General features: G+C 67.7%; 52 protein-coding genes and 1 pseudogene (1 of these 53 only partly in view). 31 read left to right on the top strand and 22 right to left on the bottom strand.

Features of this window, described 5'->3' with window-relative positions:
* Positions 1–2,222: the 3' portion of an excinuclease ABC subunit UvrA gene (uvrA, locus tag VMT65_RS37290; RefSeq protein WP_326313444.1), read on the top strand. The gene continues 781 nt to the left of window position 1, outside the view; the window shows 2,222 of its 3,003 coding nt (coding positions 782–3,003); the start codon falls outside the window, past its left edge; the stop codon is at positions 2,220–2,222.
* A 65-nt stretch (positions 2,223–2,287) separates the two neighbouring features.
* Here uvrA and VMT65_RS37285 read toward each other — a convergent pair whose 3' ends face one another.
* The 5 genes from VMT65_RS37285 to VMT65_RS37265 form a co-directional block, all read right to left on the bottom strand.
* Positions 2,288–4,273 (bottom strand): ATP-binding cassette domain-containing protein, encoded by a 1,986-nt coding sequence (locus tag VMT65_RS37285; protein ID WP_326313442.1) that lies wholly within the window; start codon positions 4,271–4,273, stop codon positions 2,288–2,290.
* A 22-nt stretch (positions 4,274–4,295) separates the two neighbouring features.
* Complete coding sequence (locus VMT65_RS37280; RefSeq protein WP_326313566.1) at positions 4,296–5,471, bottom strand: type III polyketide synthase; 1,176 nt, start codon at positions 5,469–5,471, stop codon at positions 4,296–4,298.
* A gap of 112 nt (positions 5,472–5,583) precedes the next feature.
* Positions 5,584–7,068: a fatty acid desaturase gene (locus tag VMT65_RS37275; RefSeq protein ID WP_326313441.1), complete on the bottom strand. Its 1,485-nt coding sequence runs from the start codon at positions 7,066–7,068 to the stop codon at positions 5,584–5,586.
* A 196-nt stretch (positions 7,069–7,264) separates the two neighbouring features.
* Positions 7,265–8,098 (bottom strand): LppX_LprAFG lipoprotein, encoded by an 834-nt coding sequence (locus tag VMT65_RS37270; RefSeq protein ID WP_442790390.1) that lies wholly within the window; start codon positions 8,096–8,098, stop codon positions 7,265–7,267.
* Positions 8,099–8,402: 304 nt separating this feature from the next.
* Positions 8,403–9,104, bottom strand: coding sequence for an alpha/beta fold hydrolase (locus VMT65_RS37265; protein ID WP_326313437.1), 702 nt, complete (start codon positions 9,102–9,104; stop codon positions 8,403–8,405).
* 127 nt (positions 9,105–9,231) lie between these two features.
* On the opposite strand from VMT65_RS37265, the gene VMT65_RS37260 reads away from it, so the two are divergent.
* On the top strand, positions 9,232–10,068 hold the full coding sequence (locus VMT65_RS37260; RefSeq protein ID WP_326313435.1) for a class I SAM-dependent methyltransferase: 837 nt from the start codon (positions 9,232–9,234) through the stop codon (positions 10,066–10,068).
* 6 nt (positions 10,069–10,074) lie between these two features.
* Positions 10,075–10,683 carry a TetR/AcrR family transcriptional regulator gene (locus VMT65_RS37255; protein ID WP_326313434.1) on the top strand — a complete coding sequence of 203 codons (609 nt, stop codon included), beginning with the start codon at positions 10,075–10,077 and terminating at the stop codon, positions 10,681–10,683.
* 178 nt (positions 10,684–10,861) lie between these two features.
* Here VMT65_RS37255 and VMT65_RS37250 read toward each other — a convergent pair whose 3' ends face one another.
* Entirely contained in the window at positions 10,862–11,248 is a 387-nt protein-coding gene (locus VMT65_RS37250) for a DUF1844 domain-containing protein (protein WP_326313432.1), read from the bottom strand.
* A gap of 332 nt (positions 11,249–11,580) precedes the next feature.
* Between VMT65_RS37250 and infC the strand changes: the two genes are divergently transcribed.
* The 5 genes from infC to VMT65_RS37225 all read left to right on the top strand — a co-directional run bounded on the left by infC (position 11,581) and on the right by VMT65_RS37225 (position 15,707).
* Positions 11,581–12,273, top strand: coding sequence for a translation initiation factor IF-3 (gene infC, locus VMT65_RS37245; protein ID WP_326313565.1), 693 nt, complete (start codon positions 11,581–11,583; stop codon positions 12,271–12,273).
* A gap of 64 nt (positions 12,274–12,337) precedes the next feature.
* Positions 12,338–12,532, top strand: coding sequence for a 50S ribosomal protein L35 (gene rpmI / locus VMT65_RS37240; protein WP_033090982.1), 195 nt, complete (start codon positions 12,338–12,340; stop codon positions 12,530–12,532).
* Between the two features lie 136 nt (positions 12,533–12,668).
* Positions 12,669–13,049, top strand: coding sequence for a 50S ribosomal protein L20 (rplT, locus tag VMT65_RS37235; RefSeq protein ID WP_326313427.1), 381 nt, complete (start codon positions 12,669–12,671; stop codon positions 13,047–13,049).
* Between the two features lie 100 nt (positions 13,050–13,149).
* Entirely contained in the window at positions 13,150–13,884 is a 735-nt protein-coding gene (locus VMT65_RS37230; protein WP_326313564.1) for a TrmH family RNA methyltransferase, read from the top strand.
* A gap of 308 nt (positions 13,885–14,192) precedes the next feature.
* The gene (locus tag VMT65_RS37225; protein WP_326313426.1) at positions 14,193–15,707 is read left to right on the top strand and encodes an APC family permease; all 1,515 of its coding nucleotides are present in this window, start codon (positions 14,193–14,195) and stop codon (positions 15,705–15,707) included.
* A 10-nt stretch (positions 15,708–15,717) separates the two neighbouring features.
* Here VMT65_RS37225 and VMT65_RS37220 read toward each other — a convergent pair whose 3' ends face one another.
* Positions 15,718–16,293, bottom strand: a complete 576-nt coding sequence (locus tag VMT65_RS37220; RefSeq protein WP_326313425.1) for a TetR/AcrR family transcriptional regulator — start codon at positions 16,291–16,293, stop codon at positions 15,718–15,720.
* Between the two features lie 103 nt (positions 16,294–16,396).
* Here VMT65_RS37220 and VMT65_RS37215 point away from each other — a divergent pair, with 103 nt between their 5' ends.
* Positions 16,397–17,845 (top strand): MFS transporter, encoded by a 1,449-nt coding sequence (locus VMT65_RS37215; protein ID WP_326313423.1) that lies wholly within the window; start codon positions 16,397–16,399, stop codon positions 17,843–17,845.
* Between the two features lie 27 nt (positions 17,846–17,872).
* A complete protein-coding gene (locus tag VMT65_RS37210) occupies positions 17,873–18,385 on the top strand; it encodes a DoxX family protein (RefSeq protein ID WP_326313422.1) in 513 nt (170 codons plus the stop codon).
* Here the strand turns inward: VMT65_RS37210 and lipB are convergent.
* The gene (gene lipB / locus VMT65_RS37205) at positions 18,301–18,993 is read right to left on the bottom strand and encodes a lipoyl(octanoyl) transferase LipB (RefSeq protein WP_326313421.1); all 693 of its coding nucleotides are present in this window, start codon (positions 18,991–18,993) and stop codon (positions 18,301–18,303) included. The two genes, VMT65_RS37210 and lipB, sit on opposite strands and share 85 nt — an antisense overlap.
* A gap of 83 nt (positions 18,994–19,076) precedes the next feature.
* Between lipB and VMT65_RS37200 the strand changes: the two genes are divergently transcribed.
* From VMT65_RS37200 to pheT, 3 genes are all read left to right on the top strand, one after another.
* The gene (locus VMT65_RS37200; RefSeq protein WP_326313419.1) at positions 19,077–19,856 is read left to right on the top strand and encodes a potassium channel family protein; all 780 of its coding nucleotides are present in this window, start codon (positions 19,077–19,079) and stop codon (positions 19,854–19,856) included.
* 93 nt (positions 19,857–19,949) lie between these two features.
* Positions 19,950–21,008, top strand: a complete 1,059-nt coding sequence (gene pheS / locus VMT65_RS37195) for a phenylalanine--tRNA ligase subunit alpha (RefSeq protein ID WP_326313418.1) — start codon at positions 19,950–19,952, stop codon at positions 21,006–21,008.
* A gap of 32 nt (positions 21,009–21,040) precedes the next feature.
* A complete protein-coding gene (gene pheT / locus VMT65_RS37190; protein WP_326313416.1) occupies positions 21,041–23,542 on the top strand; it encodes a phenylalanine--tRNA ligase subunit beta in 2,502 nt (833 codons plus the stop codon).
* A gap of 422 nt (positions 23,543–23,964) precedes the next feature.
* Here pheT and VMT65_RS37185 read toward each other — a convergent pair whose 3' ends face one another.
* The gene (locus VMT65_RS37185; RefSeq protein ID WP_326313415.1) at positions 23,965–25,542 is read right to left on the bottom strand and encodes an HNH endonuclease signature motif containing protein; all 1,578 of its coding nucleotides are present in this window, start codon (positions 25,540–25,542) and stop codon (positions 23,965–23,967) included.
* Between the two features lie 120 nt (positions 25,543–25,662).
* Here VMT65_RS37185 and VMT65_RS37180 point away from each other — a divergent pair, with 120 nt between their 5' ends.
* Positions 25,663–26,448 (top strand): alpha/beta hydrolase, encoded by a 786-nt coding sequence (locus VMT65_RS37180; protein WP_326313413.1) that lies wholly within the window; start codon positions 25,663–25,665, stop codon positions 26,446–26,448.
* Here VMT65_RS37180 and rho read toward each other — a convergent pair.
* Positions 26,435–27,589, bottom strand: a pseudogene (rho, locus tag VMT65_RS37175) (transcription termination factor Rho); the annotation flags it as partial. The gene VMT65_RS37180 and the pseudogene rho sit on opposite strands and share 14 nt — an antisense overlap.
* Positions 27,590–27,961: 372 nt before the next feature.
* Between rho and VMT65_RS37170 the strand changes: the two are divergent.
* Together VMT65_RS37170 and VMT65_RS37165 are read left to right on the top strand one after the other, a co-directional pair.
* Complete coding sequence (locus tag VMT65_RS37170) at positions 27,962–28,471, top strand: PspA/IM30 family protein (protein ID WP_326313409.1); 510 nt, start codon at positions 27,962–27,964, stop codon at positions 28,469–28,471.
* Positions 28,472–28,508: 37 nt separating this feature from the next.
* The gene (locus tag VMT65_RS37165; RefSeq protein ID WP_326313407.1) at positions 28,509–29,561 is read left to right on the top strand and encodes a hypothetical protein; all 1,053 of its coding nucleotides are present in this window, start codon (positions 28,509–28,511) and stop codon (positions 29,559–29,561) included.
* A gap of 69 nt (positions 29,562–29,630) precedes the next feature.
* Here the strand turns inward: VMT65_RS37165 and VMT65_RS37160 are convergent, their stop codons facing one another.
* From VMT65_RS37160 to VMT65_RS37150, 3 genes are read right to left on the bottom strand one after another with little or no spacing between them, the layout of a single operon-like run.
* Positions 29,631–30,035, bottom strand: coding sequence for a RidA family protein (locus VMT65_RS37160; protein ID WP_326313405.1), 405 nt, complete (start codon positions 30,033–30,035; stop codon positions 29,631–29,633).
* Between the two features lie 10 nt (positions 30,036–30,045).
* Positions 30,046–30,816, bottom strand: a complete 771-nt coding sequence (locus VMT65_RS37155) for an IclR family transcriptional regulator (protein ID WP_326313404.1) — start codon at positions 30,814–30,816, stop codon at positions 30,046–30,048.
* Positions 30,813–31,847, bottom strand: coding sequence for a sugar kinase (locus VMT65_RS37150; RefSeq protein ID WP_326313403.1), 1,035 nt, complete (start codon positions 31,845–31,847; stop codon positions 30,813–30,815). The genes VMT65_RS37155 and VMT65_RS37150 overlap by 4 nt, the downstream gene beginning before the upstream one ends.
* Positions 31,848–31,970: 123 nt before the next feature.
* Between VMT65_RS37150 and VMT65_RS37145 the strand changes: the two genes are divergently transcribed.
* From VMT65_RS37145 to VMT65_RS37120, 6 genes are all read left to right on the top strand, one after another.
* Positions 31,971–33,653: an amino acid deaminase gene (locus tag VMT65_RS37145; RefSeq protein ID WP_326313402.1), complete on the top strand. Its 1,683-nt coding sequence runs from the start codon at positions 31,971–31,973 to the stop codon at positions 33,651–33,653.
* A 10-nt stretch (positions 33,654–33,663) separates the two neighbouring features.
* The gene (locus tag VMT65_RS37140; protein WP_326313401.1) at positions 33,664–35,358 is read left to right on the top strand and encodes an N-acyl-D-amino-acid deacylase family protein; all 1,695 of its coding nucleotides are present in this window, start codon (positions 33,664–33,666) and stop codon (positions 35,356–35,358) included.
* Positions 35,336–35,977: a bifunctional 4-hydroxy-2-oxoglutarate aldolase/2-dehydro-3-deoxy-phosphogluconate aldolase gene (locus tag VMT65_RS37135; RefSeq protein WP_326313400.1), complete on the top strand. Its 642-nt coding sequence runs from the start codon at positions 35,336–35,338 to the stop codon at positions 35,975–35,977. Before VMT65_RS37140 ends, VMT65_RS37135 begins: the two co-directional genes overlap by 23 nt.
* A gap of 28 nt (positions 35,978–36,005) precedes the next feature.
* Positions 36,006–37,454, top strand: a complete 1,449-nt coding sequence (locus VMT65_RS37130; RefSeq protein ID WP_326313399.1) for a GntP family permease — start codon at positions 36,006–36,008, stop codon at positions 37,452–37,454.
* Between the two features lie 50 nt (positions 37,455–37,504).
* The gene (locus VMT65_RS37125; RefSeq protein WP_326313398.1) at positions 37,505–37,876 is read left to right on the top strand and encodes a DUF6188 family protein; all 372 of its coding nucleotides are present in this window, start codon (positions 37,505–37,507) and stop codon (positions 37,874–37,876) included.
* Positions 37,877–38,191: 315 nt separating this feature from the next.
* Positions 38,192–38,944, top strand: coding sequence for a helix-turn-helix domain-containing protein (locus VMT65_RS37120; RefSeq protein WP_326313397.1), 753 nt, complete (start codon positions 38,192–38,194; stop codon positions 38,942–38,944).
* Here the strand turns inward: VMT65_RS37120 and VMT65_RS37115 are convergent.
* The 5 genes from VMT65_RS37115 to VMT65_RS37095 all read right to left on the bottom strand — a co-directional run bounded on the left by VMT65_RS37115 (position 38,920) and on the right by VMT65_RS37095 (position 45,071).
* Positions 38,920–40,035: a GlxA family transcriptional regulator gene (locus tag VMT65_RS37115; RefSeq protein WP_326313396.1), complete on the bottom strand. Its 1,116-nt coding sequence runs from the start codon at positions 40,033–40,035 to the stop codon at positions 38,920–38,922. The two genes, VMT65_RS37120 and VMT65_RS37115, sit on opposite strands and share 25 nt — an antisense overlap.
* 2 nt (positions 40,036–40,037) lie before the next feature.
* Positions 40,038–40,916 carry an alpha/beta fold hydrolase gene (locus tag VMT65_RS37110; protein ID WP_326313394.1) on the bottom strand — a complete coding sequence of 293 codons (879 nt, stop codon included), beginning with the start codon at positions 40,914–40,916 and terminating at the stop codon, positions 40,038–40,040.
* Positions 40,917–41,039: 123 nt separating this feature from the next.
* On the bottom strand, positions 41,040–42,590 hold the full coding sequence (locus VMT65_RS37105) for an FAD-dependent monooxygenase (RefSeq protein WP_326313393.1): 1,551 nt from the start codon (positions 42,588–42,590) through the stop codon (positions 41,040–41,042).
* 132 nt (positions 42,591–42,722) lie between these two features.
* Positions 42,723–43,478: an alpha/beta hydrolase gene (locus VMT65_RS37100; protein WP_326313392.1), complete on the bottom strand. Its 756-nt coding sequence runs from the start codon at positions 43,476–43,478 to the stop codon at positions 42,723–42,725.
* Positions 43,479–43,598: 120 nt separating this feature from the next.
* Positions 43,599–45,071, bottom strand: coding sequence for a flavin-containing monooxygenase (locus VMT65_RS37095; RefSeq protein ID WP_326313391.1), 1,473 nt, complete (start codon positions 45,069–45,071; stop codon positions 43,599–43,601).
* Positions 45,072–45,233: 162 nt separating this feature from the next.
* On the opposite strand from VMT65_RS37095, the gene VMT65_RS37090 reads away from it, so the two are divergent.
* Complete coding sequence (locus tag VMT65_RS37090) at positions 45,234–45,977, top strand: SDR family oxidoreductase (RefSeq protein WP_326313389.1); 744 nt, start codon at positions 45,234–45,236, stop codon at positions 45,975–45,977.
* 15 nt (positions 45,978–45,992) lie between these two features.
* Here the strand turns inward: VMT65_RS37090 and VMT65_RS37085 are convergent, their stop codons facing one another.
* A complete protein-coding gene (locus VMT65_RS37085; protein ID WP_326313388.1) occupies positions 45,993–46,484 on the bottom strand; it encodes a nitroreductase/quinone reductase family protein in 492 nt (163 codons plus the stop codon).
* Between the two features lie 121 nt (positions 46,485–46,605).
* Between VMT65_RS37085 and VMT65_RS37080 the strand changes: the two genes are divergently transcribed.
* Positions 46,606–47,511 carry an RNA polymerase sigma-70 factor gene (locus VMT65_RS37080; RefSeq protein WP_326313387.1) on the top strand — a complete coding sequence of 302 codons (906 nt, stop codon included), beginning with the start codon at positions 46,606–46,608 and terminating at the stop codon, positions 47,509–47,511.
* Here the strand turns inward: VMT65_RS37080 and VMT65_RS37075 are convergent, their stop codons facing one another.
* Both VMT65_RS37075 and VMT65_RS37070 read right to left on the bottom strand, forming a co-directional pair.
* Complete coding sequence (locus VMT65_RS37075; RefSeq protein ID WP_326313386.1) at positions 47,512–48,288, bottom strand: isocitrate lyase/PEP mutase family protein; 777 nt, start codon at positions 48,286–48,288, stop codon at positions 47,512–47,514.
* An 85-nt stretch (positions 48,289–48,373) separates the two neighbouring features.
* On the bottom strand, positions 48,374–50,074 hold the full coding sequence (locus tag VMT65_RS37070; RefSeq protein ID WP_442790393.1) for an LCP family glycopolymer transferase: 1,701 nt from the start codon (positions 50,072–50,074) through the stop codon (positions 48,374–48,376).
* Between the two features lie 88 nt (positions 50,075–50,162).
* Here VMT65_RS37070 and argC point away from each other — a divergent pair, with 88 nt between their 5' ends.
* From argC to VMT65_RS37035, 7 genes are all read left to right on the top strand, one after another.
* A complete protein-coding gene (argC, locus tag VMT65_RS37065) occupies positions 50,163–51,221 on the top strand; it encodes an N-acetyl-gamma-glutamyl-phosphate reductase (RefSeq protein ID WP_326313384.1) in 1,059 nt (352 codons plus the stop codon).
* The gene (gene argJ, locus VMT65_RS37060; RefSeq protein WP_326313383.1) at positions 51,218–52,426 is read left to right on the top strand and encodes a bifunctional glutamate N-acetyltransferase/amino-acid acetyltransferase ArgJ; all 1,209 of its coding nucleotides are present in this window, start codon (positions 51,218–51,220) and stop codon (positions 52,424–52,426) included. Before argC ends, argJ begins: the two co-directional genes overlap by 4 nt.
* The gene (argB, locus tag VMT65_RS37055; protein ID WP_326313382.1) at positions 52,423–53,322 is read left to right on the top strand and encodes an acetylglutamate kinase; all 900 of its coding nucleotides are present in this window, start codon (positions 52,423–52,425) and stop codon (positions 53,320–53,322) included. Before argJ ends, argB begins: the two co-directional genes overlap by 4 nt.
* On the top strand, positions 53,319–54,512 hold the full coding sequence (locus VMT65_RS37050) for an acetylornithine transaminase (RefSeq protein ID WP_326313381.1): 1,194 nt from the start codon (positions 53,319–53,321) through the stop codon (positions 54,510–54,512). The genes argB and VMT65_RS37050 overlap by 4 nt, the downstream gene beginning before the upstream one ends.
* Positions 54,509–55,453 carry an ornithine carbamoyltransferase gene (gene argF / locus VMT65_RS37045; RefSeq protein ID WP_326313380.1) on the top strand — a complete coding sequence of 315 codons (945 nt, stop codon included), beginning with the start codon at positions 54,509–54,511 and terminating at the stop codon, positions 55,451–55,453. Before VMT65_RS37050 ends, argF begins: the two co-directional genes overlap by 4 nt.
* Positions 55,450–55,977 (top strand): arginine repressor, encoded by a 528-nt coding sequence (locus VMT65_RS37040; RefSeq protein ID WP_326313379.1) that lies wholly within the window; start codon positions 55,450–55,452, stop codon positions 55,975–55,977. Before argF ends, VMT65_RS37040 begins: the two co-directional genes overlap by 4 nt.
* A gap of 91 nt (positions 55,978–56,068) precedes the next feature.
* Positions 56,069–56,812, top strand: coding sequence for a hypothetical protein (locus VMT65_RS37035; protein ID WP_326313378.1), 744 nt, complete (start codon positions 56,069–56,071; stop codon positions 56,810–56,812).
* A gap of 225 nt (positions 56,813–57,037) precedes the next feature.
* Here the strand turns inward: VMT65_RS37035 and VMT65_RS37030 are convergent.
* The coding region (locus VMT65_RS37030) for an HNH endonuclease signature motif containing protein (RefSeq protein ID WP_326313377.1) at positions 57,038–57,540 on the bottom strand (503 nt) is incomplete at its 5' end.

Raw genomic sequence — 57,540 nt, 5'->3', positions numbered from 1 at the left:
ACCCCCTCGACATCGAGGATCTGGAACCGCGGTCGTTCTCCTTCAACTCGCCCTACGGCGCGTGCCCGGATTGCACGGGTCTGGGCATTCGCAAGGAGGTCGATCCCGATCTCGTTGTGCCCGACCCGGATCTGAGCCTGAACGAGGGCGCGATCGCGCCGTGGTCGCGCGGGCAGACCGCCGAATACTTCACCCGGCTGCTGTCGGGTCTGGCCGACGCCATCGGCTTCTCCATGGACACGCCGTGGAACCAGTTGCCGCTCAAGGCCCGCAAGGCGGTCCTGGAGGGCAGCTCCGAGCAGGTGCACGTCTCCTACACCAACCGCTACGGCCGCAAGCGTTCGTACTACGCCGATTTCGAGGGCGTGATGCCGTTCCTGCAGCGGCGCATGGAGGCCACCGAATCGGAGGCGATGAAGGAGCACTACGACGGGTACATGCGGGACATCCCGTGCCCGGTCTGCAATGGCGCGCGACTGCGGCCGGAGATTCTGGCGGTCACGCTGTCGGCGGGCACCGAGCGCATGTCGATCGCGGACCTGTCGGATCTGTCGATCGGGGACGCGGCCAAGTTCCTCAATGCGCTGACCCTCGATGAGCGGCAGGCGGCCATCGCCGCGCAGGTGATCAAGGAGATTCAGGCGCGGCTGGGCTTCCTGCTCGATGTCGGCCTGCAGTATCTGACGCTGTCGCGGGCGGCGGCCACGCTGTCCGGCGGTGAGGCGCAACGCATTCGGTTGGCCACCCAGATCGGTTCCGGACTGGTCGGTGTGCTGTATGTCTTGGACGAACCGTCCATCGGTCTACACCAGCGTGACAACCGCCGGCTCATCGAAACCCTCACGCGCCTCAAGAGTCTCGGCAATACGCTGATCGTGGTCGAGCACGACGAGGACACCATTCACGCCTCGGACTGGGTGGTCGACATCGGCCCGCTGGCCGGTGAGCACGGCGGCCAAGTGGTGTACTCGGGTCCCTACGAGGGGCTGTTGAAGGACAAGGGATCGCTCACCGGCGCTTATCTTTCCGGCCGCGAGCGCATCGAGGTGCCGCTGGTGCGGCGGCCGATCGACAAGAAGAAACAGCTGACGGTGGTCGGCGCGGTCGAGCACAACCTGAAGAACATCGACGTGAGTTTCCCGCTGGGCGTGCTCACCTCGATCACCGGTGTCTCGGGCTCGGGTAAGTCGACGCTGGTCAACGACATTCTGGCGACCGTGCTGCAGAACAAGCTGAACGGCGCGCGGCAGGTGCCGGGCCGCCACACCCGCGTCAACGGTCTCGACCACCTGGACAAGCTGGTGCAGGTCGACCAGTCGCCGATCGGCCGTACCCCGCGCTCGAATCCGGCCACCTACACCGGTGTTTTCGACAAGATCCGCACGCTGTTCGCGGCCACCACCGAGGCCAAGGTGCGCGGCTATCAGCCGGGCCGGTTCTCCTTCAATGTGAAGGGCGGCCGCTGCGAGGCGTGCTCGGGCGACGGCACCCTCAAGATCGAGATGAACTTCCTGCCGGACGTGTACGTCCCGTGCGAGGTCTGCCACGGTGCGCGCTACAACCGCGAGACCCTCGAGGTGCACTACAAGGGCAAGACCATTGCCGAGGTCCTCGATATGCCGATCGAGGAGGCCGCGGAGTTCTTCGAGCCGGTGACCTCGATCCACCGCTACCTCAAGACGCTGGTGGACGTCGGTCTGGGTTATGTGCGCCTGGGACAGTCGGCCCCGACCCTGTCCGGCGGTGAGGCCCAGCGCGTGAAGCTGGCCGCCGAACTGCAGAAGCGCTCCACCGGCCGCACCGTCTATATCCTCGACGAGCCGACCACGGGCCTGCACTTCGAGGACATCCGCAAACTGCTCACGGTGATCAACGGCCTTGTCGACAAGGGCAATTCGGTCATCGTCATCGAGCACAACCTGGATGTCATCAAGACCTCCGACTGGGTCATCGACATGGGTCCGGAGGGCGGTTCGGGCGGTGGCACTGTCATCGCGCAGGGCACGCCGGAAGACGTTGCGGCCGTGCCGGAAAGCTACACCGGCCAGTTCCTGAAGGATGTGCTGGCGAATCAGCCCGCGTCGCTGGCCGAACCGAAGCCGGTGAAGAAGGCGGCGGCCAAGAAGACCGCCGCCAAGAAGGCCGCGCCGAAGACCGACGCTCAGGCCGCCGCCGCGAAGAAGGCCGCCGCGGCCCGTCGCAAGGCCGCCGCGCTGCGCTGAGAAATATCCGTCCAAAGAACCAAGGCCCCGTACCGAAATCGGTACGGGGCCTTGCCTTTCCGCGGCTATTCGGCCGCCGCCACCGGCTGTGCTATTTCGGCCGCGACCGGCTGTGCCATTTCGGCCGCCACCGGCTGGGCGAGCTGCTTGACCTCGGCGATCCGCCCGAAATCGAGCTTCACGATCTGGTCGGCGCAGTCGAAGTACCGGTCGTCGTGGGTGATCACGATGACGGTCTTGCCGCGGTTCTTCAGCTTCACCAGGATCTCCCGGTAGAACACGTCGCGGAACTTGGGCTCCTGATCGGCGGCCCACTCGTCGAACATGTAGATCGGGCGATCCTCGAGCAGTGCGGTCAACAGCGCCAGCCGCTTGCGCTGACCCTGCGACAGCGCGATCGTCGACAGGCGGCCGTTCTCCACGGTGACCTTGTGGTCGATCTGGAGTTCCTTCAAATACTTTCGGACCTCCTCGTCCACCCCCTCGTCGAAGCCCAGGTAGTCCTCGAACAGATGGAAGTCGGTGAAGACCGCCGAGGTGTTCTGCCGGAACCACTCGATGTTCTCGTGGTCGATGGTCTCGCCATTGAGCGACAGGTGGCCGTGCTGCGGGACGTACAGACCCGTGATCAGTTTGGCCAGTGTGGATTTGCCGCTGCCATTGCCGCCGACGATGAACGAGATCTGTCCGGGCTCGAAGCTCAGATCCAGCGGACCGAGATGGAAGCCGGAGCCGTCCGCCTCGGGCGGTGCCATGGGCGCGCCCATCGGAACCGGTCGCCCATCGTGACCGCCGTGGTCGACGAACCGGTGGCCGTTGACATCCGGACGATCGCCGCCGGGCCGCGGGCCGTGTCCGGGCGGCGGACCGCCGGGACGCGCGCCCGCCGGATGCGGTCCGGGACGACCACCCGTCGGCGCGCCGGGCGCACCGGGGCGGCCACCCCGACCCGGGTGGGGCCGCGCTCCGCCACCCGGGTGGGCTCCGGTGCCCGGCGGCGGGCCACCCGGGACGGGCGGGAACGCCGGGGGCGCCTCGGTCAGATAGTTGTAGCTGACGTCATTGAGTTCCAGCCGCGCTGCGGTGGCGGCCGGTCGCTCGGTGTAGGGCAGCGTCGACTCGTCGTGCGCGGTCTGAATGGACAGGTTCAGCGAGCGGATCTTGGCCAGCGCCACATCACCGCGCAGCAGATCCGGAATCCGGTGCATGAAGTTCTGCATGGGCATCGAAAGGAACGTGGTGACAAGGACATAGCCGACCATGACGTTCTGCGGCAGATCCAGCGCCCGGGCCAGGGCGAACAGGATCAGGGCCATGGTGCCCAGCTGCAGCAGCTGGCCGAAGCCCTGCGCGAAGGTGAACTTCGATCCGGCGTCGACATTCTGCACCCGCAGCTTCTCGGCCGAACCGAGCAGATGACGGTCCATGAAATCGCCGCGCCGCCCGCGGTGCAGCTTGAGCTCCTTGATGCCCAGCGACACCTCCTGGAAGGACCGCAGCAGCCCGTCCTCGTTCTCGCGCGCCTCCTTGTAGAGGTGGCGCACCTTCTTGAGAACCGTTTCGACACAGGCGATTCCGAGCAGCGTGCCCGCCACCGTGGTGGCGAAGATGGGGCCGGACACGATCGCGAGGAAGATGAAGCACCCGATGATCGTGGCCAGGTCGATGCAGATGCTCGGAATCGCGGTGACCGCCTGCGACAGTGACCGCACATCCTCGGTCAGCGTCGCGATCAGGCGGTGCTGCCCGAGCCGCTCGAGATGCTCGAGCGGCGCGGACACGATGCGCGCGCTCAGGTCCGCGCGCAACCGGTAGATGGCGTCCTGAGCCAGGCGGATCAGCAGCACCTGCGAGATCACACCGCTGATCAGGATGATCAGGGCGGTCACCACGAACGCCTGCCACGTGACGCCCGGATGCGGTTCCGGTGACACCACTCCCCGAATCAATGTCACCAGATAGGTATTGGCCGCACCGCAGACGAGACCGGAGGCGATGACGCCCGCGATCCGCATCCACGAGATGGAGATGAGGAATCGAATGAGTTGCATGACTGCTGGCTCTCTGGAATTGCTAGGGACGGATGATGTCGAAGATGACGCCCTCGAGGGTGACACCCGGCGCGAACGAGAACGCCACACCCGTCGAGATCGGCCGGTCGGCCGGCTGCGCGATCATCTGCTCGAGCACGAAGATCAGTGAGACGCTGAGCATGTTGCCGTACTCGGCGAGCACGTCCCAGCTGGTCGCCGCCTGCTCCGAGCCCAGGCCGAGCGAGCGCACCGACTCCTCGATGATCTTCGGGCCACCCGGGTGGATCGCCCACAGATCGACCTCGGACTTGGTCAGGCCGTGGCGGGCCAGCACCTGGGTCACCACCGGGTCGACCCCGCGCAGAATGTACTGCGGCAGGTTCTCCGACAGCTCGCAGGTGATGCCATTGTCGTTGACGCCCAGGACGATTCCGTCCTCCGCGTCGTCGAACAGGTAGCTGAAGCTGTCGCGGATCACGATGGACCCGGCGGGTAGTTCCCGCTGCGGGTTGCTCGCGCCGATGACCACCGCGCCGCAGCCGTCACCGAAGAGGCTGTGAATGATGACGTCATTGATGTTGTCGTCGAACACGGCGTTCACCGAGCTCAGCTCCAGGCAGACGACCAGCGCCTTCTTGTCCGGGTGCGCCCGCACGAAATCCACCGCGGCGCGAATGGAGTTCATGGCGGCGGCGCAGCCCATGAAGTTCACGATCACGCGGTTGATCGCGGGCGACAGGCCGAGCTGCTTGACCACGGCCACATCCACGCCGGGCGCGATGAAGCCGGTGCTGGTGGCGAAGACCAGCATGCCGATCTCCTCGGCCGGGTTCGCCAGATGCCCGATGGCGCGTCCGGCCACATCCACGGCCAGCGGCACCGCGTGGTCGTAGAAGGTGTTCATGCGGTCCCGAATGGTGCCGACTTCCTTGCTGTAGGCCAGGAATTCGGGGTCGATCGGGTTGACCGCCAGGTGCCGGGTGGTGATCCGGGTCTTCTGGTAGATCCGCGGAATCCGCTGCTGCTGCACCGGATCGCTGAACAGTCCGGCCACCTGGGCGGCGGCGTCGGCCTGCGAGAAGATCTGGGCCGGCGAACCGGTGGCGATGGACTCGATCACGCCGACGGTGGTCGGCGGGGTGGGCGGCAGTGGCGCGGGCGCGAAGTCGTAACCGGGTTCGCCTCCCACGAACCGGGTCGACGACGCGGGCACCATGCCCCCTTCATCAATGGTGATAGACACGAAATACTCCCCTCGTTTTCGATATGACGACCCCGCGGTGCGGTCGACGCATGTTCTTGATCGCACCGCGGTTGTTGGAATCGGTTCAGACGGTTCCGATTCCGGTGAAGCCCTGAACCGTGTAGACGGCGCAGGTCTTCAGGGCAAGTGGTGAGAAGTGCTCCTTGACGAACCCCCACTTGCGCTCCACCGCGTCGTCGGACGGCGCGAGAATGTAGGTGCGGATCTGCTTCGGGAAGCGGTCGGTGAAGAAGCTCTTGGCGGGCAGCCATTCGACACCGAACTTCGCGGACTCCTCGCGCAGCACGTCCTCGGTCGCGATGTTCGCGAAACCGCTGCGCTGGTAGGGCAGGACGTGATGCACCCGGTGCGAGCTCAGGCCCGCGGACAGGAAGCAGTCGATGTAGCGGTTGCCGACCACCTTGAGGTCGTAGGCCTGCTGGATCTGATCGACGCCCCAGTCCTCGGAATTGTGCTCGAGCTCCTCGGATTCGACCTCGAAGTCGTGGCTGGCCACCACCAGGAAGGTCGAGACCCACAGCGTGAGCACGAATTGCAGGGCCCAGGCCCAGAAATCGCCCATCACGGTGAACACGATCAGCTCGCCCAACAGCAGGAACCGCACGCCGAACGAACCGATGAAGTGCGGCAGCGCCCCACTCCAGGTGCCGTACATGTCCTTGATGCCCACCTTGCGGGTGAGGCGGCAGACATCGAGCAGGCGCATGATCATGCCGGTCACGGTGTGGCCGAACTTGTGCAGGGTGTGGACCGGCACCCGGTACAGCCGCGGGATCCGCATCATCATGGTGAAGACGTTCTTCTTGATGTCGACTTCACTCTGGGTGTGCGGGTGGTGCAGCAGCGCGTGGCCGTCCGCGGTCACGAAAGCCAGTGCGACGTAATTGAAGTCGAAGGCATTCGTGTAGATCTTGTTCATGCCCTTCTGGGCTCGGTGGATGGCGTAGTGCCCGAAACCGGCCAGGCCGCTGCGCAGCAGCACCATGGCGATCACGAACACCGGCAACGGCATCCAGCTGCGCTCGAACAGCCGCAGCCCCTGCACCGCGAAATACGCCACCGCGAGAACGGCTACCACGATATTGAAGTAGGTGTCCATGCGGCGGATCCGCGCGGCCAGCTCGGGTTCCTTCAGACGCGCCTTCACCTTGTGGAGCAGGTCGTCCTTGTTGTCGAAGTTGAACTTCGGAGTGTCGCGCCAGCTGTCGAAGCCCTCGTTGAAGAGGAAGGCGGGCGCATTGGCCTTGGGGTGGATGTCCTCGGGCAGGGCATCACGGTCCAGCGAGTACTTCTTCAGGATCTTGCCGATGGCTTCCGGATTCTTGTGGTACGAACCGACAATCGAGGTGATGTCGCGGTTCTTGGTCCGGCCGATGAAGAACTCGCCGCCCGGATGCTTGGAAATCCAGTCGCTGAGGTCGTAGGCTTTGCCGTTGTAGACCCAGACATTCGAGATCGGCGGTGGGCCGTCGAGCGGGGGCCGACGGAACTCGCCCTCGGGCTCTTGGCGTTCGATCGTCGCGTCGGCTTCCGGGCGTTCGATCGTCATTTCTTCCCTCCACACGCAGGCGACGACGTTCAACTTTCAGACGAAATCGTCGATCCCGCGCCTTGCATTTCACTGAACAGACTCTTAAACGGTTGAACAAACGCGAAAGCCGGTCCGGGGCGCGACGACAACCGTTGCCGCCGTTGCGTTTTCCCCGAACCGGCTCCGAACTCACATGACAGGGTGTAGCGGGTGTCTAGCCACCGGGCTTGGTGACGTGGACTTCCTTACCCCAGTTGGACAGGGTCACCGAAACATTGCCCGAGTCCTTGGTCACGATGGCGCGCACCAGGTTCGGGCCGGTGCCCGGCGAGGCGGCCGTGGACGGCAGCGTGGTGCCCGCGCCGCTCGGGGGAGCGACATCCTGGATGTAGAGGGTGATCGGGAAGGTGCCGCCGTCCTTACCGATCTGCGGAACGATCGGATCGATGACGGAGGCGTCGATGGTGCCGCTGATCTTCACCACGTCCAGGCCGTTGAGCTTCTCGCGACCCTCGGCCTTGGCGTTCTTGACCTGCGCGATGGCGTTGGCCAGACCCTTGTCCTTGTCCAGGATGATGCCCGGATCGTAGATCTTCTCGGCCGGACCGACCTTGGCGTACTTGCTGCCGTCGCCGGTGTAGAGGGTCTTGTCGACGACCAGGAACTTGGTGTCGGTGTAGTTGGCGTCGTCCTGCTTGACCTTCACCTTGGCCTCGCCGATGGCCTGACCCGCGCCCTGCGGCTGGTTGGTGATGTCGGCCTTGATGCTCTCGAACGGCAGGTTCGGGATATTGGTGACCGCCAGATCCGCGTGCACGGCCTGCAGGGTCTGGGTGGTCTTGGCCGACTCGGCGACGATCTGCGCGCCGTCCGGCAGCTGCGACGGCGGCGCGGCCTGCGAGGTGGTGGCCTTGCTGTCCGAGCTGGACGACGAGGAGCAGCCCGCGACCAGTGCGGCCACGGCCGCGGCGGCGATCACGATGGGCAGGGCGCCGCGCCGAATCCGGCTGCCGGACGCGCGTTTTCCTTGGGACATCGGTTCATTCATGTACAACCCCCGAAGCTTCCATTCGATCTCGTAGTGAGGGCAGCCTTGCCGCTGCCCGTCGTAGTATGCAGGACATCGCCCGCGTCCGCGTCGGACAAGGCGATACTCCGGCATCCAACCAGCACCATGTTCGTGTCGCCAAGATTTTTGATCATCGAGTGGCGCAAGCGATTACCCTGCAACCCGAAAATGTCCCATGTGGGACCGAGTGTTAACAGGTTCATCGTGGTGGTGGCAAGCTGAGTGCCCGCTCAGGCGGATGCTGTTCCGTCGCTGAGTGTTTGCCAATTTGTCGCTGAAAATTTCAGCGGGTGGCGGCTTCGTGAATCATTTCCGCCAACTCCACCGGCTTGGACCACATCGGCCAATGGCCTGTCGGCAGATCCAGATAGTCGGCGTCGAGGTTGCGTAGTTCGTGGAACATCGGCTCCTCCCCGCTATCGCGCAGCCGCAGCACCAGCTCCGACGGGAAGCTGCAGCAGATCACCGTGGTCGGAACCTTCAGGCGCGCAGCGGAATCGCCGAGCGTGACGGGGCGGCCCGCCACCCCGGCCGGGACCGACACCGCGCGCTCGCGGAAGCGCGCCAGGGTCGCCTCGTCCAGTCCGGCCAGGCTGTTGCCCATGGCCTCGACCTCGGCCCAGGTCGCCGGAAGTGGGAAGTCCGGCGCGTCCCCGAGTGCGGGGTGCAGGACGAACCCTGGCGGGAAGGGGACGGTGTCGGCGTAGATCACCCGGGAAAAGCGTTCCGGTGCCAGGTCGGTTGCCATGTAGCCGGACGCCCCCGCGCCGGAATGCACCACCAGTGCCACCGAATCCCCGGCGGCGTCCACGATCGCGCACGCCTGGCTCTCCAGCGTCGCCGAGAGCCGCTCCGGGTCCTGTGGATCCAGACCTGGCAACGTCAAAGCCGTCACGTCATCCCCGAGTGCCCGAAGCTGTTCGGCCACTTCCTCCCATGCCCACGCCCCGAGCCAAAAACCCGGGACCAGCAATATCCGTGCCATGTCCGGAAGCATGGCACACCCCACCGACAGCCAAAACCCGTGTGTCTTAGGGGCTCTTGACGGCATCGGTCGGTCGGGCGCATTATGAACATACGTTCATGAACCGTTGTTCATATAGGAGTCGATCATGACCGAAATCGTGAATACCGCCCAGTCCGAAGCGTGGAACGGCTACGAGGGCGAACACTGGTCCGCCAATTACGACCGCTACGACGCCCTGAACCACGGCTTCAACGAGCCCCTGCTGGCCGCCGTCCACATCGGCCCCGGCGACCGAGTTCTCGACATCGGTTGTGGCAACGGCCAACTGACCCGGGCGGCCGCGCGCCGGGTGGGTGCGGGAACCGTGACGGGAGTCGACCTGTCCGGCCCGATGCTCGGCCGGGCCCGCGAACTCGCCGCCACCGAGGACGTTTCCAACGTCACCTTCGTCCAGGGTGACGCCCAGGTATATCCCTTCCCCGACAACGCCTTCGATGCCGCGCTGAGCCGCTTCGGCATCATGTTCTTCGCCGATCCCATCGCCGCGTTCGCGAATATCGCCCGCGCCCTGCGTCCGGGCGGTCGCCTCGCCTTTGTGGCCATGTCGCCCATGCCCGGCACCGACCTCGGCGCGGTATTCGGCGCTGCCGCGGCCCATCTCGACAATTTCGTCGTCGGCCCGTCGGAGGGCCCGTTCGCCGACCCCGACCGCATGCGAATCCTGCTGTCCGAGGCCGGGTTCCGCGACATCGCCATCGAATACCGTGAGGCCGCGGGCATTTGGGGCCGCGATATCCCCGACGCCACCGAGTTCATCATGGGCTGGGGCCCGGTCCGCTACCACCGCGCCCTCGCGGATTTCGCCACCGACGATCAGGTCCGTGCGGCCGTCTCGGCCGCCGTGACACCCTTCGCAACACCCGACGGCATTCGACTGCGCGTCCCGGCCTGGCTCGTCACCGCCGCCACCCCGCTACCGTAACCACCCATGTCCCCGAGAAAGGCAGCGGCGCTCCGCGGTTCCGACGAGGCCCTGCGCGACCACCTCGTCACCACCGCCCAACGCCTCCTCGCCGAGCAGGGCGCGGCCGGTCTGACCGTCCGCGCCATCGCCCGCGCCGCCGGAGTCGCCGACGGCGTCCTCTACAACCACTTCTCGGACAAGGACGAACTCCTCGCCGCGGCGCTCGGCGCCCACGTCGCCGCCGCGCACGCCGAACTCGGTCCCCTCCCCGCACCCGGCACCGCGACCGTCCGCGACAACCTGACCGCCTATCTGCGCGCCGGTCTGGCCCTGCACCGAACGGTCCTCCCGGTCTTCGCCGGTCTGCTGACCGCCCCTGCCGTCCTGGACCGCTTCGCCGAATCCGAAGCCCGAGAAGCGGATTGGCGCGAGCTCCTGGCCACCTACCTCCGCGCCGAACGCGACCTCACCCGCCTAGCCCCCGACACCGACATCGAGGCCACCACCGCCCTCCTCGTCGGCATCTGCCACGACGCCGTCCTCACCGCGCTCCTGCCCGGCGCACCGCACACCCCCGTCGACCCCGACGCCGTGATCACCACCTTGTGGGCCGGAATCGCGCCCCGCGCCTGAACCCCTCGTCATCTCGGTCCTACACCCCGTCATCCCGGCATGCTTTTGGCCGGGATCCACACCAGTCGGTTGGATTCCGGCCAAAAGCGCGCCGGAATGACGGGGGGAAGGTCTTCGAAAACGGCCCGGCGCGACCGAGTTCGGTCGCGCCGGGCCGGAAGCCAGGGGAGCGGGTGGGTCAGTAGACCGGGCCGGTGTACTTCTCGCCCGGGCCCGCGCCGGGGGCGTCGGGGTATGCGGAGGATTCGCGGAAGGCTCGCTGCAGGGACTGGAGGCCCTCGCGGATCGGACCGGCGTGGGGGCCGAGGTACTCGACCGAGGCGGTGACCAGACCGGCGAGCGCGGTGATGACGCGGCGGGCCTCGTCGAGATCGAGGTGCGGGCTGCTGGCCGGATCCTCGTCGCCGAGGCCGAGCTTCTCGGCGGCGGAGCTCATCAGCATGACGGCGGCGCGGCTGATGACCTCGACCGCGGGGATGTCGGCCAATTCGCGGACGACCTCACCATCGAGGAGGGCGGCGTCCTCTACTAGGGTCGAATCGTCGTTCACGGTTGCCTCGCTCATGGGGTAGAGCATGGCATCGCGCCGGTCCGCGCTGGTCGCGGGGGCCGCCGATTCGGAGCTGGCGGCTATGAGTGTTAGACTCTTCCGCGACGACCGTCCCGGACTGGTTACTGCAACCGACACGGGGCATCAAGTGGAGCCCGACTCCCACCGTCTACCGGCAAGTCACTTGCCAGGTTCGACGGTCCGGTCGCCCATCATTTACCTGATGGGTTCCGCATGCGGGTTTGTCCTGCATGTGGTGCGATGCAGCTTGTTTGCGTCGAAGATCGGTCGACTCGGGCCCCGTGGCGGTGAAATACCAACACGGGGCTTTCGTGTTGAAATTGGGGTTGCAGTTATTGCTTGCGGTCGTTGACGAACCGCTTGACCTAGGAGGCCCCATCAGCACTGAGACCCGCATCAACGATCGCATCCGCGTTCCCGAGGTCCGACTCATCGGACCGGGTGGCGAGCAGGTTGGGATCGTGCGTGTTGAAGATGCACTACGCGTCGCTCAGGAAGCTGACCTCGACCTGGTCGAGGTCGCGCCGGACGCACGCCCGCCGGTGTGCAAGATCATGGACTACGGCAAGTTCAAGTACGAGACCGCGCAGAAGGCACGTGAGTCCCGGAAGAACCAGGTCCAGACCGTGATCAAGGAGCAGAAGCTCCGCCCGAAGATCGATGACCACGACTACGAGACCAAGAAGGGCCACGTGCTGCGCTTCCTGCAGGCGGGCTCGAAGGTCAAGGTGACGATCATGTTCCGCGGTCGCGAGCAGTCGCGCCCCGAGCTCGGGTTCCGGTTGCTGCAGCGACTGGCTTCCGACGTCGCCGAATTCGGTTTCGTCGAAACGTCGGCCAAGCAGGACGGCCGAAACATGACCATGGTCCTCGCGCCGCACAAGGGCGCGAAGACGCGGGCGAAGGCTCAGAACGACGCGAGCTCGTCGCAGCAGCGCAGCACTGCGCCGGCGGCTCCGGCCGAAGCGCCCGCCGAGACGGCAGCCCCGGCTGCCGAACCGGCTGCCCCGCAGCAGTAATAACGAGAAGCTCCGAAGGCGTGTGGAACTCGCGCGCCTTCGGCACGACAGATATGAGGAATCCATGCCGAAGATGAAGAGCCACAGCGGCGCCTCGAAGCGATTCAAGGTGTCGGGCAGCGGCAAGCTGCTGCGTCAGCAGGCGAACCGTCGCCACCTGCTCGAGCACAAGCCGACCACCCGGACTCGTCGTCTGGACGGCGTGGAGGTCGTCGCGAAGGCGGACGTCGCTCGCGTCAAGAAGCTGCTCGCCAAGTAATTCGGGCCCAGCCAGGATTTACGGCAGAGCCAGCCGCTAGCGATCCGTTCGCGGAACGCATAAACCGACTACCTCGGGCGCATCACCTCGGGTCTCCGCGAGAAACCCAGCGCCCCCAACGAACAAGGACTGACAAGTGGCACGCGTCAAAAGGGCTGTCAACGCTCAGAAGAAGCGCCGTTCCGTTCTCGAGGCCTCCAAGGGCTACCGCGGTCAGCGGTCGCGCCTGTACCGCAAGGCCAAGGAACAGCAGCTGCACTCGCTCACCTACGCCTACCGGGACCGCCGGGCGCGCAAGGGTGACTTCCGCCAGCTGTGGATCACTCGTATCAACGCCGCCGCGCGTCTGAACGACATGACCTACAACCGCTTCATGCAGGGCCTCAAGGCCGCCGGCATCGAGGTGGACCGCAAGATCCTGGCCGAGCTCGCCGTCTCCGACGCCGAGGCCTTCGCCAAGCTGGTCGAGGCCGCCAAGGCCGCGCTCCCGGCCGACGTCAACGCCCCGGCCGCCTGATTCGGCCTGCGTGACAACACAAGATTCGAAACGACCCGCGGACGCGCTCTCCGAGCGCAATTCGCGGGTCGTTTCGGCTGTCAAGCTGCATCGCGCCCCGATGCGCCGCAAGACCGGGCTGTTCCTGGCCGAGGGCGCGAATTCGGTTGCGGCCGCACTGGATACGGGACGGATCGAGGAGCTGTTCTTCTCCTCCCGGGCTGCCGAGCGCGAGCACGAACTGGTGGCGAGTGCCGCCGCGCAGCGGGTGCGCACCACGCTGGTGAGCGACCGGGCCGCGGAGATGCTGGGGGAGACCGTGACTCCGCCCGGGCTGGTCGCGGTATGCCGCCAGGTGGATGTGCCGCTGCGCGAGGTCTTGGACGCCACGCCGCGCATGCTCGCGGTCCCCGTCGAGATCGCCGATCCCGGCAACGCGGGCACCCTCATTCGGGTCGCCGACGCCGTGGGCGCGGATGGCGTTGTGTTGGCGGGCGATTCGGTCGATCCACACAATGGCAAATGCGTCCGCGCCTGCGCCGGGAGCCTCTTCCACGTCCCCGTGGCTCGCTCCCGCGACATCGACGCCACTCTGGACGCGCTGGACGAGGCGGGCATCGCGATTCTGGCGACCACCGCCCGCGGCGAGGTCGACCTCGACGACGCCGACGACATCCTTCGCGGCCCTGTCGCCTGGCTCTTCGGCAACGAGGCCCACGGTCTCGACAAGGCCATCACCGCCCGTGCCACCCACCGCGTCCGCATCCCCATCCACGGCCGCGCCGAAAGCCTGAATCTCGCTGCCGCCGCCGCGATCTGCCTCTACGCCAGCGCTCGCGTCCAGCACGCGCGGTAGCCGGTCGGGGCGCGCCGGATTCGCCGGGGCGCGGTCGGATGCCCCCTCTACGGGCCGCGCGGAAAGCTTGAATCTGGCTGGCGTCGCTGCGCTCTGCCTCTATGCGAGCTGACGCGTCCAGCACGGGAAATAGTCACGGCGCTGCCGCCGATCGGCGTGTGGCGCAGGGGAATCCCCGGTGGCGGCGCGGATCTGGACGTGAGGTCGGTCGGGTCGGGGGCCGGGCCGCGGCGTCGTGACGCTGGTGCCTTTCGAGCTTGCCGCGGTCGATTCGGTGTGCTGGGGATTTGCCCGTATTCTTACGAGCCGTGACATCCCCCAGCACCCTGCGGTCCGGTGCGCTGTCCCTGGTCTCCAGTGTGGTGATCGGGGTGGCGTCGGCGGGGCCGGCGTACAGCATTACCGCGACCCTCGGACTGGTCGTGGTGGCCGTCGGGGCGCAGTCGCCGATCATCGTGTTGTTGGCGTTCGTGCCGATGCTGCTGGTGGCCATCGGGTATCGGGATCTCAATGCGGTGGAACCGGATCCGGGGACCACCTTCGTGTGGGCGACGCGGGCGTTCGGGCCGTTCACCGGGTGGATGGCCGGGTGGGCCATCGTGGTGTCGGATCTGCTGGTGATGGCGAGCCTGGCGCAGATCAGCGCGCAGTACACCTTCCATCTGTTCGGCGCGCACGGGATCGGGTCGGACGGGACCAGCATCTGGGTGCTGCTGCTGGGCATCGCCTATCTGATCGTCATGACCATTGTCGCGGTGCGCGGCATCGACGTGTCGGCGCGACTGCAGTCGGTGCTGCTGAGCGTGGAATTCGGCATGCTCGTGGTGTTCTCGGCGGTGGCGCTCGGGCGGGTGCTGCTCGGGCACGGGCCCGACGGGTCGAGCCTGCCGCACTGGGACTGGTTCAATCCCTTCGCCATCGGGTCGTTCTCGGACTTCGTGACCGCGCTGCTGCTCATGGTGTTCATCTACTGGGGCTGGGACTCGGCGGTCTCGGTCAACCAGGAGACCGTGGACCCGCGCCACACCCCGGGCCGGTCCGCGGTGCTGTCCACCATCACGCTGGTGGCGCTGTACCTGCTGGTGACCGTGGCCGCGCAGGCGTTCGCGGGCGTCGGGAAAGACGGTCTGGGACTGTCCAATCCGGATCACGTCGACGACGTGCTGGGCGCGCTGGGCCGGGCCGTGTTCGGCGACAGCTGGATCGGGACCGCGGCGGTGTACCTGCTGTTCGGCATGGTGCTCACCTCGGCGGCCGCCTCCACTCAGACCACCATCCTGCCCACCGCGCGCACCACCTACTCGATGGCGCTGCACCACGCCCTGCCCGCCGCGTTCGGTCGCATCGACCCGCGCTTCCGGACCCCGGTGTTCTCTACCTGGGTGTTCGGCGGGGTGTCGGTGCTGCTGTACGTGGGGCTGAACTTCGCCTCGGGCGGGCGGCTGATCGCCGAGGCGGTGACGGCCATCGGCATCTCCATCGGCCTGTACTACGGGCTCACCGGGCTCAGCTGCGCCTGGCTGTACCGGCACGAATTCGCCGGGAACCCAAGGACACTCGTGATCAAGGGCATCCTGCCGACGGTGGGCGGGCTGGCGCTGCTGTTCGCGGCGGGTTGGACGGCGGTGACCTCGTGGTTCAGCGCGGTGTTCGTGCTGGGCGTGGGCACGCTGCTGATCGGCATTCCGATCTATCTGACCCTGGCGCGCACCATGCCCGCGTTCTTCCGCGGCGAGGTGCTGGCGCGGCGGCTGCCCGCGCCGACCGAGGAGATCATCGAGGCCGACGCCGAGCCGGAGTCCGGCGAACCGGTGCGGGCCTGAACCGGCCTGACTAGATTCCTTCCTCGCTGAGATTGGTGAGGATCTCGGTGGCCCAGGACGGATTGCCCTCGCACTCGACGTCGGTGACCCCCAGTGCGGTCAGGTCGATGAGCAGCATGCCGGTGCCGAAGAAGCGCCGGACCTCGGCGGTGGTCGCGCCGGTCAGTTCCTTGGCGAGGTTGAACAGCCGCCCGAAGTGCGCGCGGATGTTCGTGCCGATGGCCGGATCGCTGGCCGCCGCGATGCCCTGCAGGAAGACCCGGGGCAGGTCGAGGTCGCTGAGGAAGTGGTCGCCGAAGTAGCTGCCCAGGGTGTCGAGCCGATCCTTGGGGGAGGCGTCCGGTGCGGCAGCGGCGGCCCCGGCGCGGAACAGCCCGTCGATGCGCCCGCACACCTGGTCCAGCACGGCCAGGAACAGCTGCTGCTTGGTGCCGAACAGGCGGATCACATAGGGCTGGGAGACCCCGGCACGGCGCGCGATGTCATCGGTTTTGGTTGCGGCGTAACCGAATTCGGCGAAGGCGCTGGTCGCCGCGGCGAGGACTTCCGCGCTTCGTTCGGTCGCTGACATCCGGGTGCGGGTCATCGCTGTCGAGCCTCCTCAGCATTGGGTAGATCGGTCTGCCATTGACATGTTATCAGTCGATGCATACTCTCTAGTTATCAGTCGATTACAACAAGGATTGGTCATGACTGAAACACTCGGAACCTCAACTCTCGCAAGCAAAGTCGTCGACAAGCAGCGCCCGCTGGCCGCGATCTTGGCCGCCGTCGGCATCCCCATGTTCATGGCCACCCTCGACAATCTGGTGGTCACCTTCGCCCTGCCGGTCATCCGCACCGAAATGCACGCCACCCTCACCGACCTGCAGTGGTTCGTGAACGCTTACACCCTGTCGTTCGCGTCGATGCTGCTCACCGCGTCCGCGCTCGGCGACCGGCTCGGTCGTCGCCGGGTCTTCGTCGCCGGAATCGCGCTGTTCACGGCCGCCTCGGCGGCGTGCGCGCTGGCCACCGAACCGTGGATGCTGATCGCCGCGCGGGCCGTGCAGGGCTTCGGCGGCGCGGCGGTGATGCCGCTGTCGCTGACACTGCTGTCGGCGGCGGTGCCGGAGAAGATGCGCAGCGCGGCCATCGGCATTTGGGGCGGCATCACCGGGCTAGGCGTTGCGCTCGGACCCGTGATCGGCGGCGCGGTCGTGTCCGGGCTGAGCTGGCAGTGGATCTTCTGGATCAATGTGCCGATCGGCATCGCGGCCGTCCCGTTCGTCGCCCGGACCCTGAACGAATCCTTCGGCGGCACAAAGAAGCTGGATCCGGTGGGCCTGGTGCTCTCGGCCGGTGGCGTGCTCGCGGTGGTGTGGGGCGTGATCCACGGCTCGGGCGACGGCTGGACCTCGACCAAGGTGCTGGCCGGGCTGATCGGCGGCGCGGTGCTGCTGGCAGGATTCGTGGTGTGGGAGAACCGATCCGCCGATCCCATGCTGCCGCTGCGACTGTTCCGGTCGCGCAGCTTCGCCGCGGTGAATGTCGTGCTGTTCACCTTCTCGGTCGGCGCGTTCGGCTCGATCTTCCTGCTGGCCCAGTACTTCCAGGTGGTGCAGGGGTATTCGCCGCTGCAGTCCGGGATTCGGACGCTGCCGTGGACCATGGCCCCGATGGTGGTGGCCCCGCTGGCCGGTCTGATCGTGGACCGCGTCGGTGTGCGGCCGCTCATCGCCCTCGGACAGGTGTTCCTGTCCGGTGCGCTGCTGTGGATGGCGCTGATCACCAGCGTCGACGCCTCCTATGGCACCTTCGTCCTGCCGTTCGTGCTCGGCGGCGTCGGCATGGGTCTGACCTTCGCCCCCACCGCCACCGCCGTCATGGCCAGCGCCGCCCCGGCCGACCAGGGCATGGCCTCGGGCACCAACAACACCATTCGTGAGGTCGGTGTCGCCATGGGCGTCGCGATCCTGGCTTCGGTGTTCGCTTCCTACGGTTCGTATCTGAGCCCCGAAACCTACGTCGACGGCCTCATCCCCGCGGTCAAGGTCGGCGCGGGCATCGTCGCGATCGGCGCTCTCGTCGCCCTGCTGCTGCCCAGCCGTCGGCAGGTGGCCGAATCATCCACCGGCGCACCGGCTCTCGCGCACTGACCGGATTCGATCCGACGGAGACACCTCATGTTCCAGACCCTGCTCCTGCTGGCAGTCCCCACGCTGGTCCTTCGCCTCCTCGGCGCCCTGGGCGTCGCCCGCTTCGCCACTTGGCGGGTGTGCGCCGCCCACGGCCTGGCCTTCATGCTCCTCATGACCGGCGCGGCCCACTTCGCGCCCGCCCCGGTCACCGCCATCCCCAATCACGACGACCTGACCGCCATGGTCCCGTCGTTCGTGCCGTTCCCGAGTTTCACCGTCTACGCCACCGGGGTCCTGGAGTACCTGGGCGCTCTCGGCCTGGTCCTCACCCGGTTCCGCCGCCCGGCCGGGTTTGCCCTGGCGCTGATGTTCGTCCTACTGCTCCCCGCGAATATCCATGCGGCGGTGGACAATATCCCCTTCCACGGCGAACCGGCGACACCGCTGTGGTTCCGCCTGCCCGAGCAGCTCGTCTACATCGCGGTGGCGTTGTTCGCCGCATCGGGAGCCACTGCGGGCGTTGCCTCGAAGACGCGGGCGACGGTGTCCACCACCTGAGCCATGGTCGGCGCGGGCCGACCGGACAGCTCGCGTTCGATCGAGGTCATATCCACATCCGGCATGCCGCAGGCGACCGCCAGCTTCCAGGGGCTGAGGTCGCCTGTGACATTGAGGGCGAAGCCGTGGGTGGAGACATTGCGGCCGACGCGCATGCCGATCGAGGTGATCTTGCGGCCGGTGTCTCGGGTCCAGACGCCGGTCAGCAGCTCCGAACCCGGTGGGGTGTCGCGGCGTTCGGCGGGGATGCCCAGTTCGGCAAGGACCGCGACGATTCGGTGTTCGACATCGCGGATGAGGTCGACGACGCCCTCGCCGGGTTGCAGGCGGGCGATGAGATAGCCGACCAACTGGCCGGGGGCGTGGTAGGTGAGTTGGCCGCCGCGGTTGGTGGTGAAGACCGGGATATTGGTGTCGGGGGCGGGCAGATGGGATTCGGGGGTGCGGCGGCCGATGGTGTAGGTCTGCTCGTGGGTGAGCAGCCACAGGGTGTCGGGCCGCTGATCGGCGACGCGCTCCTCCCACATCCGCTGCATGCGGTCCATGGCTGCCCCGTACTCGGTGAGGTGGTCGGTGTCGTCGATGAGGGTCACGGGCCGGGACTTCACGATGTCATTGGTACCACCAGAGATTGCCCGGGCCCGCGACCAAGGTGTGGCGCGCGCCACTCGAGGATGCAAGGCTGCTGGTCATGGCGGATATCGCAACTCGTCGGGTGCATTGGGAACGGGCGACGGCGATGCCGTTCACGGCATTGGCGCTCGCCTTTCTGGTCTCGTATGTCTGGCAGGTGCTCGACCACGGTCGCACACCCGAGCTGGACGGCTGGCTGACCCGGGTCGACATCCTCATCTGGGTGCTGTTCTCCGCGGATTTCCTGCTGCGGCTGCGGATTTCGACCGATCGGCGGCGATTCCTGCGGCACAACTGGCTGGATCTGTCGATCGTGCTGGTGCCGCCCCTGCGGCCGCTGCGACTGCTGCGCGCGGCACTGCTGATCATCGACGCGGTGGATCGGCACACGCGGTTCCAGGCGCGCATGCGGTTGGCGGTGTTCGTGGGCGTCAGCTCGGTGCTGCTGGTGCTGCTGTGCAGCGTGGCCGTTTTCGACGCCGAACGCGATGCGCCGGGAGCCAATATCCACAGTCTCGGTGAGGCGGCGTGGTGGTCGGTGGTGTCGGTGACCACGGTCGGCTACGGGGATTTCCATCCGGTGACGGTGACCGGGCGGCTGGTCGCGGTGGTGCTCATGACCGTCGGAATCGGTTTGATCTCCTTCACCATCGGTGCGGTCACCAGCTGGGTCATCGACAAGCTGCGGATCGTCGACGAATCGGTGGAGCGCGCCGATCGCGATCTCGAGGAACTCGTCGGCGAGGTGCGCTCCCTGCGCGCCGAGCTCGCGCAACTGCGGGCCGAGCTGCGGCACACCACGCCGGAAGGGGTGTGCGAGCTGGGAAAATCCAGGTGAGGTGGGCTGATTACAAGGATTACGATGCGACCAGCAAGAATGGGTGGGTAATTCCGCCCGACCCGTAACCAGCCTGGGGAGTGACGAACCATCGTGGCCGATGACAACAATGCCGAGCAGAACGCTGCCTTGAGCGAGGAATCGCTCGCTGCTGCCGCGGAAGCTGCGGAGAAGGCGTTCGCCGCGGCCGCCACCCTCGACGAACTGGCCACGGCCAAGACCGAGTACATGGGTGGGAAGTCGCCGATCTCGTTGGCGCAGCGGTCGCTGGGCAGCCTGCCCAAGGAGGAGAAGGCCGAGGCCGGCAAGCGCGTGAACGTGGCGCGCGGTCGGGTGTCGAGCGCGTTCGAGGCGCGGCAGGCCGAACTGCTCGCCGAGCGCGACGCGGCCGTCCTGGTGGCGGAGACCATCGACGTGACCCTGCCCGCCCGGCGGCATGCCCAGGGTGCGCGGCATCCGATCGCGGTGCTGTCCGAGCGGGTCGCGGACGTGTTCGTGGCCATGGGCTGGGAGGTCGCCGAGGGGCCCGAGGTCGAGACCGAGCACTTCAATTTCGACGCCCTGAACTTCCTGCCGGACCATCCGGCCCGCACCATGCAGGACACCTTCCACATCGCGCCGGAGGGTTCGCGGCAGGTGCTGCGCACGCACACCTCGCCGGTTCAGGTGCGCACCATGCTGTCTCGCGAACTGCCGATCTATGTGGTGTGCCCGGGGCGGACCTTCCGCACCGACGAGCTGGACGCCACCCACACCCCGGTGTTCTCGCAGGTCGAGGGTCTGGCCATCGACAAGGGCCTGACCATGGCGCACCTGAAGGGCACCCTGGACGCGTTCGCGCGCGCCCTGTTCGGTCCGAACACCACCACGCGCATGCGGCCCAGCTTCTTCCCCTTCACCGAACCGTCCGCCGAGGTGGACGTGTGGTTCGAGGACAAGAAGGGCGGCCCCGGCTGGGTCGAGTGGGGCGGCTGCGGCATGGTCAACCCGAAGGTGTTGATCGCCAGCGGTATCGATCCCGAGGTGTACAGCGGTTTCGCGTTCGGCATGGGTCTGGAGCGGACCCTGCAGTTCCGCAACGGCCTGCCGGACATGCGCGACATCGTCGAGGGCGATGTGCGCTTCACCCTGCCGTTCGGCATCCAGTCCTGACCTGACCCCGATACGAGGAAGCGAAACGTCAAGTGCGAGTAGCGCAGTCCTGGCTGACGGAAATCCTGCAGCGGACCACCCCCGGGTGGTCGGTGACGCCGGAGGAACTCGACGCGGGGTTCGTCCGGGTCGGTCTGGAGGTCGAAGAGGTCGACCGGCTCGAGCCGGTGGGCGGTGACATCGAGCGCCCGCTGGTGGTGGGTCGCGTCGCCGAGATCACCGAGCTGACCGAGTTCAAGAAGCCGATCCGGTTCTGCAAGGTGGACGTCGGCAATCCGGAGCTGCAGGAGATCGTCTGCGGCGCACGGAATTTCGCCGTCGGCGATCTGGTGGTCGTGGTGCTGCCGGGCGGTGTGCTGCCCGGCGGCTTCAAGATCTCGTCGCGGAAGACGTACGGGCACACCAGCAATGGCATGATCTGCTCGGTCGCCGAGCTGGGGATCGGCAAGGATCACAGCGGCATCCTGGTGCTGGAGCCGGGCACGGCCGAGCCGGGCGCGGACGCCAATGAGCTGCTGGGGCTTGGCGATACGGTCATCGAACTGGCCATCACGCCCGATCGCGGGTACGCGTTCTCGGCGCGCGGTCTAGCTCGCGAGCTGGCCTGCGGCTTCGACCTCGAGTACAGCGATCCGGCGGTGCGACTGCTCCCGGAATCGGACGCCGAGGCGTGGTCGATCAAGATCGAGCCGAATTCGCTGTGCACGCGGTTCGCCGCGCGCCGGGTGACCGGGATCGATCCGAAGGCCGTGAGCCCGTGGTGGTTGCAGCGTCGACTGCTGCTGTCGGGTGTGCGTCCCATCTCGCCCGCGGTGGATGTCACCAACTACGTGATGCTCGAGCTCGGGCAGCCGCTGCACGCCTGGGATGCCGCCAAGGTGTCCGGCGGGCTGGTGACCCGACGCGCCAACAAGGGTGAAACCCTGCGCACGCTGGACGAGGTCGAGCGCGTGCTGGACGCCGAGGACGTGGTGATCGCCGACGATTCCGGCGTGGTCTCGCTCGCCGGTGTCATGGGTGGCGCGAGCACCGAGGTCGGTTCGGAGACCACGGACGTGCTGCTGGAGGCGGCGACCTGGAACCCGGTCGCCATCGCCCGCACCGCGCGTCGCCACAAGCTGTCCTCGGAGGCCAGCCGCCGCTACGAGCGCGTCGTCGATCCGGAGATCAATGTGATCGCCCTGGATCGCGCCGCCACGCTGTTGGCCGAGATCGCCGGTGGCACAGTCGAACCCGTGCTGAGCGACGTGCGCGTGTCGACTCCGGCCGTGCAGCCGATCGCCATGGATATCGATCTGGCCGATCGAACCGCGGGCGTGCACTACGCGCCCGGGGCGGCCACTCGTCGTCTGCAGCAGGTGGGTTGCTCCATCGAGGTGGGTGTCAGCGAGGCCGGGCACGGTCAGCTGGTCGTCACCCCGCCGAGCTGGCGACCCGACCTGACCCAGCCCGCCGATCTGGTGGAGGAGGTGCTGCGCCTCGAGGGCTTGGACAAGATCCCCTCGGTGCTGCCGACTGCTCCGGCCGGGCGCGGGCTGACCGCCGCGCAGCGTCGCCGTCGCGCGGTGAGCAAGGCGTTGGCGTTCGAGGGTTGCGTCGAGGTGCCGTCGCCGGTGTTCATGCCCGCCGGGATCTTCGACGTCTGGGGCCTGGACGCGGACGACCCGCGCCGCAAGACCCTGCGCGTGCTGAACCCGCTGGACGTCGAGCGCGCCGAGCTGTCCACCACGCTGCTGCCCGGCCTGCTGGAGATCGCCGCCCGCAATATTTCCCGTGGCGAGCGCGATCTCGCGATCTACGCCATCGGCCAGGTCACCCTGCCGACCGAGGAGACCGTGCCCGTCGGCCCGCTGCCGGTGGATCGCCGCCCCACCGACGACGAGATCGACGTGCTGCTGCGCTCGCTCCCCAAACAGCCGACTCGCGTCGGTGCGGTCCTCACCGGCCGCCGGGAACCCCGCGGACCGTGGGGCCCCGGCCGCCCGGTCGAAGCGGCTGATGCCTTCGCCCTCGTCGAGGCGATCGCCGATGCCTCCGGCGTGACAATTGAACGCCGTGCCACGCAATACCTTCCGTGGCATCCCGGCCGCTGCGCTGAGCTTCTCGTCGACGGTGTCGTGGTCGGCCACGCGGGCGAACTGCACCCGGCGGTCCTGGAGCGCTCGGGCCTGCCCCCGCGGACCTGCGCCGTCCAGATCGACCTCGATGCTCTGCCGCTGCGTGAAATCCGGCCTACCCCTGTGGTTTCCGCCTTCCCGGCGGTGCTGCAGGACGTTTCGGTGAGTGTCGAGAAGACCGTCCCCGCGGCGGCCGTCGAATCCGCTCTTGTCAGTGGTGCGGGCGAGCTCCTCGAAAACATCTCTCTCTTCGATGTTTACGAAGGTGCCCAAGCGGGCGAGGGGCGCAAATCCCTCACCTACGCTCTCCGTTTCCGTGCCACCGACCGGACGTTGACCGAGGACGAGGCGAGCGCTGCGCGTGACGCTGCGGTTGCGAAGGCGGCAGAGTCTGTCGGAGCCGTTCTGCGAGGGTGAAAACCCGAAAGAACAAGAGACAAAAGAAGAAAAGAAAAAGAGAGAAAAGATAAAAGACGCCAGGAGGAGGGAGAGAGGCGGGTCGAGCTTGCGAGGCCCCCTCACCTACCAGCCCACACCGGGAAACACCCGCACCTCCCAGCGCACTCACCTACCGAACCTCACTCACGTTCCAGCCCACTCACCGTGCGGCCGTTCTTCGTCTCTGTGGAATTGTCAAAGAACCTGAAAGCTGTGGAGCTGTCGAACGGTTCGGGTCTGTGTTTCTTGGGTTGTCTCGAGAAGGTGATGCGTGCAGTCCGTGGGCTGGGAGGTGAGGTGGCGGCTCCCAGCTCGGCGTCAGCCCAAGTCCGGTAGGGCAGGCGAGGTGACCGCACTTCCCCGTCCCTGCGCACGCCAGTCGGAGACGAGCAGCTCGGGTGTCACGCTGCCCGTGAACCCCACCTCCGGCAACTGGAATCCACGTGATTGGCGACCCGCTCCCCGAGGTGATGTTTGTCGTTGACGTGTGGGGTGTGGGAGGGGTCCAACGCCGCCGGGGCAATCCAGCCCACCCGGCCTGGGTGCGCCGTGTCCTTGCCCAACATCACCGTCTGCCAACCATTCTCGCTGTCGTTGACCATGGCGTGGTGGTGATCGCAGACCAGGGCGAGGTTGTTCAGGTCGGTGGGTCCGCCCTTGGCCCAATCGATCACATGATGCGCCGCGCACATGCTCGCGGGTACATCGCAGCCGGGGTGGGTGCAGCCGCGATCGCGGGCGATCAACGCCAGCCGCTGACCCGAGGAGGCGAGGCGTTCGCCGTGGGCGAGGTAGAGCGGGATCTCGTCCTTGTCGAGCACCGCCAGCACGGGGCGAGAACCCTTGGCCAGCTTGAGTGCTTCGTTGATCGACAGGTGTCCACCCGAAGCGGTGGTGGCCACGCCCGCACCCTTTTCGAGGTCGGCCAGGCTCATGGTGACCACGACCTCCACCGGCAGGCCACGGTGCATGCCCAGCTTCACCGGCTTACCGGCCTTGGCCGCAGCGGCACCGGCAGCAGCGAAGACACCAACACCAGCGGCGGTGCCCGCAGCAGCACCAGCGCCCGCAGCGTCAGCGGCATCGATACCAGCGGTGGTGTCGGTGACCGGCTGCAACGCGCTCACGAGCGCGAACAACGCGTCGTGGGTGCGCTGGCCAGCATCACGACGATCACGACGCGCGGCCGCCTCCAACACCTTCGAATCGACGTGCGCAGTGGCCGCGAGGATCTCGGCATCCGCATCGTCGAGGTTGCACATGCCCGGGCGGGCGAGCTTGGCGAAGATGGCGTCCAGCAGGGCGCGCAGTTCGGGGGTGAGCCAGCCTTCGATCTTCGACATCCCATCCACACCGGGACGACTGATGGTGATGCCGCGACGGCGACGACGGTCGGCATCGGAGATCACCGTGCCCTCCGGATCCAAACGCGCCAGGATCTCGCGCCCGATCTTCGGCAGGTCATCGGGGTGCCCGGTCACACAGTGCTCCACCAACAACGCCTCGGTCTCGACCCGCGCCGGCGCGGGAACCTCGGCGGGCAGATGCGTCATGATGTCCACGATCCCGCGCACATGATCACGGGAAATCACGCCCGCTTCAAACGCGTTCGCGGTCGCGGCCAGGGTGATCGGGCGCGGCGTGCCGTCGGCTCCGAGGAACTCCCCACACGCTGCGGCGATCTTCACCCGCATCGCCGCGTCATAGCGCGACAAACCGAGGGTTTGACGCAGGAACGGCACCACATCCTTCACCCCCGCCTTGCGCGGCAGGTCCCGCTCCGCGATCTCGATCACCAGAGCCGAATCCACTGCGGCCAGTTGACGCTTGCAGATCTCCAGGCGGCGCATGAATTCCACGGCATCGATGTCGGCGAGCGGCTTGAGTCCGCCGTGCAGAGCATTGTCGGTGACGTTGGTGATCGCGGTCATCAGCGCGCCGATGCCGGTGCTGTCGAGTGTTTCCCCCTTCGAATTCATACCTCAATTCTACCGCCGAATTGATCATAATAGAAGCCGAATTCCGTTGTGATATAACGACTTTCAGACTTTCGAGCGTTTCCGAATTCCTCTTCGAGAGCGGTAGGGTAAGAAGAATGCATGTGGCATCCCGCTAACCCGATTCTCAATGCGTTGACCTATGCCCCGGGCGACCGCCGCATCGTGGCCACTCCCGAGATGTTCGGCGTGCCGTACGAGGCGCTGTCGCTGACCACCTCGGACGGCGAGACGATTGAGGCGTGGTTCGTGCGGGCGGCGAAAGAGCCGTTGGGGCACATTCTGTTCGCGCACGGTAATGGGGGGAACATCGGCGATCGGTCGCCGATGCTGGCCATGTTGTCCGCGGTCGGGTTCGATGTGCTGGTTTTCGATTACCGGGGATATGGGCGGAGTACCGGGCGGACCAGTGAGCTGGGGACATACCGGGATGCTCGTGCGGCACGGGAGGCGTTGCTCGCGCAGCCCGGGGTGGATCCCAGCCGGGTCGTGTATCTGGGCAAATCGTTGGGCGGGGGAGTGATGCTGGAGTTGTCGAATGCCTTCCCACCCGCCGCGCTACTGCTCATGTCCACGTTCACCGGCCTACGCGATGCCGCAGTCGCGGTGTACCCGTTCCTACCGAAGCTGTTCGTACCCAACGCCTATCCGAGCCTGGCGCGCATTCGGAAGCTGCGCTGCCCGGTGCTGATCATGCACGGCGACATGGATGAGCTGTTGCCGGTGCGGATGGGGCGGGAGTTGTTCGCGGCCGCACCGGAACCCAAGGAGCTGGTGGTCTATCCGGGCGGGATGCACAACGATCTCATCGGCTTCCCGGGTTGGGCGGAGACCGTGGCCACCTGGGCGGCCGGGGTACTGCCGCCCAAGCGGCTCACTTCCGGATGATGTTGGCGAGGAACTCCGCGTTGCTGCCGGACTTGCGCAGCCCGTCCAGGAGCAGGTCAAGGGCGCGCTGATCGTCGAGTTCCGCCAGGGTGCGGCGGAGTTTGTCCACCGCCAGACGTTCCGCCGGGGTGAACAGCAGCTCGTCGCGGCGGGTGCTGGATTTGGCGATATCCACGGCCGGGAAGACGTGTCGGCTCGCGATGGTGCGGTCGAGTTTGAGTTCGGCGTTGCCGGTGCCCTTGTACTCCTCGAAGATGACGGTGTCGGCGAGCGAACCGGTTTCGACCAGGGTGGTGGCGATGATCGTCAGTGAGCCGCCGTCCTCGAAATTGCGGGCCGCACCCAGGAACCGCTTCGGCGGCAGGAGTGCCGTGGAATCCACGCCGCCGGAAAGGATTCGGCCGGAGGCGTGGCCGGTCATGTTGTAGGCGCGCGCGAGTCGAGTCAGGGAGTCGAGCAGGACGACGACGTCCCGGCCTTCCTCCACCAGTCGCTGTGCGCGTTCGATGGCCAGTTCGGCGAGGGCGGTCTGTTGGGCCGGGGAGTCGTCGAAGGTGGATGCCGCGACCTCGGCGGGGACACCGCGTGAAAGGTCGGTGACCTCTTCGGGGCGTTCGCCCACCAGCACCAGCATCAGGTGCGCTTCCGGGTGATTGGCGGCGATGCCGTGTGCGATCGCTTGCAGTACAGAGGTTTTGCCCGCTTTCGGCGGTGCCACGATCAACGCGCGCTGGCCCTTGCCGATGGGCATGATCAGGTCGGTGATGCGGGTGGTGAGCTTGGTGGGCTCGGTTTCCAGCCGCAGTCGCTCATTGGGATGGATGGGGGTCAGGTCCGCGAAGTTCGGGCGTTTGGGCAGGTCGGTGACCGGGTGGCCGTTGACCGTGTCGACGCGAACCAGGGGAGCATGCTTGCCGCCCTTGGGATTCGGCTGCGCACCGTTCTTGGGATTCGGCTGCGCCAGGCCGGTGACGAGGTCGCCGCGGCGCAGGCCGTGCCCGCGAATCAGGCGGGCGGGGACGTGGATGTCGTCGGGGCCGGGGAGGTAGCCGCTGGTGCGGAGCACTCCCGTCTGACCGTGGATGTCCAGCAGTCCCGTTGCGGGCGACAGGGTTTCGATGTGTTCGAGTTCTCGGGCCGCGTCGGTCTGGGTGACGCGCGGCGTGGGATCGATGGTGGTCATGATGTGTTCTCCTCTGGAGGATCAGGTGATTTGCGCACCGGGAGTGAGTGATTGGAATGGCCGGAGATGGCCGAAGGCGGCAGGAAACCGCCGGTGAATCCGAGTGATCGCGGAGGCCAGCCGAACTGCCCGCATGCGGGACCTACAGCTGTGCCGCGAATTCGAACTCGGGGGGAGAAGAAATCTCGTGGGAGGGACTCGGTGTCTACCTGCGTCCACGGATTGCGACGTCCCCACCGTACGCCGCCTCCGCCATCGACGCAATGCCGACCCGTCGATCGCCATCCCGACCGGCCGCCCCAACCCCGCGACCTGCGTAGCCTGGAACCCATGAGCGATGCCAAGGAACTCGTGGCCTTGTTGGCGCAGCTGCCCGACGCCGAACTGGCCGCCGTGGTGGCGGCCGCCTCGGACGGCAAGGCGGGACTGGCCGCACTGCACGCGGTGGCCCAGTCACTGGCCGCCACTCTCGGTCATGCCTCGGATGTCATCGATGTGACTCCTGACACCCTGTCGGTGGAAAGCTATTCGCAGTCTGAGACGGCTGGCGCATCGGGGCAGGTGGGAGCGGGTCCGGTGGTGACGGGAATACCGGTACCGCCTGCGGGTATGCCCGATGCGGACCCGATCGGCGGGTATACGAACTCCGGTGTCCCTACTTTCGAGTCAGTTCGCGATAAGGTCGAGCAGCGCTACGGCACATCGCAGGGGATGGGCGAACTCGATCGGCAGACACCGGTGGGTCGCAGCGTAGAGGAACAGTGGGATGCGCGGGCGAAGGCCGCGCGGGAACGCCTGGAACAGATTCGAAAATCGGTGCACGGCAACGATTCCGAGTGATCCGGGCGGTCCGCTTCAGACTTGATTGGGTGGAACCTTGACAGAGTCCAACACGCGGCCGCAGGGCCCACGTGAGATCGCCGAGAAGCTGCTCGACCTCCAGGTCGACTTCATCCTCGCCGAGGTGAGCGGTGACCGCTTCGCCGAAGTGATCGCCCGCGACGTGAAGGACGTGGTCGGTGTCGCAGACACCATCATCTTCCGCGACGTGGTCGAGATCGATCAGGCCAAGCAGACCGTCGCCAATGTCATCGACCTGATCGGCGGCAGCCCGGTGCTGGGCGAGATGGTCGGCACGTTGGCCAACTCGCTCTACGAGAACATCGCGGAGAACACCGACTACACCCTGGGTGACGTCGTGGACCGCGAGCCCGTCGAGCAGCTGCTGGAGAAGATCTTCGGCATGCACCAGGCCCAGGAACGCATCCTGGAACGGCTGACCGAGAGCCCCCTCATTGCGACCGTGGCCGCCAAGTTCGTGGACAAGCTGGTCGACGATTTCATGGAGACCAACAAGCAGATCGCCGGAAAGATTCCCGGCGTCGGCTCGCTCGTCTCCATGGGCACCAATGCCGCCAAGTCCGCGCGCAAGGCCGCGGAGAAGGCGGGCGGCACCTTCATCGGCGAAATGGCCGGTAAGGGCGCGCAATTCGCGCTCAAGCGCACCAACAACGCGATTCGCGAGATGCTGCGGGACGCACCCGTGCACGACGCGGCCATGGAATTCTGGGACCTGCACGCCGGGGAGCCGGTCGCGGGGCTCAAGGAGTACCTGTCCCAGCAGGATCTCTACGACCTGGCGCTGATCATCTACCGGATCGCGCTGACCACCCGCAACAAGGAATACGTGGGCGTGCTGGTGGACCAGGGCGTCGAGGTGTTCTTCGAGAAGTACGGCGACCACACCCTCGCCGCGCTGCTGCCGGAGCTGGGGTTGTCCGAGGCGGTCATCGCCGAGGAGATCCTGCGTTACGGCCCGGCCGTGGTCGAGGCCGCCAAGCGAAACGGCGTGCTGGCCAAGCTGATTCGGGAGCGCCTGGAGCCGTTCTTCCTGTCGGAGCCGGTGCTCGCGGTGCTCGCGGGGAACTGATCCGGGCGTCGCACAAGAGAATTCGGTACCGAGGGCTCTCAGGGTATTCCCCCGAGAGCCCTCGAAGTATCAGTCGACGATGGCGATACCGTCGATCTCCACCAGCATCTCCTCGCGCGGCAGGCCGGTGAAAACGGTTGTGCGGCTGGGCAATACGCCGCTCCTGGTGTGCTCGTTCACGAACTTGCCGTAGGCCTCGTTCATGATGGCGAAGTCCTCGCGCTTGGTCAGGTAGACGCGCAGCATCACCACGTCGTCGAAGCTCGCGCCCCCGGCCTCGACGATCGCCTTCACATTCTCCAGCGTCCGGGTCGTCTGTGCCGCGACATCACCCGGGTACAGGTACTCGTTGGTCGCGGGATCGACCGGGCCCTGGCCCGACACCTGGAGGAACGGGCCCTTGCGGACGCCCTGCGAGAAGACGTGCGCGGGTGCCGGGGCCTTGTCGGTGCGGATTTCGATCTTCTGGCTCATGGTCGGCCTTTCACTGGTCGGAACTTTCGGTGCGATGGCTCGGACTCCAGCCGAGCTCGGTGGAGATGGCCTCGGCCGTTTCGCGCACGCGCGGCAGCAGGCCGAGAACCTGGTCGTGATCGAGCAGCATGTCCGGCACCGACACCGACAGCGCGGCGACGGTCGCGCCGGTGCCGTCGTGGATCGGGACGGCCACGCAGTTGATGAAGCTCTCGTGCTCCTCGTGGTCCTCGGCGAAGCCTTGGGCCGCAACGAGTTCGAGTTCCTCGAGGTATTGCTCCGGTGTGCGGATGGTGCGGTCGGTGAAGGGGCGGTAGTCCAGCCCCGCGGCGATGGTCGGCCATTGGGAGCGCGGCAGCGCCGCCACCAGCACCTTGCCGACCGCCGTGCAGTGCAGGGCCGCCGGGCGGCCGATGCGCGAGTACATGCGCACGCTGTGGGTGGCGTCGAGCTTGTCGATGTAGACGGCCTCGCCGGATTCGTAGGTGGCCAGGTGCACGGTCTGGCCGGTCTCGGCATTCAGCGCCGCCAGATGCGGCCGCGCGACCGTGCGCACGTCCCGGCCCTCCAGCGACCGGTTGGCGAGCTCGAAAAGCCTGGTGCCCAGCCGATACCGGTGCTCGCTGTCATGGGTGACGAAGCGGTCGGCCTCCATGGTCTGCAGCAGGCGCAGCACCGTCGACTTGTGCACGCCGAGCCGAGTCGCCAACTGGTCCAGGGACTTCGGTTCCTCGCCGAGTTCGACCAGGAGGGTGAGGGCGCGCTGGAGACTCTGGCTCATGACGCCACATTCTCGGGTACGAGCAGGCTCGGACGGTAATGCAGGGCGGACCACTCGGACGGGGTTGCGGCGGCCAGGGATTCGAGGGTCGGCAGCGGCGGCAGGTCGGCGATGTCGCCGGTGCCGGTGAGTGCGGCGGCCGCGCACAGGTGGCCGAAGCGCAGCAGCTGCTCGTGCGGGCGGCCCTGGAGCAGGGCGGCGAGGTAGCCGCCCGCGAAAGCGTCTCCGGCACCGATCCTTTCGGTGACCTCGAGGGTCAGCGCCGGGACCTCGAGGCGATCCGCGCCGAGGAAGCCGGTCACCGAGTGCTTGTCGTTCTTCACGATCAGATGCCGGGGCTGCGGGAACGCGGTGCGCAGCCGGTCCGCGTCGCCGATGCCGAAGACCTCCTCGGCCTCGTCCGCGCCGAGGAAGACGACGTCGCTGCCGCCGATGTGGCGGGCCAGGATATCCGCGGCGGATTCGGTGCGGCGGGACCAGAGCGCGGGACGGTAGTTGAGATCGAAGCTGATCAGATGGCCGCGGCGAGGGAGCGCCAGCAGGGCGTCGGTGAGTTCGGTCGCCGAGGGGGACAGTGCTGTGGTGATGCCGCTGAAATGCACGAGTTCGGCCTGCGCGAGCACCGGTGCGGCCGCGGTCAGATCCGCCGGCGAGAGGGCGCTCGCGGCGGATCCGGTGCGGTAGTAGAGCATTCGGCTCGCGCCCGCGGCCAGATCGGCGGGTCGGCCCGAACCGCTGCCGCGCTCCTTGACGTACACCCCGGTGGGCCGGGCCGGATCCACGGTGACGGTCGAGGTGTCCACGCCCCGGTCGGCCAAATGCCGCACCAGGTATCGCCCGAACCCGTCATCCCCGACCCGGGACAGCCATCCGGTCGGCACACCCAGCTGGCTCAGCACGCACGCGACGTTCGCCTCGGCCCCGCCCGCGCCGCGCTCGAACACGGGGGAGTCCTCGAGGGGTCCCGGCGCCGCGATGAGCACCGCGAGCCCCTCACCGACGGTGACCGCCCGCGTGGTCGGCTGGATCACACCAATCTCCTTCGAATGGTTGCGGCATTCGGACATTACGTGCAGACTAACCACCAGAAACACGATGTGCAACAAGCGTTGCAGATTATGCAATGCAAACTTGCTCTGATCGGAAGGAGCGTCGTGGCCGTCGACAAGGGAGTCGCAGCCCGCAACCGGACCGCCGGAGTCGCGGAGGGACCGACCCTCTCGGATTCCGTTGGGCCGGTGCCGGACACGAACCTGGCGAAGTCCGCCGGGGCGGTACTGGAGACGGTCCTGGGCCCGCAGCACAAGTCGCTGCCGCCCGCGGCCTGGGGCCTGACCGTGCGCGACTACCTGGCCACCGCCCCGCACCTGGACGACCTGCAGACCCCGGTCCTCACCATGGACCGCACCGCACTCGACCTGAACCGCGCGACCATGGCCGACTGGGCCCGCGCCGCCGGAGTCCGCCTCGCTCCCCACGGCAAAACCACCATGTCCCCACAGCTCTGGCGGGAACAACTCGAAGCCGGAGCCTGGGCCATCACTCTCGCGACCCCCTGGCAGGCCCAAATCGGCCGCGCCCTCGGCCTGACCCGCATAGTCCTGGCCAATTCCCTGGTCGACCCCACCGGACTGCACTGGGCCGCAACCGAAATCGCCAACGACCCGACCTTCGAGCTCTACAGCTGGGTCGACGGCATCGACACCGTCCACGAAATGGAACGCCACCTGGCCTCCGCGCCCGAGGGTGTCCGCCTGAACGTGATCGTGGAACTCGGTGGCCCCCACGGCCGCACCGGTGCGCGCGGCCTGGCCGCCGCCCACGCCGTCGCCGACGCCGTGCACAAATCCCCGCGCCTTCGCCTGGCGGGCGTGGGTGGCTACGAAGGCGCGCTCGCCCACGACCGCAGCCCGGAAGCCCTTGCCGCGGTGCGCCATTACCTCGACGAGGTCGCGATCCTGCACCAGGAACTCGCCGCCGCCGGACGGTACGACGAATTCCTCGGCCAGCGCACCGGCGGCGAGGACAGTGGCGAGTCATCTTCACGAGATCCCGACCACCGGCGCAGCGGGAGCGCGCGCGGCGGTGCGTCCAGTGGCCTGCGCGAGAGTGCGATCGGCGGGCGTGGCGGAGCGGGTACCGGCGGTTTACGCGAGGCTGTGGTCGGCGCGGCGCACGAGGACGTACCCGGTGGCGCGGTCGCGGCGGAGTCGCGTGCCCGGAGCGAGAGGAAGCGCGGTGCGGGAGACGCGGATTCGCGCAGTACGGGCCCGCACCGCGGGCGGGCCGCGATCGTGACCGCCGGGGGTAGCGCGTATCCGGATCTGGTGGTCGAGCGGCTGGGCGGGCTCGCGGACGAGGACGGGGCGCACGGGGTTCCGACCGCCGTGGTGCTGCGGTCCGGGGCCTATCTGGTGCACGACGACGGCTTCTATTCGGGGATTTCACCGCTGGCCGCGGGGCGCTCGGAGCGTCCGTTGCGGTCGGCCATGCACGGTTGGGCACGGTGTGTGTCCCGTCCGGAGGCGGAGCTCGCATTGCTCGATGCGGGGAAGCGGGATCTGCCGTTCGATGAGGGGTTGCCGGTCCCGCAGGTGCTGGCGGGACCGGCAAGCACCGTCTTGCCCGAAGGGGCGACGGTGTCGGCGTTGAATGATCAGCACACGTTCTTGCGCCTGCCCGGTGGGTCGGAGGCCGATGTGCCGGTGGGAAGTGTGGTGCGGCTGGGGCTTTCGCATCCGTGCACCGCGTTCGACAAGTGGCGGCTGATTCCGGTGATCGACGATGCGGAGGCCGAGCGGCCGCGGATCGTGGATTTTCTGCCCACGTACTTCTGAGTGGATTGCTATGGGCAACTTGCTGATTCGCGATATCGCCGTCATCGACGGCACCGGTGGGGAGCGGTTTCGGGCGGATGTGGTGATCGACGGCGGCCGCATTGCCGAGATCGCTGCGCCGGGGACCGTCGCCGGGGCGGACCGGATCCTCGATGAGGGCGAGAACCTGGTGCTGGCACCGGGATTCATCGATATGCACGCGCATTCGGATCTGCACCTGCTCACCGATCCGGGGCATTTCCCGAAGCTGAGTCAGGGCATCACCACCGAGGTGATCGGGCAGGACGGGTTGTCCTACGCGCCGATCGACGACGCGGCGCTGGCGATCGTGCGCCGCCAGATCGCCGGGTGGAATGGGAATCCCGCCGAATTCGACTTCTCCTGGCGCACGGTGGCCGAGTACCTGGACCGGCTCGATACGGCGGGTATCACGCCGAACGCGGCGTACCTGGTACCGCAGGGCACGCTGCGCTTGATGACGGTCGGCACCGAGCAGCGTCCGGCCACCACGGCGGAGATCCAGCACATGCGGCTGCTCCTGCGCCAGGCCCTGTCCGAGGGCGCGGTGGGCATGTCGAGCGGGCTCACCTACACGCCCGGAATGTACGCCGACACTTCGGAACTCGCGGCCCTGTGCGAGGTGGTCGCCGAGTTCGGCGGCTTCTACGCCCCGCACACCCGCTCCTACGGCGCGGGTGCCCTGGACGCCTACGCGGAGATGATCGATCTCTCGCGCCGGACCGGCTGCGCCCTGCACCTCACGCACGCGACGATGAACTTCGGCGAGAACCGTGGCCGCGCACCGGAATTCCTGGCCATGATCGATGCCGCGCTCGCCGACGGCTGCGATATCAGCCTCGACACCTACCCGTATCTGCCCGGCTCGACCACACTCTCGGCGCTGCTACCCAGCTGGGCCATGTCCGGCGGTCCGGACGCCGCGCTGGCGCGGATCGCCGACCCCGAGGCTCGCGCGCGAATCATCCAGGACGTCAATGTCAATGGCTCCGACGGGTGTCACGGCGTGACCGTCGAGTGGGAGACCATCCAGATCAGCGGCGTCGCGAACCGGGACCTCGGCGCATTCGTCGGCCGCACCGTCGCCGACATCGCCGCCGATCAGGGCCGCCCGCCCGTCGAGGTCTTCTTCGAGCTGCTGACCCGAGATCAGTTGGCCACCACCATCCTTCAACACGTCGGCCACGAGGAGAACGTGCGCGCCATCATGCGCCACCCCCGCCACATGGGCGGCAGCGACGCCCTGCTGGTCGGGGATCGCCCGCATCCCCGCGCGTGGGGCACCTTCCCCCGCTACCTAGGCCACTACACCCGCGAACTCGGCGTCCTCACCCTGGAGGACTGCGTCCACCACCTCACCGGCCGTCCCGCAGCCCGCCTACGCCTGCGCGATCGCGGCCTCATCCGCCCGGGCTACGCCGCCGACCTGGTCCTCTTCGACCCCGCCACGGTCATCGACACCGCCACCTTCGAGCAGCCCAAACAGCAGGCGCGGGGCATCGCGTACGTACTCGTCAATGGCGAATTCGCCCTGGACGCAGGCAAACCCACCGGCATCCGCGCGGGCCGCGCGCTTCGAATGGACGCCGCGCTGGGAGAGACCCGAGCACCCGGGCTCGGGGCAGGCCGCCGGTACTGCCCGTCGCCCCCGGAAAGGAGATTCGATGACCGCCGTCGTCGACACTGATTCACCCGCCTTGCGGGCCATCCTGGCCGACCGAGCGCTGACCGTGGTGCGGGCACCCGAGATCCCGGACCCGGTCGCGCTGGCCGGGGCGCTCGCCGGAGCCGGAATCCGCGCCGTGGAACTGACTTTCACTACGCCGGGCGTGCTGGATTACCTCGGCAAGATCGCCGCGGCCGGGACGGGGGTGATCGGTGCGGGCACCGTCCTGCGACGGGAGCAAGCCGAGGCGGCGATCGACGCGGGCGCGCGATTTCTGGTGACACCGGGAATCAGTGAATCGGTTGCCGAGGTGGCGGGCCGACACGAGATCCCGGTCGTCATGGGCGCTTTCACGCCCTCCGAGGTCATGCGCGCCATGGAGCTCGGCGCGGCCGCCGTGAAGATCTTCCCCGCCCGGGCGCTCGGCCCGGGCTACCTGAAGGACCTGCGAGGCCCCTTCCCCGATGTCCGTCTGATCCCCTCCGGCGGGGTCAATGCGGGCAATGCCGCCGACTTCCTCGCCCACGGGGCGGTCGCGGTCACCGCCGGAACCGATGTCGTACCACCTGCCGCCGTGGCGGCGGGCGAATGGGCCGAAATCGCCTCGCGCGCGGCCGCATTCGTACGAGCCATGCGCTGATCGAAGAAGTGAACTGAGAGGTAACCCCATGGGCACCACCGTGGACTGGCTGCGTACCAGCACGCCGGGACTGCTGCTGCTCTGCGGTGCGGCGATCGCCGTGCTGTTGATCGCGATCATTCGGTTCAAGCTGGAACCGTTCATCGCCCTGCTGCTCACCGGACTCGGACTGGCCCTGGCCGCCGGGCTGCCGGTGTCGCAGATCGTGGGCACCGCGCTGAAATCCGGTGATTCCCTGCTGGAGACCGGATTCGGCTCGATCCTCGGCCATATCGCCGTGATCATCGGTCTGGGCACCGTGCTCGGCGCGATCCTGGAACGCTCCGGCGGCGCGGACGTCCTCACGGCGAAACTGCTGAATGTGTTCGGCGAGAAGGGCGCTCCGGTCGCCATGGGCCTGCTCGGCCTCATCTTCGGCATCCCGGTGTTCTTCGATATCGGCATCTTCGTGCTCGCGCCGCTGGTCTACGTGGCCGCCAAGCGCGGCGGCCGCTCGCTGGTGCTCTACGCGCTGCCCATGCTCGCGGGCCTGTCGATGACGCACGCCTTCCTGCCCCCGCACCCGGGCCCGGTATCGCTGGGCGGTCTGCTCGGCGTGAGCCTGGGCTGGCTCATCGTGATGGGATTCGTCTGCGGTATACCGGGATTCATCGCGGCGGGCATCGTGTGGGGCAGTTGGATCGGCAAGCGGGTCCAGGTCGAGGTGCCCGAGGAATTCCTGGTTCGCAAGCAGGACACCGAATCCGGCGGACCGGGCGCGGCCACCGCACCCACGGACAACACCGTCACCCTGACCGAGCGCCCGCCGGCGGTGGCCCTGATCGGCACGATCATCGCCATCCCGCTGCTCCTCATTCTGGGCGCGACCTTCGGCACGCAACTGCTCGCCAAGGGCTCCAAACCCCTTCAGGTGCTGACCTTCCTGGGCACGCCCGCCGTGGCGCTGCTGCTGACCGTGCTGGTCGCCTTCTACGTCCTGGGCATCCGCCGCGGCTCCTCGGTGCAGGAGCTGAGCGCGGTCACCGCGGAGTCGCTGCGGCCGGTCGGCATGCTGCTGCTGGTGGTCGGCGCGGGCGCGTTCTTCGGAAAGGTGATCTCCGCCACCGGAATCGGCACCGCCCTGGCCCACACCATGGCCGCGGCCGGACTGCCGGTGATCGTGCTCGCCTACGTGATCAGCTGCGGTCTGCGCATCGCGCAGGGCTCGGCCACGGTCGCCATCGTCACCACCGGCGGCATTGTCGCGCCGTTGGTCGCCGAACACGGGTATTCGCAGGTGGGTCTGGCGCTCATCGCCATGGCCATCGCGGCCGGATCCATCATTCTCAGTCACGTGAACGACGGTGGCTTCTGGATCATCGCGAAGTTCTTCAACCTCACCGTGAAACAGACCCTGCAGACCTGGACGGTGCTCGAGACCGTGCTGTCGGTGGTCAGTTTCGCCGTGGCCGCGGTGCTCTTCGCGATCCTCACGTGAGGTGACGTTGGGGCACAGTGGAATCAGACACTTCGGATAGGGAGACCCGCATGGACCTACCGATCGCTGGTTCCACTCTGGCCGTATCGACCGCCGCCACCGTCTATCAGCTCTCGCTCGCGGCGGGCGACTATCTGCTCAATATCGAGGGCGAACTGGCCGTCCACAGCCCCACCGGGGCCAGCCTGCACCGGATTCCGGGCGAGCCCCACACCGACGATCTGGCCGCGGCACTGACCGGGGTGATCGTCTCGGCCGTGGTCGCGGACGGCGGCGAGTTGCGCATCGATCTGGAGTCCGGGCACCGCCTGGTGGTCGAACCCGATCCTTATTTCGAGGCCTGGAATGTGACCGCACCCGGCCGCTACCTGGCGGTGTGCATGCCGGGCGGGGAGCTGGCCGTCTGGTCGGCCGAATCGTGAACGGCGGGAACGCTGTTCGGCACCGTTGACGCCGCGGCCGGTGAGCCCGACGAGTCGGTTCACCGCCGCGACGTCGGATACCTCGCGGCACGCGCCGCGGGGACAGGGGCGACAGCTCTGTGGTCCGCGTTCGTGCCGTCCCCTCGCGGACACCCGGTGTCGCCGCACGACACCCTGACCGATTCAGAAACGGCTCTTCTGACTCAGACGGCATCACGCGACCCCGCAAAGCATGGCGATTCGACCCGCCGCCGGTCAAGGCCGAACCCTGTCCCAATTTGTCCCAGTGTCGTTGCGCTAAGTTAGCCAGCAAACGTGTTTCAAAGAAGTTTCCGGCTGGAGGTATTGGTGACCGCGCTCTCGGAGATTGCGGACTATTTGCGAGTGCGGCGCGAGGCGGCCGGTCTGACCCGGAGCGAACTGTCTCGGCGGGCCGGTGTCTCCGAGGCGTTGATCCAGAAGATCGAGCAGGGTACCCGGCAGCCGACCGCGACCGCGCTCGGCGCGCTGTTCACCGCGCTGGATGTCCCGGTCCAGGTGCGCGAGCACGCCGCCACCCTGCTGCAGCCCGAATTGGCCAGCTTCGGAACCGAAATCACGCCGCCCGAACCCTACGAGCTCGACTTCCTGCGCGGGCTGCCGCACCCGGCCTGCTACCAGACCATGCCCGCCGTCGACCTGGTGGCCGCGAACGACGCTTATCTGCGGGCGTTTCCAGGTCTCGGGCCGGGCGACGTCATTCTCGAATGGATGCTGCTGGATCCGCGGGCCCGCGAGGTCATGGCCGACTGGGAGAGCGACGCGCACCTCATGGTGCAGGGGTTCCGGTACCTGGCACCGGCCATCCACGCGCCCGAGAAGGTGCGCGCCATTATCGAGCGGTGCGGTGCGGCACCGGAGTGGGATCGCTTCTGGAACACCGATTTCCCGTCCGGCGCGATCGATGACCGCCGCACCCGGATCCACTCGTCCGACACCGGCGAACTGGTCACCTATCACATCCAGGTCTTCAAATTCGAAATGCCGCAACGCCCCTGGTGGATCTACTCCCTCGTGCCTGCCACCTGAGCCGCGCCACTGGCGAAATGCTGCCGGTAGCGCTCGGGTGTGGTGGCCATGCGGCGGGTGAACACGCGATGCAGGGTCTCGCCGTGGCGGTAGCCGACCTGGCGGGCGATCGCGCCGATGGTCAGCTCGGTGGACTCCAGCAGGCGGCGCGCGGCCTCGACGCGCAGGTCTTCCAGGAAACCCGCTGGCGTACTGCCGGTTTCGAGGCGGAAGGAGCGGGCGAAGTTCCGTTCGCTCATGCCCGCGCGGTCCGCCAGCGCCGCGACCGTGAGGTCTTCGCCGAGGTGATCGGGTAGCCATTGCTGCACGGCGCGAATGGCGGGCGTGCGGGCGGGCTGGGTGCGCAGCTGGGCGCTGAACTGCGCCTGGCCGCCCGGGCGTCGGGTGAACACGACGAGGATTCGCGCGACGAGGGCGGCGATCTCGCGGCCGTGATCGTCCTCGACCAGTGCCAGGGCCAGATCGACACCGGCCGACATCCCCGCCGAGGTCCAGCGATTGCGGTCCCGGACGTAGATGCGGTCGGGTTCGACCGTGATGCGCGGAAAGCGTTGTGCCATCAGGCCCGTCGAGGCCCAGTGCGTGGTGGCGCGATAGCCGTCGAGCAGTCCCGCGGACGCCAGCAGCAGCGCGCCCGCGCACACCGAGGCCACCCGCCGCGCCTTGCGGGCCAGGGCGGGCAGCTGGGGAACCACCTCGGCGGCCCCGCGGCCGGACACCATGCCGCCCACGACGATCAGCGTGTCGAAGTCCTCGCCCTCGGCGATGTCGGTGAGCGAGTGCTGTACCGAAATGGTCATGCCGCCGTCGACGGTGATCGGGCGACCGCCCGGCGAGGCCGTCAGCAGTCGATAGGGCGGGGTCTCGCAGACCTCGTTCCACAGGGCCAGGCCGTCGCCGCCGGTCGGGCGCTCGCGCGGCGCGACCGGCGGCAGGACGTGCGCCGGTGTCGCGGCGACGCCGTTGAGGACCGAGAACACATCCATCGGCCCGGCCAGCTCGGACATCTGCATGCCCTGGAAGACAACGAAAACAATGGTGCGAGGTGCGGGCACCTCGCCATCATCGCAGTCGAGGAGGGTGTCCGCCACGATCAGCTGCTGACTGAGTCGGCCGCGGGGTGGGCGGTGTGCTGTGCGAGGAACGGAATCATGAGCTCGGCCACCCGGTCCGCGTACTGCGCGTGCGGGTAGTGGCCGCCGCCGTCGATCAGGGCCAGCTCGCCCAGCCCGAGCGGCATGGCGTCGACGACCCGCCGGGCCTCGGCGGCGGGGTCGGCGAAATCCGGATCCTGGGCACCGAACAACACCAGTGCCGGACAACGGATGTCGCCGATCCGCGCGTGGGCGTCGGCCGGGGTGGTCGCGCCGGTCTTCGCGAATTCCGCCCAGCGACCCGGCTCGCGCAGGTGGTCGCGCAGGCCGTTCAGGTAGTCGTCCTGATCGGCGGGCGCGGTCGGATAGGCCACGCCCTCGAGGTACCGGAACCACAGTCGCGGCGACTTCAACAGCTGGGTGCCGATCAGCTCCACCATGGCGCGGCGGTGACGGCGATTCGACAGCAGCGCGCCCAGGTGCAGGCTCTGGGTGAGCGTGAACGGGTCGATCTCGACGATCGCGGACACCAAGTCGGGGGCCTCGGCCGCCGCGATGGTGGCCGAGCCGCCCGAGAGCGAATGCCCGACGATCACCGCCGGACCCCCGAAATGCCGGATGACACCGAGCAAGTCGAGGGCCACGTCGGTGCGGCTGATGGCCGCCTTCCCGGTCACCGACGGCCAGTCCAGGCTGGACTCACCGTGCCCGCGCATATCGGCGTTGACCACCCGGTACCCGGCGGCAACCAGCGGCCCGACCAGATGGCGGAACTCCTGCCGCCGGGTGCCCATCCCGTGCGACAGCACCACCAATGGTCCGTCGCCGACCACGTCACACGCGATCTGTCCGTGCTCGAGGGTTACGTACTCGGTCATTTCCCGGTCCTTCCAAGCGATTTCCTCCGGTTGCCGCGCGAGGCGGCATGTCGGAATTGAACGCCGGAACGGGACGGCGGCCGAGGGCTCGGGCCGGACGGATCAGTGGTATGGCCGATCCGGTCAGTCGCTGACCGCAGTGGCCGAGCGTACGCCGAACCAGGTGGTGAGCGCGTCGCGCAGCGCGGGTGCCGCCGTGTCGAGGGGCTCGTTCACCGTTGCGGCCCAGGCGATGTGGGCGTCCGGGCGGATCAGCAGGGCATCGGATGGGCGATCGTCGGTGGTCGCCACGCGGATATCGACGCGATCGGCCCACGGCTCGGCGATCTCGCGCAGGTCGGTGCGGTCGGCCAGGACCAGCAGGACCGGGCGGGCGGTGTGCAGCAGATCGCCGACGGTCGCGTCGCCGTCCTCGGTCTTCAGCGGCAGCTCGGGCACCACGGTTCCGGTCAGCGGGTGCCGGTTGGGATTGGCCAGCGGGTAGCGCAGGTCGGTGCCCGCGATGAGCGCACCCACCCGGTACAGGGCGGACTCGTCGGTGAGCAGTTCCTGGAAGAACTCGCGCAGCGCCACCGCCGCCGGATCGTCGCCACGACGCAGCGCCACCTGCGCCTGGGTGTGCATCATGGTGCGCCGCCCGGCGAAGTGACGCTCCTCGTGGTAGCTGTCCAACAGCGTGTCGGGAGCCCAACCCTGAAGGGCCGCAGCCAGTTTCCAGCCGAGGTTGATCGCGTCGAGCATGCCCGCGTTGATGCCCACGCCCGTCGCCGGGAACGCGTGCGCGGCATCACCGGCCACCAGAACCCTTCCGGCACGGTAGCGTTCGGCCTGACGGGCCTGGAACTGATACCGGGACAGGCGAATCGGATCACTAAGGGGCAGCTCGACGCCGAGGACGCGATGGATGCTCTCCTGCAGCTCGGTCAGGGCCATCGGCTCGTTGTCGTCGGTTTCGCCGGTCGTGTCCTCGGTGGTCTGGATCATGACCGTGCGGGCGGGGGAGAGGCCACCCATCGCGAAGACGCCGTGGTCGGTTCGGGTGAAACCGGTCGGCACGACATGCCCCGCGACCTCGAGGCCGCCATCCTCGCGCGCGGTCACCGACTCGGGCACGCTGACCTGGCCCAGCCGGTTGACCTCCGGATAGGTGGTGCCGGGGAAATCGATTCCGGCCAGCGCGCGCACGCGGCTGCGCGCGCCGTCGCAGGCCACCAGATAGCGTGCGGTGAGCCGGTATTCGCCGTCGGGGCCGTTGGCCGTCACGGTGACCGCGTCGTCGTCCTGCTCGACGCCGGTCACCTCGTGCCCGCGCCGCACCTCCGCTCCCAGTTCGGTCGCCCAATCATCGAGCAGCCCTTCGAGTTTCGGCTGCGGCAGGTGCATGGCCCGCAGCGGCGGATCCGCGAGTGGGCTGAAGTCCACGTGCATGCCGCCGAACGGAATCGCGGCCGTGGGACCGGCCGGAGAGCTGATCGCCGCGAGCCGGTCCGACAGACCCCGGTAAGCCAGCAGCTGCACGATTTGCCCGCTGAAACCATTCGCCTTGGGCACGGTCCGCAGCTGCGGGTTCCGCTCCAGCACCACCGCCCGCACTCCGGCCAGCCGCAGTTCGGCGGCCAGCATCAGGCCCGTCGGGCCCGCACCCACGATGATCACGTCGGTATCGATTCGCACCCGTACAACTCCGTTTCCGTGGGTTTTCGCTACGGGCAGCGATTCTGCAGCATCGCAGGGGTCTTGCGGCAAGCCCCGGCCTGCGATATACGTTGAAGAGGGAAAGGATTCGAGATCCTTTCCCTTCGTCGTTTACCGGCCCAGATGCTCGCGCAGAAACCAGGCGCTGAATCCGGGCGTGGATCCCGTCATCTGGTTGTGCCGTCCCGGCCGGGCCGTGAGCAGCTTGTCCTGTGACGCGAACGCGTCGAACAGCGCGAAGCTGGGCTGTCGGTCGATTTCCTCGTCGTGCCAGGCGATATCGAGGGTGAGCGGAATGGTGATCCGCTTCGCCACCTCGAACAGCGCGTCGAAGACGAAGACACTGCCGAATGTCGCGGCTTGGATGCGCGGCTCGACCGCGGCCAGGTGCATGCCGATCACGGTGCCCAGGGTGATGCCGCAGAACCCGACCGGTGCGTCCGGCCCGATCTCCGGCAGCGCCTGCAGGGCGTCGAGGGTGGCCTGCCACTCCGGGACCGCGCGGGCCGCGAGGGACAGGTTGAACTCGGCGATGATGGCGTCCATCGGCTCACCGGCGGCCCGGGCCGCGTGCAACTGCTCGGTCCACCTGGTGTCCTCGGCATTGCGCGGACGATCGCCGTGGCCCGGCGCGTCGATGGCGGCAACCGAGTAGCCGCACTCGGTGACGAAATACCGTGCGTTGGTCACCAGATTCGGTGCGCGCTTGTGCACACCGCCGCTGTGCCCCATCAGGATCAAGGGGGCGGGCTCGGAAGTGTCTGCAGGGGAAGGGGATTCGGGTGTCCAGAGCACACCGGTGATCTCACCCAAGGTGAAGTCGCGTTCGAGAACGCCGTGCTCGGATTTTTCGGAAGTGAAGTACATGGCGGTGCCTTTCGAAAAAGGCGCTCCCGGGGCGCTTTCTACCCGCGCCCAACCGCGACCACGATGGGGAGCACCCATACGGATCTGTTGTTCATGGGGCTCACCTCCTCGCGGTGTTCGTCACGGTTCGCCGGGAACTGTAGCACGCAAATGGAAATCGCGGTCGTCGGGTGCGGCGAGCATGGTTTCCATGGTGCGGCGGTCGAAGGGCAGCAGGTCGATGCTGCCGCCCTCGGTGAAGTACCAGGAGTTGCAGCCGGTGTTCCAGACGGTCGGGCCGAGGGCCTCGGTGACCTCCGCCTCGAAACGGTCGGTGGCGGCCTCGGTGACCTCGACGGTATCGAATTCGCCTGCGCTCCACCGTTTTATCCACGCGGTGATGTACTTCGCGGTGACCTCGGCGGCGTGATGCAGCGGGATCGACCCCGTCGGCGAGTTCGGTCCGAGCACGGTGAACAGGTTGGGGAAGCCCGGGATCGCGGTCATGCGATAGGCGCGCGGCCCCTTGGCCCACGCCTCGTCGATCGACATGCCGTCGCGGCCGGTGAGTTTCATGGGGCGCATGTAATCGTGGGCGCGGAAGCCGGTGGCGAGGACGATCAGGTCCACCTCGTGTTCGCGGCCGTCGGCGGTGCGGATGCCGGTCGGGGTGACGGCCTCGATGGCGGTGGTGACCAGCTCGGCATTGCGGGCCTTCAGCGCGCGATAGTAGCTGCCGGACAACACCTGTCGCTTGCACAGCGGCTCGTAGTCGGGGGTCAGCTGCTCGCGCAGTTCTCCGTCGAGGACCTGGGCGCGCAGGCTGAACCGCGCGTACTCCTGGACCGCACGCCGCCGCCAGCTGGGACGGGTGACGACATCGGTGAACAGCTTCGCGCCGGTCATACCCGCCTGGTAGAGCGCCTGATTCAGCTTGGGCAGCCGATTCAGCACCGCGCCCACCACGGCGGGCTGCGGCAGCCACATCGGAGCCCAGATCACCCACTGCGGGCTGCGCACGAAATGCGTGATCCGCTCGGCCACCGGCTGCAGCGCCGAAACCACCTGCACGCCGGTCGATCCCGTGCCCAGCACCGCGATCCGGCGGCCCCGCGTCGCCAGTGCGTCGTCCCAGCGCGCGGTGTGTACGACATCCCCGGTGAACTCGTCGAGCCCCGGAATCTCCGGCCAGGCGGGATGATGCAGCACGCCGGTGGCGGCGATGACGAAATCGGCCTCGTGCACCTGCCCGCCCGCAGTCCGAACCCGCCACCCGGACCCGGTGAACTCGGCCGCGACCACCTCGGAGTTCAACCGCAGATGCGGCCGCAGCCCGAACCGCTCGGCCACCCCCGTGAGATACTCCTGAATCTCCGCCCCCGGCGCGAACACATGCGACCAGTCCGGCTTGGGTGCGAATCCGAACTGATACAGCTGCGACGGCACATCACAGGTGAGCCCCGGATACCGGTTCCAATGCCACACCCCGCCCACGTCGGACCCCTTCTCCAGGATCACGAAGTCATGGAACCCATTGCGCTGCAGCGTGATCGCACTGGCAATCCCGGACACACCGGCCCCAATGATCACGACCCGCGGGGTCCGAGACGCCATCACCAACCTCCTTGTTGGATACCGTCGGTATTTGAAAACTGAAGGTATGTGTAACGCGGAGTGATGTCAACCGGCGGCGATGCCCCCGAGCGGCCGGATTGCCCGAAAAGTGAACCGGCTCACACCGCGTCACGCGATGCGGGGGCGCGGCATCTAGTGGGCATGACGAACACGGAAAAGCAGGCGGCACTGATCACGGGCGCGAACAAGGGCCTGGGCTTCGAGGCGGCCCGCGGCCTCGGGGCGAGGGGATGGACGATCTTCCTCGGCTCGCGCGATGTGGGACGCGGGCAGGTCGCGGTCGAGAAGCTGGCCGCCGAAGGCGTGCGGGCGGTGCTGGTGCCCCTCGACGTCACCTCGGACGCGTCTGTGGCGGAAGCGGTTCGGCTCGTGCGCGCCCACACCGATCGCCTCGACGTCCTGGTGAACAATGCCGGTGCCCCCGGCCACGCCATCAACCCCGCCGACGCCACGGTCGACGAGATCCACGGGGTTTACGACACCAATGTCTACGGCCCGATTCGCGTGACCCACGCCTTCCTCCCGCTGCTGCGGACGGCCGAGAATCCGCGGGTTGTCATGGTTTCCAGTGCGGTCGGCGCGTTCGCCGTCGTCAGCGACCCCGCACAGGCCGCGTCGAAAATGCACGAACTCGCGTACAGCTCGTCGAAGGCCGCGCTCAATATGCTGACTGTCCGCTACGCCCAGGCTCTTCCTGGCATCAAGTTCAACGCCATCACCCCGGGCGAGGTCGCCAATGGGAAGTTCGCGGCCACCGATATGAACGGCCACCGGGGACAGTTGACCGCGGCCGAGGGCGCGGAGGCCATCATCCGCCTCGCCACGATCCCCGCCGACGGGCCCACCGGCACTTTCACCGACCGCCTCGGCCCCGTCTCGTGGTGACCCGCGCGCCGTCTGTCATTCGCCCTTGCGGGTGAGGACGGCGATGGGGAAGTGGCGGGGGCTCAGCGCCCGGTAGGTGTCGAAATGCGCGTAGGCGGCCGAGAGTGTGCGCCAATGGGATTCGTACTCGGTGTCGTCGGTGACGATGCGGACCGAGACCGGGAAGGTGTCGCGGCCCACGCGGACGGTGGCGGTGTCGACGGCGGCGAGGTTCTTCCACCAGTTGGGGGTGCCGGGATTGCCGCCGTTGGAGCCGCAGACCAGCAGGTCGTCGCCGGACCAGACCTGCATGAGCATGACCGGGCGGGGGACGCCGGATTTGCGGCCGGGGACGATGAGTTCGAGAACCGGATCGCCGAAGAGGGTGCCGAAGCGGGTGCCGCCGAAGCGCTCGTAGAGGCGGCGGTGCAGGCGGCCGTAGAAACGGGTGACCGGGCCGAGGTAGGTGCTGTTGAAGTAGTTGAAGCGGCCCTGGAGGGTCAGCTTGCCGGAGGTGGTCTCGGACATGGGATTTCCTCTGGTCTGGCGGACGTCTCGCGGCTCACTGTACATGGTGTCCAGTGAGCGAACCCGGGTGCCGACCGTCGCGTGGTGCCGGGTTGGGGTGATTCGTGGTTAGGCTTCGATCATGACCGTGGGCACCGATTCCGGTCCGAAGGGCGATGTGGACGCGTTCGATCGGCTCCGGCCGCTGCTGTTCACCATCGCCTACGAGATGCTCGGCAGCGCCGCCGATGCCGAGGATGTGTTGCAGGACAGCTACCTCCGCTGGCGCGACACCGATCCGGCGCAGGTGCACAACGTCAAGGCGTACCTGACGCAGATCGTCACCCGGCAGTCGCTCAACCATCTGCGCACGGTGCGACGGCGGCGCGAGGAGTACGTGGGCAGCTGGCTGCCCGAACCGATCCGCACCGAGACCGACGCCAGTCACGATGTGCTGCTGGCGGAATCGGTGTCGATGGCCATGCTGCTGGTGCTCGAGACCCTCGGGCCGACCGAGCGCGCGGTGTTCGTGCTCTCGGAGGTGTTCGGGCACAGCCTGGTCGATATCGCGGCCATGGTCGGCAAATCCGATGCGACCGTGCGGCAGATCGCGCACCGGGCCCGCGCGCACGTCCAGGCGCGCAAGAAGCGCTTCGAACCCGATGCCGAGACCAGCCGGGCGGTCATCGGAAAGTTCCTGCGGGCCGCGCAAACCGGCGATGTCCAGACCCTGATGGACGTGCTCGCACCCGATATCGTGCAGATTTCCGACGGCGGCGGCAAGGTGAGTGCGGCACGTCGTCCGGTCGTCGGCGCGGAGCGGGTCGCCGCCTACCTGATCGGGCTGGTGCGAAAGAGCCTGGGGGATATGACGATCGAATTCGGCACCTACAACGCGTTGCCCGCGCTCCTGCTGCGTGGTGCGGACGGGGAGATCGACACCGTGGAGCTGATCGAGGTGGAAGGCGACCGCGTTACCGGGCTGTACGCGGTCCGCAATCCCGACAAGCTGCGGACGGCCGGGCTGACCCGAACCCTCGATCGGTGACTAGGGTTCCAGCAACCGCTGAATCGTTGCGTAGCTGGGGATTTCGCCGACCGGCCGCTGTCCGTGGGCGACCGATTCCGCGGTGTGCACGGCGGCGGCCAGGGCCGCGCGGTAGAGCAGTGAGCCGGTGCTGACGCGCCGCACACCCAGCTCCGCGAGGTCGGCCACGGTCGGGCCGGTGGGGGAGAACAGCGCGTTCAGCGGTGCGGTCAGGGCGGTGGTGAGTGCGCGAATTCGATCCGGATCGGTGACGCCCGGCACGAAAACGCCGTCCGCACCGCACTTCTCGTAGTGCAGCACCCGATCGAGCGTGGAGTCGGTATCGATACCCAGCCAGTACGTGTCGGTGCGGGCGTTGACGAAAAGCTCCGGCACCCTCGACTTCACGGCCGCGATCAACTCGCCGTGGCGGTCCGGATCGGCCAGCGCCGCATTGGATCGGCTGTCCTCCAGGTTGATTCCCGCGATACCCACCGCGGCGAGCTCGGCGCAGAACTGCGCCACCTCGCCTGGATCGGTGCTGAAGCCGCCCTCGATATCGACCGTCACCGGAATGGGCAACCGGCCCAGTCGCCGTGCCAGCGAAAGGGTTTCGTCCCGGGTGGCCGCCGTCCCGTCGGGCAGTCCGGCCGCCGCGGCCACGCCCAGGCTGGTGGTGCCCACGGCCGGGAATCCGGCCTCGGCGAGCATGGCCGCCGACCCGAAATCCCAGGCGTTCGGCAAGACCAGCGGCTTCTCGCCGTGATGCAGGGCGCGGAGCACCTCGAACTTCGTCATCGCACCACTCCGCTCTCATCGACCGCGCCGCGAGTCGCTCTCATCGACCGCGCCGCGAGTCAATTCTGGTCGACCGCGCCGCGGGTCAGTTCACACAGGGAATCTTCGAACCGATCGTAGTGGTCACGGGTTTGCCCGAATCCGGTGCGTCCGAGCTGGCCGCGTCGGAGGTGGCGGCGCTGGTCGAGGAACCGCCCGCGGTGGTGGTCGGGGTGGTGGTGGCCGCCGTCGGGTCGAGGATGGAAATGTCGAGATCGCTTCCCACGACCAGCTTCACGTGTCCGGACGACAGCTGCGTGGACGGGCTCACCGGGATGCCGCCCAGCATTTCCGAGAGCTGCTTGGCGTCGGTGTCGGCACCGGTGCCGTAGTAGATGGTCGAGGTGGTGCCGTCCGCGTAGGTGGCATTGGCGACATCGCCCTGCGGGAAGCCCTTGGCGGCCAACAGCTTCGACACCTTCGCGGCCTGGCCGGGGGTGCCGGAGGCATTGGCCACGTCCAGGGTCGAGGTGGGCGTGGTCGCCGGGGCGCTGGGCGCGGCCGGAGTGGACACCCCGAACGCCTCGCGCACCGTCTTCTTGATGGCCACCGGATCGATGATGTTCACGTCCTGGCCGTCGATATTGTCGTAGCGCAAGACCGGCAGGGTCCGGAACTCCACGGTCGGGGATTCCGCGCGGCCCAGCGTGGTGGCGAAATCGGTGAGGCTCCAACCGTCGGAGAGCACCACGTCCTTGTGCGCCACATCCATCAGCTGCTTGAGTCGCACCGGATTGCCCAGGGTGCCCGAGCTCTTCATGGAATTGGCGACCGAGGTGAGGAACGCCTGCTGCCGGTGGGTGCGATCCAGGTCGCCGTTCTCGAGGCCGTGGCGCTGCCGCACGAAGGCCAGCGCGTCCGAGCCGTCCAAATGCTGCGGTCCGGCGGGGAACTGTGCGCCGGAGTAGTAGCTGTCGTCCACGGCGTGATTGAGGCACACGTCGACGCCGCCGAGCGCGGTCGCCAGATCGTAGAAGCCCGCCAGGGAGATCTCCGCGAACCGGTTGATGGGGACGCCGGTGAGCGCCTTCACGGTCTGAACGATGCTGGCGCGGCCCGCCTCCCGGCCCTGGCGCTCCAGCTCCGGGCCCTCGGCCATGCCCTTGGCCTTGAGCTTCTGCTCCACGTCGTACTTCTTGAGGCCGTACGACTCCTTGATCTTGGCGTGGTCGTAGCCGGGGATGCCCTGCACGGGCACGTAGTCGTCGCGCGGAATCGAGAACGCGACGATGTGCTTCAGATCCTTCGGAATGTGCACCAGGATGAGCGAATTGGCGTTGTAGCCGCCCTCGGAGCCGTCACCGGCGTGCAGCTGGTCCAGGATCTCCTTGGGGAGATCGTTGCCGTTCAGGTCTTTTCGGGTGTCCAGGCCGATGAGCAGCATATTGATGTCGCCGTCGAGGTTCACGTCCTCCGGCGAGATCGCGCCCGAACGCACGAAGCCCTGGTCGAAATCCATGCGGCCGTACCAGACGACGCCTGTAATACCCATCACGGCGGCGGCCACCAGGGCGGTGATGCCGCGTCCGGCGAGGCGCAGCTTCTTGTCCCGGGCTCGCTGGGCGGGCGTGCGCTCGGCGCTCTCCCGTGTGGTCCCGGCACGCCGTTTGCCCCCGCTCCGACGATTCGAGGTCGGCTCCGCCCGCCTGGAACGGCGGGGAGTCGGATTGGGCGTCTCCGGTGCCCGGCGGGAGCGGCCCGATTCTGGACCGACAACCGGCAGCGGTTGGGTGGCGTCGTCGTACATGGCGCTGTCGAGTGTGCCGTAAGCGGCGCTCGCTGTCAGATTCTCGCCCGGTTGTGAATGAGCTTGCACGCTCGTGCATAATCATCACATGGCGGATGTCTCGAACGGGCCCCTGCGGGTCGCGGTAGCTGGTGCGAGCGGGTATGCGGGCGGTGAAGTGCTGCGTCTGCTGCTCGGGCACCCAGCCTACCGAAGCGGGCGCCTCGAGATCGGGGCGCTGACCGCGGGGTCCAATGCCGGTACCACCCTGGGTGAGCTGCAGCCGCATCTGCTGCCGCTGGCCGACCGGGTGCTCGAGCCCACCACCGTCGAGGTGCTGGCGGGTCACGACGTGGTGTTCCTGGGGCTGCCGCACGGGCAGTCCGCGGCGATCGCCACGGCGTTGCCGGAGTCCACGATCATCATCGACTGCGGGGCCGATTTCCGGCTCACCGACGCCGCGGCGTGGGAGAAGTATTACGGCACCGCGCACGCGGGCAGCTGGCCCTACGGGCTGCCCGAGCTACCCGGCGGGCGCGAGCGGCTGCGCGGTGCGACCCGAATCGCCGTGCCGGGTTGCTACCCGACCGTGTCGAGTCTGGCGCTGGCCCCGGCCGTCGCGGCCGGGATCATCGAGCCGCGGGTGAATGTGGTTGCGGTGAGTGGCACCTCGGGGGCGGGACGCAAGCTGGATGTGGGGCTGCTGGGCTCGGAGGTGATGGGCTCGCTGCGCGCATACGGCATCGCGGGTGCGCATCGGCACACGCCTGAGATTGCCCAGAATCTGAAGGCCGCGGGCTCCGGTGTGGACGTGAGTGTTTCGTTCACCCCGGTGCTGGCTCCGCTGCCGCGCGGCATTCTCGCCACCTGCACCGCCCCGACCACCGTGGACGCCGCGCAGGCCCGCGCCGTCTACGAGAAGGCCTACGCCGATGAGCCTTTCGTGCACCTGCTGCCCGAAGGCGTACTGCCGCAGACCGGTTCGGTGCTCGGCTCCAATGCCGTCACCCTGCAGGTGACCGTGGACACCGACGCCGGGCTGCTGGTGGTCATCGGCGCGATCGACAACTTGACCAAGGGCACCGCGGGCGCCGCGGTGCAATCGATGAATCTGGCTCTCGGAATCGACGAGACCGCAGGACTTTCCACCGTAGGAGTGGCACCGTGACGATCGACAACGGCAAGCTGGTGCGGACCCAGGGCGTCACCGCACCGTTGGGTTTCCGGGCCGCGGGCATCGCGGCGGGCATCAAGAAGACCGGCAAGCCGGATCTGGCGCTGGTGTTCAACGAGGGCCCCGAGTACGCGGCGGCGGGCGTGTTCACCCGCAACAAGGTCAAGGCCGCGCCCGTGCTGTGGTCGCAGCAGGTGCTCACCGGCGGGCATCTGCGCGCGGTCATCCTGAACTCCGGTGGCGCGAACGCGTGTACCGGCCCGGGCGGCTTCCAGGACACCCACGCCACCGCCGAGGAACTGGCGAAGGCGTTGAGCAACTGGGGAACCGAGACCGGCGCGGGCGAGATCGCGGTCTGCTCCACGGGTTTGATCGGTGACCGGCTGCCGATGGACAAGCTGATCCCGGCCGTCACCGAGATCGTGCACGAGATGGGCGGCGGGCTGTCCGGCGGCGCGGAGGCGGCGCGGGCCATCATGACCACCGACACCGTGCCGAAAGAGGCCGCCTTCCACCACAAGGACAAGTGGAATGTGGGCGGTATGGCCAAGGGCGCGGGCATGCTCGCGCCGTCGCTGGCCACCATGCTGGTCGTGCTGACCACCGATGCGGTGGCGACGCCCGCACAGTTGGACGAGGCGCTGCGCAAGGCGACCGGCTACACCTTCGACCGGCTCGACGTGGACGGGTCCTGCTCGACCAACGACACCGTGCTCCTCCTGGCCAACGGCGCGAGCGGGGTCACGCCGTCGCAGGAGGATCTCGACGCCGCGGTGCTCGCGGTCTGCGACGATCTGGCCGAGCAGCTCATGTCCGACGCCGAGGGTGTCACCAAGCGCGTGCACATCACCGTGAAAGGTGCTGTGAGCGAAGAGGAAGCGCTGATCGGTGCGCGGGCCATCGCCCGTGACAGCCTGGTGAAGACGGCGTTCTTCGGGTCGGACCCGAACTGGGGTCGTGTGCTGGCCGCGCTCGGCATCGCGCCGATTTCGTTGGAGCAGGATCTGGTTTCGGTGTCGTTCAACGGTAGTCCGGTGTGCGTCAACGGGTTCGGCGCGCCGGGTGCGCGCGAGGTGGACCTGTCCGGCCCGGACATCCAGGTGGTTGCCGATCTCGGCCTCGGCGACGGCGAGGCCACCGTCCGCACCACCGACCTCTCGCACGGCTACGTCGAAGAGAACTCGGCCTACAGCTCATGAACGATGTGGTGAAACAGCTTTCGGCCCTCGACAAGGCGCACGTCCTCGCCGACGCGCTGCCGTGGCTGCAGAAGTTCCGCGACAAGATCGTGGTCGTCAAGTACGGCGGCAACGCCATGATCGACGACGAACTCAAGCGCGCCTTCGCGGCCGATATGGCGTTCCTGCGCACGGTCGGCGTGCATCCGGTCGTGGTGCACGGCGGTGGGCCGCAGATCAGCGCCATGCTGAAGCGGCTCGGCATGACCGGCGAGTTCCGCGGCGGCTTCCGGGTCACCACGCCCGAGGTCATGGATGTCGTGCGCATGGTGCTGTTCGGGCAGGTGGGCCGAGAACTGGTGGGGCTCATCAACGCTCACGGCCCGTACGCGGTCGGCATCTCCGGTGAGGACGCGCACCTGTTCACCGCCACCCGGCGCACCGTGCAGGTCGACGGCGAGGCCACCGATATCGGCCTGGTCGGCGACGTGACCTCGGTGGAACCGTCGGCTGTGCTGGATCTGATCGCGGCGGGCCGGATTCCGGTGGTGTCCACCATCGCCCCCGACGCGGACGGCGTGGTGCACAACATCAATGCCGACACCGCGGCGGCCGCGCTGGCAGAGGGTATCGGAGCCGAGAAATTGGTCATCCTCACCGATGTGGAGGGCCTGTACACCGACTGGCCCGACCGGTCGTCGCTGACCACCCGCATCGACACCGACGAACTCGCCAAGTTGCTGCCGCGCCTGGACGAGGGCATGGTGCCCAAGATGGAAGCCTGCCTGCGGGCCGTCGAGGGCGGCGTCCCGACCGCGCACGTCATCGACGGGCGTGTGGCGCATTCGGTCCTGCTGGAACTGTTCACCGGGGAGGGCATCGGCACGATGGTCACCCCCGTACAGGAGATCTCATGAGCACAGCCGACATTCAGCAGCGGTGGAGCACCGCCCTGATGAACAACTACGGCACCCCCAAGGTGGCGCTGGTGCGCGGCGCGGGCGCGGTGGTCTACGACGCCGACGGCAAGCGGTACCTGGACTTCCTGGGTGGCATCGCGGTCAACAGCCTGGGGCATGCGCATCCGGCGATTCTCGAAGCGGTGACCCAGCAGCTGGGGACGCTCGGGCATGTGTCGAATCTGTATGCGTCCGAACCGGTTATCGAACTCGCGGAGCGCTTGCTCGCCCACTTCGGTGACGGCCACGGCAAGGCGTTCTTCTGCAATTCCGGCACCGAGGCCAACGAGGCCGCGTTCAAGATGGCGCGGCTGACCGGACGCACCAAGATCGTCGCCTGCGAGGAGGCGTTCCACGGCCGGACCATGGGCGCGTTGGCCCTGACGGGTCAGCCGTCCAAGCGGGCCCCGTTCGAGCCCATGCCGCCGGGCGTCGTGCACGTGCCCTACGGCGACGCCATGGCGCTCGCCGCCTCGGTCGACCAGGACACCGCCGCGGTGTTCCTCGAACCCATCATGGGTGAGAGCGGTGTCGTGGTGCCCCCGGCCGACTACCTGGCCAAGGCCCGCGCCATCACCAAAGACCAAGGCGCACTGCTGATCCTGGACGAGGTGCAGACCGGTATCGGCCGCACCGGCGCGTTCTACGCGCACCAGGTGGCGGGCATCGTGCCCGACGTCATCACCCTGGCCAAAGGCCTCGGCGGTGGCCTACCCATCGGTGCCGTACTGGCCCAGGGTGCGGCGGCGGACCTGCTGCAGCCCGGCATGCACGGCACCACCTTCGGCGGCAATCCCGTCTGCGCCGCCGCGGCATTGGCCGTGCTGCGCACCATCGACGAGGAAGGCCTGCTCTCGCATGTGGAGACGGTCGGCAAGATCCTCATCGACGGCATCGAGTACCTCGATCACCCGCTGATCGACCACGTCCGGGGTGCGGGCCTGCTCATCGGCATCCAGCTCACCGCCGATGTCGCGCCCCAGGTGGACGCGGCCGCCCGGGAGGCCGGCTACCTGCTGAACCCGTGCAAGCCCAATGTGATTCGACTCGCGCCGCCACTGGTTCTCACCGAGACTCAGGCCGAGAACTTCCTGTCCGACCTGCCCGGCATCCTGGATGCCGCCCAGGCCACCGAGGAGACCAAGTGACCATCCGGCATTTCCTGCGTGACGACGACGTCAGCCCCGCCGAACAGGCCGAAATCCTGGCCCTCGCCGCCGAATTGAAGGCCGCCCCGCAGTCCCGGCGGCCGCTCGCGGGTCCGCGCGGTGTCGCGGTCATGTTCGAAAAGAACTCCACCCGTACGCGATTCTCCTTCGAGATGGGCATCGCCCAGCTCGGCGGGCACGCGGTCGTGGTGGACGGTCGCGACACCCAACTCGGGCGCGAGGAGACCCTCGCCGATACCGGCCGGGTGCTGTCCCGGTACGTCGACGCCATCGTGTGGCGCACCTTCGAACAGACCCGCCTCGACGAGATGGCCGGTGCCGCAACGGTTCCCGTGGTGAACGCGCTGTCCAACGAGTTCCACCCGTGCCAGGTGCTGGCGGACCTGCAGACGCTCAAGGAGCGCAAGGGCTCCGACCTGACCGGCCGCAACCTGACCTACCTCGGTGATGGCGCGAACAATATGGCCCACTCTCTCATGCTGGGCGGCGCGACCGCGGGCATGAACGTCACCATCGCCGCACCGGAGGGCTTCGAGCCGTTCGGCTGGATCGTGGACGCCGCGCAGAAGCGGGCCGCCGAAACCGGTGCGCGCATTGCGATCACGAACGACCCGCAGGCCGCCGCCGAGGGTGCGGACGCACTGGTCACCGATGCCTGGACCTCCATGGGCCAGGAGAACGACGGCCGCGACCGCGTGGCCCCCTTCCGCCCGTTCCAGGTGAACGCCGACCTGCTCGCGCGGGCCGCCGCGGATGTAACCGTGCTGCACTGCCTTCCGGCGCATCGTGGTGAGGAGATCACCGACGAGGTGCTCGACGGCCCGCACAGCGCCGTCTGGGACGAGGCCGAGAATCGTCTGCACGCGCAGAAGGCGCTACTGGTGTGGCTGCTCGAGCGTTTCGAGCGAGGTGAGAGGTGAGCAGCGGCGAACGTCGCTCACCCGCCCCCTCCGGCAAGTCGGGTGCCGCCATCGCGCGCACCCGCGCCGGGCGGCAGGCCCGCATTGTCGCGATCCTGTCCCAGCACGAGGTCCGCAGCCAATCCGAACTGGCCGTGCTGCTTTCGGCCGAGGGCATCGAAACCACCCAGGCCACGCTGTCCCGCGACCTCGACGAACTCGGCGCGGTCAAGTTGCGCGCGGCCGACGGCGGCGCGGGCGTCTACGTGGTCCCCGAGGACGGCAGCCCCGTGCGCGGCGTCACCGGCGGCACCGAACGACTCTCGAAGCTGCTCGGCGATCTGCTGGTCTCCACCGACGCCAGCGGCAATATCGCAGTCCTGCGAACACCACCCGGCGCCGCGCACTTCCTGGCCAGCGCCCTCGACCGCGCCGCCCTGCCCGAGATCGTGGGCACCATCGCTGGTGACGACACCATCGCCGTCATCGCCCGCGAGCCCATGACCGGCGCGGAGTTGGCCGCCAAGATCGAACAGCTGGCCTGAATCGGACTGTGCCGCAGGATAATTGCGGCACCGTTCGGCGTACGGGCGCGTACGCTCGGAGAGATACGGCATCCCCGAGCGAGGAACGCACATGTGCGAAGGCTATGGACTGATCGCATCCTTCGAAACCGGGACAGCGCACCGCCCCCAAGTCCCCGAACTCGTCCAGCCCAGCCTCGCCCTGACCGACGACGGGCTGTGGGTGATTCTGGCGCACAAGGTGGCTCATCGCATCGAGGGTGAGCTGTTCGTGCCAGCAACCGGCGGCACGCCCTACCCGGTCGACGCCGTGGCCGAATGTCGGCGGGGGCGCAGCCATGCGGTTCCGGATCCGGACTGCAGCTGCGGTTTTCACGCCGTCTCCGAATCGGCACCTAATCCCTATGGTGGTCGGTTCACTGTTCTCGAGGTGGCGTTGTCCGGGCGGATTCTCGCCTCGTACTGGATGCAGGGTGGTTTGTTGTTCCGGGCGGAACGGCAGACGGTGCTCTCTTGGTCGGATGCCACGGTGCCGCAACCTATTCGGGTTCCGAATTATCCGCCGCACACTCCGCCTACTGAACCCGGTGGGCGGACTGCTCGTCTGCGTCGGCCCTATCCTCGGGACCTCGACAGTGTTGGGCTGCGGCTCCCGGAGAGTCCGCCGCCGTTCGTTCGTATCGCCGACGATCCGGGTTATTGCGTTGGGCTCAAAGACGAAAGAGCAAAAGATCAAAAGATGCCTGGAGGAGGGGGAGGGGCTGGCTGGGTTGGTCGGCTCGGTTGCGGTTCCAGCCACCTCGGGGATGGGGCCGCCACGACATCCCGGCGTGAAGTTGGGTTGGTTGGTCTGTAGAACGTAATACGTGCAGTCCGGGGGCTGGGATCGGCGGGTACGGCACCCGGGTCGCGTCAGCTCAGGTCCGGTAGGGCTGGCGACGCAACCACACTTCCGGTGCATGCCGCCTTGGGGGCAATCCCGTTGCGGGGCATCAACTCGAGGAGTCTTCGCCCGGGTTACCTGGCCTCGAGTGTCCGAATCACATGTTGGGTGGGCGCGGGCACGCGCGAGCCCGGCGGGTTATGCGGCTCGCGCGCCCCATTGCTGGCAACTGACTTCTATCTCGGTGGCGATTTGCCCTGCGAGGTGGTGTTTTTCGTTGACGCGGGGTGTTCCGGTGGGGTCGAGGGATGTGGGGGCGATCCATCCGACGCGTCCGCGATGCGGGGAGTCTTTACCCAACATCACTGTCTTCCACCCGTGTTCGCTGTCGTTGACCATGGCGTGGTGGTGATCGCAGACGAGGGCGAGGTTGTTCAGGTCGGTGGGTCCGCCTTTGGCCCAGTCGATGACGTGGTGGGCGGCGCACATGGTGGGTGGGACGTCGCAGCCGGGGTGGGTGCAGCCCTTGTCACGGGCGATCAGGGCCAGGCGTTGGCCGGGGGTGGCGATGCGCTCGCCGTAGCCCAGGTAGAGCGGGATGCCGTTGTCGTCGAGGACTGCGAGCACCGGGCGAGTACCCGAGGCCATCTTCAACGCCTCGTTGATCGACAGGTGAGTGCCCGAGGCGGTGGTGGCGATGC

The sequence above is a fragment of the Nocardia sp. CDC153 genome, from assembly GCF_035818515.1.
Classification (GTDB): Bacteria; Actinomycetota; Actinomycetes; order Mycobacteriales; family Mycobacteriaceae; genus Nocardia.
Note: the sequence above shows the minus strand (reverse complement) of the source record. Positions and strands in the feature narration are given on the sequence as shown.

Bases quoted from the DNA above. Each gene is read 5' to 3' on its own strand.
- VMT65_RS37285 (WP_326313442.1), bottom strand. From the start codon at position 4,273: ATGCAACTCATTCGATTCCTCATCTCCATCTCGTGGATGCGGATCGCG.
- VMT65_RS37280 (WP_326313566.1), bottom strand. From the start codon at position 5,471: ATGGTGCCCGCGTCGTCGACCCGGTTCGTGGGAGGCGAACCCGGTTAC.
- VMT65_RS37275 (WP_326313441.1), bottom strand. From the start codon at position 7,068: ATGACGATCGAACGCCCGGAAGCCGACGCGACGATCGAACGCCAAGAG.
- VMT65_RS37270 (WP_442790390.1), bottom strand. From the start codon at position 8,098: ATGAATGAACCGATGTCCCAAGGAAAACGCGCGTCCGGCAGCCGGATT.
- VMT65_RS37265 (WP_326313437.1), bottom strand. From the start codon at position 9,104: ATGGCACGGATATTGCTGGTCCCGGGTTTTTGGCTCGGGGCGTGGGCA.
- VMT65_RS37260 (WP_326313435.1), top strand. From the start codon at position 9,232: ATGACCGAAATCGTGAATACCGCCCAGTCCGAAGCGTGGAACGGCTAC.
- VMT65_RS37255 (WP_326313434.1), top strand. From the start codon at position 10,075: ATGTCCCCGAGAAAGGCAGCGGCGCTCCGCGGTTCCGACGAGGCCCTG.
- VMT65_RS37250 (WP_326313432.1), bottom strand. From the start codon at position 11,248: ATGAGCGAGGCAACCGTGAACGACGATTCGACCCTAGTAGAGGACGCC.
- rpmI (WP_033090982.1), top strand. From the start codon at position 12,338: ATGCCGAAGATGAAGAGCCACAGCGGCGCCTCGAAGCGATTCAAGGTG.
- VMT65_RS37230 (WP_326313564.1), top strand. From the start codon at position 13,150: ATGCGCCGCAAGACCGGGCTGTTCCTGGCCGAGGGCGCGAATTCGGTT.
- VMT65_RS37220 (WP_326313425.1), bottom strand. From the start codon at position 16,293: ATGACCCGCACCCGGATGTCAGCGACCGAACGAAGCGCGGAAGTCCTC.
- VMT65_RS37215 (WP_326313423.1), top strand. From the start codon at position 16,397: ATGACTGAAACACTCGGAACCTCAACTCTCGCAAGCAAAGTCGTCGAC.
- VMT65_RS37210 (WP_326313422.1), top strand. From the start codon at position 17,873: ATGTTCCAGACCCTGCTCCTGCTGGCAGTCCCCACGCTGGTCCTTCGC.
- VMT65_RS37200 (WP_326313419.1), top strand. From the start codon at position 19,077: ATGGCGGATATCGCAACTCGTCGGGTGCATTGGGAACGGGCGACGGCG.
- VMT65_RS37185 (WP_326313415.1), bottom strand. From the start codon at position 25,542: ATGAATTCGAAGGGGGAAACACTCGACAGCACCGGCATCGGCGCGCTG.
- VMT65_RS37180 (WP_326313413.1), top strand. From the start codon at position 25,663: ATGTGGCATCCCGCTAACCCGATTCTCAATGCGTTGACCTATGCCCCG.
- VMT65_RS37170 (WP_326313409.1), top strand. From the start codon at position 27,962: ATGAGCGATGCCAAGGAACTCGTGGCCTTGTTGGCGCAGCTGCCCGAC.
- VMT65_RS37160 (WP_326313405.1), bottom strand. From the start codon at position 30,035: ATGAGCCAGAAGATCGAAATCCGCACCGACAAGGCCCCGGCACCCGCG.
- VMT65_RS37155 (WP_326313404.1), bottom strand. From the start codon at position 30,816: ATGAGCCAGAGTCTCCAGCGCGCCCTCACCCTCCTGGTCGAACTCGGC.
- VMT65_RS37140 (WP_326313401.1), top strand. From the start codon at position 33,664: ATGGGCAACTTGCTGATTCGCGATATCGCCGTCATCGACGGCACCGGT.
- VMT65_RS37135 (WP_326313400.1), top strand. From the start codon at position 35,336: ATGACCGCCGTCGTCGACACTGATTCACCCGCCTTGCGGGCCATCCTG.
- VMT65_RS37130 (WP_326313399.1), top strand. From the start codon at position 36,006: ATGGGCACCACCGTGGACTGGCTGCGTACCAGCACGCCGGGACTGCTG.
- VMT65_RS37125 (WP_326313398.1), top strand. From the start codon at position 37,505: ATGGACCTACCGATCGCTGGTTCCACTCTGGCCGTATCGACCGCCGCC.
- VMT65_RS37110 (WP_326313394.1), bottom strand. From the start codon at position 40,916: ATGACCGAGTACGTAACCCTCGAGCACGGACAGATCGCGTGTGACGTG.
- VMT65_RS37100 (WP_326313392.1), bottom strand. From the start codon at position 43,478: ATGTACTTCACTTCCGAAAAATCCGAGCACGGCGTTCTCGAACGCGAC.
- VMT65_RS37095 (WP_326313391.1), bottom strand. From the start codon at position 45,071: ATGGCGTCTCGGACCCCGCGGGTCGTGATCATTGGGGCCGGTGTGTCC.
- VMT65_RS37090 (WP_326313389.1), top strand. From the start codon at position 45,234: ATGACGAACACGGAAAAGCAGGCGGCACTGATCACGGGCGCGAACAAG.
- VMT65_RS37085 (WP_326313388.1), bottom strand. From the start codon at position 46,484: ATGTCCGAGACCACCTCCGGCAAGCTGACCCTCCAGGGCCGCTTCAAC.
- VMT65_RS37080 (WP_326313387.1), top strand. From the start codon at position 46,606: ATGACCGTGGGCACCGATTCCGGTCCGAAGGGCGATGTGGACGCGTTC.
- VMT65_RS37075 (WP_326313386.1), bottom strand. From the start codon at position 48,288: ATGACGAAGTTCGAGGTGCTCCGCGCCCTGCATCACGGCGAGAAGCCG.
- VMT65_RS37070 (WP_442790393.1), bottom strand. From the start codon at position 50,074: ATGTACGACGACGCCACCCAACCGCTGCCGGTTGTCGGTCCAGAATCG.
- argC (WP_326313384.1), top strand. From the start codon at position 50,163: ATGGCGGATGTCTCGAACGGGCCCCTGCGGGTCGCGGTAGCTGGTGCG.
- argB (WP_326313382.1), top strand. From the start codon at position 52,423: ATGAACGATGTGGTGAAACAGCTTTCGGCCCTCGACAAGGCGCACGTC.
- VMT65_RS37050 (WP_326313381.1), top strand. From the start codon at position 53,319: ATGAGCACAGCCGACATTCAGCAGCGGTGGAGCACCGCCCTGATGAAC.
- VMT65_RS37035 (WP_326313378.1), top strand. From the start codon at position 56,069: ATGTGCGAAGGCTATGGACTGATCGCATCCTTCGAAACCGGGACAGCG.